41 protein-coding genes and 2 pseudogenes are annotated in these 46224 nt (G+C 30.9%); 3 read left to right on the top strand and 40 right to left on the bottom strand.

The genetic code is table 11. The annotated features are described in order from the left end of the window. Positions 1-102 precede the first annotated feature (102 nt). The 27 genes and pseudogenes from V6137_RS13270 to V6137_RS13140 all read right to left on the bottom strand — a co-directional run bounded on the left by V6137_RS13270 (position 103) and on the right by V6137_RS13140 (position 28829). Positions 103-1113: an RNA polymerase sigma factor gene (locus V6137_RS13270; protein ID WP_425448426.1), complete on the bottom strand. Its 1011-nt coding sequence runs from the start codon at positions 1111-1113 to the stop codon at positions 103-105. Positions 1114-1342: 229 nt separating this feature from the next. Next, positions 1343-4048: a cation-translocating P-type ATPase gene (locus V6137_RS13265; RefSeq protein ID WP_425448425.1), complete on the bottom strand. Its 2706-nt coding sequence runs from the start codon at positions 4046-4048 to the stop codon at positions 1343-1345. A gap of 392 nt (positions 4049-4440) precedes the next feature. Next, positions 4441-4869 (bottom strand): C-GCAxxG-C-C family (seleno)protein, encoded by a 429-nt coding sequence (locus V6137_RS13260; RefSeq protein ID WP_425448424.1) that lies wholly within the window; start codon positions 4867-4869, stop codon positions 4441-4443. A gap of 77 nt (positions 4870-4946) precedes the next feature. Then, on the bottom strand, positions 4947-5975 hold the full coding sequence (locus tag V6137_RS13255; protein ID WP_425448423.1) for a DUF362 domain-containing protein: 1029 nt from the start codon (positions 5973-5975) through the stop codon (positions 4947-4949). A gap of 298 nt (positions 5976-6273) precedes the next feature. Continuing rightward, the gene (locus tag V6137_RS13250) at positions 6274-6702 is read right to left on the bottom strand and encodes a ferritin-like domain-containing protein (RefSeq protein WP_425448428.1); all 429 of its coding nucleotides are present in this window, start codon (positions 6700-6702) and stop codon (positions 6274-6276) included. A gap of 30 nt (positions 6703-6732) precedes the next feature. Continuing rightward, positions 6733-6816, bottom strand: a pseudogene (locus V6137_RS13245) (rubredoxin-like domain-containing protein); the annotation flags it as partial. Positions 6817-6877: 61 nt separating this feature from the next. Beyond that, positions 6878-7300, bottom strand: a complete 423-nt coding sequence (locus tag V6137_RS13240; RefSeq protein ID WP_425448422.1) for a Fur family transcriptional regulator — start codon at positions 7298-7300, stop codon at positions 6878-6880. 272 nt (positions 7301-7572) lie between these two features. After that, positions 7573-8010: a MarR family winged helix-turn-helix transcriptional regulator gene (locus tag V6137_RS13235; protein ID WP_425448421.1), complete on the bottom strand. Its 438-nt coding sequence runs from the start codon at positions 8008-8010 to the stop codon at positions 7573-7575. A gap of 52 nt (positions 8011-8062) precedes the next feature. Further along, a complete protein-coding gene (locus V6137_RS13230) occupies positions 8063-8905 on the bottom strand; it encodes a nitroreductase family protein (protein WP_425448420.1) in 843 nt (280 codons plus the stop codon). Between the two features lie 490 nt (positions 8906-9395). After that, positions 9396-11051, bottom strand: a complete 1656-nt coding sequence (gene hcp, locus V6137_RS13225; RefSeq protein ID WP_425448419.1) for a hydroxylamine reductase — start codon at positions 11049-11051, stop codon at positions 9396-9398. Between the two features lie 24 nt (positions 11052-11075). Next, positions 11076-11288, bottom strand: a complete 213-nt coding sequence (locus V6137_RS13220) for a YuzB family protein (RefSeq protein WP_425448418.1) — start codon at positions 11286-11288, stop codon at positions 11076-11078. A 22-nt stretch (positions 11289-11310) separates the two neighbouring features. Further along, positions 11311-12528 (bottom strand): NAD(P)/FAD-dependent oxidoreductase, encoded by a 1218-nt coding sequence (locus tag V6137_RS13215; protein WP_425448417.1) that lies wholly within the window; start codon positions 12526-12528, stop codon positions 11311-11313. 363 nt (positions 12529-12891) lie between these two features. Continuing rightward, positions 12892-13761, bottom strand: coding sequence for a GyrI-like domain-containing protein (locus V6137_RS13210; protein WP_425448416.1), 870 nt, complete (start codon positions 13759-13761; stop codon positions 12892-12894). 280 nt (positions 13762-14041) lie between these two features. Beyond that, positions 14042-14779, bottom strand: a complete 738-nt coding sequence (truA, locus tag V6137_RS13205; protein WP_425448415.1) for a tRNA pseudouridine(38-40) synthase TruA — start codon at positions 14777-14779, stop codon at positions 14042-14044. 177 nt (positions 14780-14956) lie between these two features. Continuing rightward, positions 14957-15094, bottom strand: a complete 138-nt coding sequence (locus tag V6137_RS13200) for a hypothetical protein (RefSeq protein ID WP_425448414.1) — start codon at positions 15092-15094, stop codon at positions 14957-14959. 218 nt (positions 15095-15312) lie between these two features. Continuing rightward, positions 15313-16227 (bottom strand): hypothetical protein, encoded by a 915-nt coding sequence (locus V6137_RS13195; protein WP_425448413.1) that lies wholly within the window; start codon positions 16225-16227, stop codon positions 15313-15315. Next, positions 16224-17054, bottom strand: a complete 831-nt coding sequence (locus tag V6137_RS13190; protein ID WP_425448412.1) for a GNAT family N-acetyltransferase — start codon at positions 17052-17054, stop codon at positions 16224-16226. Before V6137_RS13190 ends, V6137_RS13195 begins: the two co-directional genes overlap by 4 nt. 373 nt (positions 17055-17427) lie before the next feature. Then, entirely contained in the window at positions 17428-19101 is a 1674-nt protein-coding gene (locus V6137_RS13185) for an S-layer homology domain-containing protein (RefSeq protein WP_425448411.1), read from the bottom strand. A gap of 141 nt (positions 19102-19242) precedes the next feature. After that, complete coding sequence (locus tag V6137_RS13180) at positions 19243-19719, bottom strand: pyridoxamine 5'-phosphate oxidase family protein (protein WP_425448410.1); 477 nt, start codon at positions 19717-19719, stop codon at positions 19243-19245. A 71-nt stretch (positions 19720-19790) separates the two neighbouring features. Further along, positions 19791-20933 (bottom strand): hypothetical protein, encoded by a 1143-nt coding sequence (locus V6137_RS13175; RefSeq protein ID WP_425448409.1) that lies wholly within the window; start codon positions 20931-20933, stop codon positions 19791-19793. 207 nt (positions 20934-21140) lie between these two features. Then, the gene (locus tag V6137_RS13170; protein WP_425448408.1) at positions 21141-21782 is read right to left on the bottom strand and encodes a DUF6273 domain-containing protein; all 642 of its coding nucleotides are present in this window, start codon (positions 21780-21782) and stop codon (positions 21141-21143) included. A 731-nt stretch (positions 21783-22513) separates the two neighbouring features. Next, entirely contained in the window at positions 22514-23176 is a 663-nt protein-coding gene (locus tag V6137_RS13165) for a hypothetical protein (RefSeq protein WP_425448407.1), read from the bottom strand. 959 nt (positions 23177-24135) lie between these two features. Continuing rightward, complete coding sequence (locus V6137_RS13160) at positions 24136-25380, bottom strand: hypothetical protein (protein ID WP_425448406.1); 1245 nt, start codon at positions 25378-25380, stop codon at positions 24136-24138. A gap of 5 nt (positions 25381-25385) precedes the next feature. Next, a complete protein-coding gene (locus tag V6137_RS13155; protein ID WP_425448405.1) occupies positions 25386-26156 on the bottom strand; it encodes a hypothetical protein in 771 nt (256 codons plus the stop codon). Between the two features lie 2 nt (positions 26157-26158). Beyond that, the gene (locus tag V6137_RS13150) at positions 26159-27103 is read right to left on the bottom strand and encodes an ATP-binding cassette domain-containing protein (protein ID WP_425448404.1); all 945 of its coding nucleotides are present in this window, start codon (positions 27101-27103) and stop codon (positions 26159-26161) included. An 887-nt stretch (positions 27104-27990) separates the two neighbouring features. Then, positions 27991-28335 carry a hypothetical protein gene (locus V6137_RS13145; protein WP_425448403.1) on the bottom strand — a complete coding sequence of 115 codons (345 nt, stop codon included), beginning with the start codon at positions 28333-28335 and terminating at the stop codon, positions 27991-27993. A gap of 128 nt (positions 28336-28463) precedes the next feature. Then, entirely contained in the window at positions 28464-28829 is a 366-nt protein-coding gene (locus V6137_RS13140; protein ID WP_425448402.1) for a hypothetical protein, read from the bottom strand. 34 nt (positions 28830-28863) lie between these two features. Between V6137_RS13140 and V6137_RS13135 the strand changes: the two genes are divergently transcribed. Both V6137_RS13135 and V6137_RS13130 read left to right on the top strand, forming a co-directional pair. Beyond that, complete coding sequence (locus tag V6137_RS13135) at positions 28864-29046, top strand: hypothetical protein (RefSeq protein ID WP_425448401.1); 183 nt, start codon at positions 28864-28866, stop codon at positions 29044-29046. Between the two features lie 73 nt (positions 29047-29119). After that, positions 29120-29536, top strand: a pseudogene (locus V6137_RS13130) (helix-turn-helix transcriptional regulator); the annotation flags it as partial. A gap of 130 nt (positions 29537-29666) precedes the next feature. Here V6137_RS13130 and V6137_RS13125 read toward each other — a convergent pair. The 5 genes from V6137_RS13125 to rlmD all read right to left on the bottom strand — a co-directional run bounded on the left by V6137_RS13125 (position 29667) and on the right by rlmD (position 34075). Beyond that, the gene (locus tag V6137_RS13125) at positions 29667-30884 is read right to left on the bottom strand and encodes an ankyrin repeat domain-containing protein (protein WP_425448400.1); all 1218 of its coding nucleotides are present in this window, start codon (positions 30882-30884) and stop codon (positions 29667-29669) included. A 326-nt stretch (positions 30885-31210) separates the two neighbouring features. Then, complete coding sequence (locus V6137_RS13120; protein ID WP_425448429.1) at positions 31211-31438, bottom strand: hypothetical protein; 228 nt, start codon at positions 31436-31438, stop codon at positions 31211-31213. A 308-nt stretch (positions 31439-31746) separates the two neighbouring features. After that, positions 31747-32367: an Rpn family recombination-promoting nuclease/putative transposase gene (locus tag V6137_RS13115; protein ID WP_425448399.1), complete on the bottom strand. Its 621-nt coding sequence runs from the start codon at positions 32365-32367 to the stop codon at positions 31747-31749. Beyond that, positions 32364-32615 carry an Rpn family recombination-promoting nuclease/putative transposase gene (locus V6137_RS13110; RefSeq protein WP_425448427.1) on the bottom strand — a complete coding sequence of 84 codons (252 nt, stop codon included), beginning with the start codon at positions 32613-32615 and terminating at the stop codon, positions 32364-32366. Before V6137_RS13110 ends, V6137_RS13115 begins: the two co-directional genes overlap by 4 nt. Before the next feature lie 95 nt (positions 32616-32710). Further along, positions 32711-34075, bottom strand: a complete 1365-nt coding sequence (gene rlmD, locus V6137_RS13105) for a 23S rRNA (uracil(1939)-C(5))-methyltransferase RlmD (protein ID WP_425448398.1) — start codon at positions 34073-34075, stop codon at positions 32711-32713. A 142-nt stretch (positions 34076-34217) separates the two neighbouring features. Between rlmD and V6137_RS13100 the strand changes: the two genes are divergently transcribed. Beyond that, on the top strand, positions 34218-35540 hold the full coding sequence (locus tag V6137_RS13100; RefSeq protein WP_425448397.1) for a GerMN domain-containing protein: 1323 nt from the start codon (positions 34218-34220) through the stop codon (positions 35538-35540). A 225-nt stretch (positions 35541-35765) separates the two neighbouring features. On the opposite strand, the gene V6137_RS13095 is transcribed toward V6137_RS13100, so the two are convergent. The 8 genes from V6137_RS13095 to V6137_RS13060 all read right to left on the bottom strand — a co-directional run bounded on the left by V6137_RS13095 (position 35766) and on the right by V6137_RS13060 (position 45991). Then, a complete protein-coding gene (locus tag V6137_RS13095; RefSeq protein WP_425448396.1) occupies positions 35766-36776 on the bottom strand; it encodes an aldo/keto reductase in 1011 nt (336 codons plus the stop codon). 13 nt (positions 36777-36789) lie between these two features. After that, positions 36790-37185: an FxsA family protein gene (locus V6137_RS13090; RefSeq protein WP_425448395.1), complete on the bottom strand. Its 396-nt coding sequence runs from the start codon at positions 37183-37185 to the stop codon at positions 36790-36792. Positions 37186-37197: 12 nt separating this feature from the next. After that, entirely contained in the window at positions 37198-37611 is a 414-nt protein-coding gene (locus V6137_RS13085) for an acyl-CoA thioesterase (protein WP_425448394.1), read from the bottom strand. A gap of 300 nt (positions 37612-37911) precedes the next feature. Further along, positions 37912-39669: a pyruvate kinase gene (gene pyk / locus V6137_RS13080; RefSeq protein WP_425448393.1), complete on the bottom strand. Its 1758-nt coding sequence runs from the start codon at positions 39667-39669 to the stop codon at positions 37912-37914. Between the two features lie 12 nt (positions 39670-39681). Continuing rightward, the gene (gene pfkA / locus V6137_RS13075; RefSeq protein WP_425448392.1) at positions 39682-40641 is read right to left on the bottom strand and encodes a 6-phosphofructokinase; all 960 of its coding nucleotides are present in this window, start codon (positions 40639-40641) and stop codon (positions 39682-39684) included. A gap of 96 nt (positions 40642-40737) precedes the next feature. Next, on the bottom strand, positions 40738-40935 hold the full coding sequence (locus tag V6137_RS13070) for a hypothetical protein (protein ID WP_425448391.1): 198 nt from the start codon (positions 40933-40935) through the stop codon (positions 40738-40740). A gap of 111 nt (positions 40936-41046) precedes the next feature. After that, positions 41047-44547 carry a DNA polymerase III subunit alpha gene (locus V6137_RS13065; RefSeq protein WP_425448390.1) on the bottom strand — a complete coding sequence of 1167 codons (3501 nt, stop codon included), beginning with the start codon at positions 44545-44547 and terminating at the stop codon, positions 41047-41049. A gap of 364 nt (positions 44548-44911) precedes the next feature. Next, positions 44912-45991 (bottom strand): HD-GYP domain-containing protein, encoded by a 1080-nt coding sequence (locus V6137_RS13060; RefSeq protein ID WP_425448389.1) that lies wholly within the window; start codon positions 45989-45991, stop codon positions 44912-44914. Positions 45992-46224: the final 233 nt, after the last annotated feature.

Genomic DNA, 46224 nt, shown 5'->3' with positions numbered 1-46224 from the left:
AAATTTCATGTCTGCTCTCCTCGTATTTTATTTGTATATTTTAAAGATTCGACATAAAATCTAAAATTCCTTTTTGAGATTTTTTCCATTTCATTTTAATAATTATTTTTCATGCGATAGCCCTGGTAAGATTTTCTTTTGGTCTCCTTTTAAAACCTGTATTACTCCTCTCTCTTCCCATTCTGTAAAAAATAAGTCTCCACTCACCCCTGATACATATTCTGTATCTAATGGTATTGTTTCCGAATTTACCTTCTTTATATCTGATAAAGTAATTCCTGTTACCACTTCATTAAACTCTTGAAAATGGCCCAAAAAAGATGAAACTGAAAGATATAATCTTTTACCATCCATTCTTTCTCCACCATTTACTTGTATTCGCAATGTAGCAGTTTTACTTGCTTTATCATAATCAATAACTTGAGCATTAAACATAGAGCCTTTTGATAGTGAATAATTATATAAATCAATAGATTCACCAATTCTATCTCCTATTAAATCTTGCATAGTTAGATAAAGTACTGCCATTTCATCATCATTATATGCTGCAACTACTTCTATCTTGATTCCATTGTCTTCACTGGACTTCCCAATTGGTTGAAGCATATATGCTATCTCAGGACTTACTATAGATATAACTTTGTTAAAACTTGGAATGGTAGCAGCAGAAACTTGATAGATTATTTCTAATTCTTTATAACTTTTTTCATCCATTATTCTGCTAAATATCAAAGCACGCTCTGCACCAGTTAGTTTTAAAAGAGCTTTTTTTAAACCCTCACTCATAAAATCTGTAGAACTATCTACTGTATTAATTCTCACTTCAGGTATAAAAAACAATATTTTCCTTCTTCGATTCTTTCTCAATACATCCATACATGTATTGTATGCAATGCTATATAGCCACGCTGATAAAGAATACCCTTTTTTAAAGCTTTTTCTTTTATTATATGCCTTTATAAATGTTACTTGTACCACATCTTGTGCTTTATGATAATCACAAAGAATATTATGGCAATACCGCAATAAAGAATGTCCATATAATTCAATAGTACACTCAAGCTCATATTCCCCACCATCAGAAAAAGACTCCTCTAAAATCTTTTCTTCCATATCTCTACTCCTCTCTTTTAAATTTAAAATTAGTCTTCACTTCTAATACGTCTAACAATCTATATTTGTGACATTAATTAAATTTGTCATAAAAAGAATGACCCTTTATGGGTCATTTTTTCAAATTATAAACTTCTGACTTTGTTATCAATATTTTTTATAACGACCTCCAGTATTAGCATAGATGACAAATGCCACAGTTATTATACTAAATAGTATCCAACTCTTTTTATCCTACTTTTCTTCTATTTTGTATGATTGCAATTACTTGTAATACTATGACCGGTATTACAGCTCCTATTAAAACATACAACCACATATCATAGGAAAGAGCTACTGTTTTAAGTATCTTCTGTATCACCGGGGTATATACAGCCATAATTTGGAGTACTAAAGTCAGTGCTAGGGCACCAATAAGATAAGGATTATGAAAAAAAGTTTTGTCAAAACCTAAACCATTTTTTCTTCTGACATTAAACACTTGTAGCAGATGAACCATAGCCAACGTCATAAATCCTATCGTCCTAGCCTCATTTATTTCAAATCCCTGGTGTAATGAAAGGAGATAAGAAATTAAAGGACCTGTGGCAATAATAAATCCTTGAAAACCAATAAAAAACTTATATCTATTTGTAATAATTGGAGCATCAGGATTCCGTGGAGATTTGGTCATAACTCCTTTTTCCGGTACTTCCCATGCCATAGCTAAAGCTGGAAACACACCAGTTACAACATTAAGCCATAATATTTGGAGTGCAATAAGTGGCACTGGCACACCAAATAGAATAGATAAAAAAATAAATAATATTTCACTGAGATTACAGGAAAGCAAATAATGGATAAACTTCTGAATATTATCAAAGATCACTCGCCCCTGCCTAACTGCCTCTACAATTGTACTGAATCGATCATTTAACAAAATCATATCCGATGCTTCTTTGGCCACAGTTGTACCTCGTATTCCCATGGCAACACCTATATCGGCCTTTTTTAATGCCGGTGCATCATTAACTCCATCACCGGTCATTGCAACAATTTCGTTGCTACTTTTTAAAGCTCTTATAATACTTAGTTTATCCTTTGGGGTTACCTTAGCATAAATAGAGTTTTGTTTTAGATTCTCTTTAAGAGATTCCGTAGACAAATCACTTATAGCTGTATCTTTTAACATCTTTTTTTCATTCACTTCAATACCAATATTTTCTGCTATTCCCATAGCAGTTTCTCTTTGATCTCCTGTTAGCATAATAGTTCGAATTCCTGCTTTAGAAGCTATATCAATAGACTCTTGAATATCATCTCTTGGAGGATCTATTATTCCAACAAAGCCAAGAAACATCATCCCATTTTCGATTTTATTTTCAAGATTTTCATCATTATTAAACTCTTCTTTCTTGTAAGCAAGACCTAAGATGCGAAAACTTTCTTTTGCAAGCCCTTCATTTTTATTTTTTAATTCTTTCTTTTTCTCATCTGATAGATTTATTATTTCATTGTCTTGATACACCTTATCACACATTTCAAGTACTACATCAGGAGAACCTTTTAAAAATACTTCATCACTATTTTCTGGAGTCTTATAATGGACAGCCATAAATTTACGTGCAGAGTCAAAGGGAATTTCCCCTTGGCGATTATATTCTTCTTCTAAGTCTTTCTTTTTAAATCCTGCTTTTCTAGCAGCAACTACTAATGCCCCTTCTGTAGGATCTCCTACAATTTCCCACTGGCCATTATCTTTCTCATTCAATACTGTATCGGAACAAAGAAGTCCTGTTTTTAAAAGCAATGATAGGGCTTCATCTTGACTAAGATTTATCTTTTCTCCTCCCTCACAGAATTCTCCTTCAGGCTTATAGCCAGTACCTGAAACATTAATTTCTCTACCATCTATAATTATTTTTTGTAAAGTCATTTTATTTTCTGTTAATGTACCGGTTTTATCCGTACAAAATACTGTAGCAGATCCTAGTGTCTCAACTGCAGGAAGATTTCTAACTAATGCTTTTTTCTTTACCATGCGATTCATTCCGATGGCTAGAGTAATAGTTGCCGCTGCAGGAAGTCCTTCTGGAACTGCAGCAATCGCCAAGGCAATAGAAGTCTTTAACATTTCTTCTAGGGGCTTACCTGTAAGATAGCCTATAATAGCAACTATACCTGTTATAACCAACGTTAAAGCGATTAAATATCGTCCAGTCTGTTCTAAATGTTTTTCCAAAGGGGTCTCTTCCTTCTCTGTTCCTTTCAGCATTTTTGATATTTTCCCGATTTCTGCATTATTTCCTGTAGCTGTAACAATAAACTTCCCATTACCTTTAAGAACTGCAGAACCCATAAAAACCATATTTTCGCGCTCTCCGATATCCACTTTTTCTTCACTATCAAGAACCTCTATATCCTTCTTTACAGGGTCCGATTCACCAGTAAGCATCGATTCATCAACAGCAAGTTCATCTGCTTCCACTAGACGACCATCTGCAGGAATTTTATCACCCTCTTCTAGTACTATAAGATCCCCATAAACCAGCTTTCTCGTAGAAATATTAAAAATCTCCCCATCTCTTATTACTTTAGCTTCTGAGTGAACTGTTTTTTGCAATGCTTCAATAGACTTTCCCGCTTTGTATTCCATAACTAATCCAAGAATTGCAGTAATCAATATCACAACCAATACTGCAATCCCTTCAACAAAGTCTCCGATAAAAAAGGATGCAATGGCTGCCACCGTGAGTAAAAGCATTACTATGCTTTTAAATTGCCTGAAAAATATTTTCCAAATAGAAATATCACTTTTTTCTTCTAACCGATTTTCACCACTGTTTTTCAATCGTTTTTTGCCACTCTCGGAAGAAAGTCCTCTATCTTTGTTAGTAGAAAAACTTGCTTCAACCTCTTCAATTGTTTTTGAATATGTTGGCTTTTCTGTTTCCATAAAACTCTCCTTTTTATCTTAGATTATATTTTCTTATTTTCTATTTAAAAGAATTTATTTTTGAATAATAAAAAATGACTAAAATTCCCAACTTTCTTCTACATTTAATCTTCTACCCTTATTAACTATAATAAAACAAATGTCTTCTCATAAAAGAAAGTTTATTGAAAGATACTTTTTTCTTCCCATGATTCCCTTGAGGACTTAAAAATTAAAACTAACAAAGCTAAATAAAAATAATAAATCCAGCAGAATTTAAATATGTATCAACTCTGCTGGATTTATTATTTTTATACTTTTATTTAATTTTTATATATAATTTTTTAATATTTACAAGTTTCAATTATTCCATTTTTTATTATGTATTTAACATGAAGATTTATTTGTAGGACTTAATTATATTCATCCAATACTTTTTCTAAAATTTCTGCTCCTTTTATTATTAGAGGCTTACATCCTTTAACTTCATCCCTTTTCGTTTCTTTTATAGCCTTACAATCAGCACTACCAAATTCTTCTTCAAAGGCTTGAACCCACATTTTTGTTATTTCTTTCATCTTAGTATTTAAACTGGGTTTATGCTCTGCAAACATAACACCTATCGCTGCAACTCCTCCTGTCAAAATGCCACAGTTTTTTCCTGAATTTAAACCTCCACCAAAGGGTATAATCATTTTTAAAGCCTTTGAGTCTAGCTCTAAATTATAATAATCATTACAAGCATTCAATATTATCTCTGCGCAATTATAGTGATATAGATCTTTTTTATCTCCATACTGTATTTCAGAATCAATATACTTTCTTGCTTCATCTTTTAACATATTATCTTATCCCCCTTTACACTTATATAAATTATCGAAGTTTTCTTTTTTAAAAATAAACTCATTTTAACTTCCTTTTATATTTTATTTATTTCAATGAGTTCATACTCCATTGTTCCTAATCCTATTTTTTCTCCATGACGAAGAGATCTCCTACCCTTTTCAAAAAGTTTTTCCCCACTATTTTTCTGAACTAAATCTAGACATGCTGTATCCAAAGCTACAGGATCTTTTCCAGCAACAATACCAATATTATCTGTAATCGGTTTCATAGGTATCCCAGCACAGTCACATTCTTTAGTTATATTATGAATAAAACTAATATATATGATATCCTTATCTTTAGATGCCCCGTAGGCATACTCTGAAATCTTCTCATAAAAATCAGATCCTACCCATGAATTACTAATTGCACCTTCAGGACAAACTGCAATACATCCAGCACAACCAGTACATTTACTATCATTGATTTCTGCTGTATCTACTATATCTATAGCATCAAAATCACATTTGCCCACACAAATACCACAAGAAATACATTTTTCAGCTTCTACAGTAGGGGATATATCGGTATGCTGTTCCATCTTTCCACTACGGGAGGCAAAACCCATGGCAAGCTGTTTTATAGACCCACCAAATCCCGCTGCAACATGTCCTTTGAAATGACTAGTAACAATAAATTGTTGGTATTTTCCATATCCCTTACCTATTTTACATTTATCGAAAAAATCTTTATTTATTTCTACTTCATCATATTCTAAGCCTATCTCTCCATCTGCTATTACAATTGGAATCTGGGTGAAACCATGGGATTTAGCTGTTTCAATATGATCCTTTGTAGTAGTTCTTGATCCCCTATACAATACATTAGTTTCAATATAAGAGGGAGATACATCCTCTTCTTTTAAATAATTTATAATCCCATCATAACATTTTGCGGGAATGAAGGTTTTATTTCCTCTTTCACCAAAATGGATCTTTATAGGCACCTCTTTTTCAAACTTATGCCCTGTTTCTGATACTACTCTTTTCAAAAGTTCTGAAGCATCTTTTCCAAGCTGATCATAATTAGCTTCTGAATTTTTAATAAAATATACTTTACTCAAGTTAAACACCCTCTTTTATAATTTTTTTCTACCTACACTATAACATTTACTAAATTATCGTCAATACTTTCAAAAACCCTCTTCAATATCTTGCTGATATGCTTTTCATAAAATGTTCATTCTATATTATTGTACCAGTTTACATAACCAAATACCAAATAAATCATTCTATATTACATATTCCACGTAAAAAAAAGGAAATCCTTTTTGCATTTTGGATTTCCTTTTTTTCATATATTTATTTTTAGACTTTGTCAACCCTCTGAAGTTAACTCTTATGTAAATATAAGTTCTTATTTTACTTGAAATAACGTCTTAATAGTCCTTCAAATGCCTTTCCGTGTCTAGCTTCATCTCTTGCCATCTCATGAACAGTATCATGTATTGCATCTAGATTGGCAGCTTTTGCTCTCTTTGCAAGATCAGTCTTGCCTGCTGTTGCGCCATTTTCTGCTTCTACACGCATCTCTAGGTTTTTCTTTGTTGAATTTGTAACGACTTCACCAAGTAATTCTGCAAACTTGGCAGCATGTTCTGCTTCTTCATAAGCTGCTTTTTCATAATACATACCAACCTCAGGATATCCTTCTCTATGGGCTACCCTTGCCATAGCAAGATACATTCCTACCTCAGTACATTCTCCTGAAAAGTTCGCTCTTAGATCTTCAATAATATCTTCACTGACACCTTCTGCTACTCCCACAACATGCTCCGCAGCCCAAGACATATCATCACCTTGTTCTGTGAATTTTGATGCTGGTGCATTACACTGAGGACATTTTTCCGGTGCATTTTCTCCTTCATGAACATAACCACATATTGAACAGACAAATTTTTTCATAATATTCTCCCCTTTGTATAGTAATTTTTATTATATATAATAGCTGCTTAAGAATTAAACTTTATATATCTTTTGTTAAGCAGTTTTTACAAACACCTTTAAAATAGATATTTTTATCATTAATTTTAAAACCCTTAAGTTCTTCAAACTGTAAAATATCAAAGTCAATTTTAAAATCATATACTAGACCACATTTTTCACATTTAAAATGTCCATGATCTATTAAATTATACTCATATCTTACTTCATTATTTTCAATTGTTATTTCCCTGAGCATTTGTGCCTCTACAAAAGCATTTAGGGTTTTATAAACTGTAGATTTAGATAGAGTTGGCAACTCTTTTTTCATCTCAGATAATATTTTCTCTGCAGTTGGATGACAGGGATTGTTAGTAAGATACTCAAGTATCTTGATCCTTTGATGAGAAGGTCTTAAGCCTCTTTTATTTAATTCTAAAGTAAACTTCTCCACTGCATTTCTCATATGTATCCTTCTTTCCAGAATATATACTTAGTATTATAAGCAACCAATTATTAAGTCGTACTAAGTACGACCTAAGAATATACTACCATAAAATTTTAATAAATGCAATAGAATTATTCAAAAAAATCATACAAGATATCTTACCCAAATAAATTAAGGGCCAAAAAGCTAATATCTATAGAAATTTAGCTTTCTAACCCTTACTTAATATAAAACAATCCCCTCAAATCTAAGGGGAAAAATCTATTATAGTAATCCAGTAGAATCCAACATTACTTACTATTTAATAAATCTAAAAATTTGTCTAAATATTTTTTTAGCATCATAACATCTTCTGCATCTCCATCAAAAGTACAAAATATCTGTTCTGGTACTTCAAGTATATCCTCTTTTAACAATTTCCCTTTTTCTGCTAATTCTATAGTAACCAGTCTATCATCTTTTTCATTTCTATATTTAATAACTAACCCCATAGACACTAGTTTGTTAATTACTGGTGTAAGGGTCCCTGAATCTAAATGTAACCTTTTTCCCAATTCTTTAAAGTCTATTTTCTCTACTTCCCAAATCACTAGCATAGTTACATATTGAGTATATGTTAGATTGTATTTTTTCAGTATAGGCTTATATAGCTTGATTATCTCCCTTGATAATGCATATAACGGAAAACATATTTGATTCTCTAATTTGATTTTATCGTATTTATCCATATTTATCCTCTCCGTAGTTTTCATTTAAATAAATTTAACTGATTATGTTATTTTATTCTCTAATCCAAGAGAAAACATATTCCATATGGTCTGGTAATTTCACTTCTGGTTCACATGTTGTAAGAAAATAGCCATTGATTCCCTTTTCTTTAACCGAAAAATCAAAGTGGGCTGCAGCAATTCCCATATCTACTCTCTGAATATCATATTGAAATCTATCGCTGTATCCTGGCTCTTTATACTCATAGAAATGGCAGGCATTGTTTTTTAGTAAGACTCTCCAGGGTTGTTTATTTGATGCTGATGGTCCTAACCTAATCATTTCTAATGGAAATTCTAGATCTCCCGCTTCTTCTTTTGTAAGAGATAACTGAAAATTATCTTTATAAAATAATTGATTCCATTCTTTACGATGATCTGCTTTAATCATTTTTCTCATTACAACCTCTTTCATATGTTTCTTATTAGCAGCATAGCCATATGGGGTAATAATTGGGAATATTTCATCTTCTCCTATATTCATTGCCTTAGCAAACCCCTTGCGGTTGAATGTTCCACCTAACCAACATGTTCCAAGCCCAAGATTAGCTAAATAAAGAATAACTGCTTCAAGTTCATATCCCAATGCTTCTAATGACCCTGGTTCTAACTTTATAGTTGTTCCAATGTATTGCGTTGCCCCTTTAATTACACCGTAAGTTCCAAGTTTTTTTTGATTTTTCATTTCTTCATTATCAAGATAGTGAAAGTTCACTTTTGGGCCAAAAGGATTATCCAAAGAGTTCACAAAGGATTCAATTGCCTCCCTTTTATCTAGTTCAACCTCTTGCTCTTTATAATTTCTTACACTATATCGTTTTTTTACTGCTTCTCTTATTGAAAAATTAATATCCACTGACATTTCTCCTTTCCATAATAAACAATTGTTAATTTTACTCGATTATAATATAAAAACTTCCTCTCTTATTCTTAATTGGAATAATTAATAAAAATTCATTAATCATCAATTAAATAATAAATCAATATATTAAACTACATTTAGTTTCAGTAAAATTACAAAAATTTATTTATATTCACCTTTTACAATCAATTTAAATAAATTTAATTTTGTTAAATCAATATATGTTTTCATTATATATTTTCCCATTATTGTTGTCAATTATTATATATTTTATTGACTCATAAAAAACTTGAAGCTTAAATAGTTACATAAATAATATAAAATCCTTATAAGTATATATTATATCTCTTATGCCTTCAATGTTCAGTACTTTCTCTCTATAGACTATACCCATATTAGAAACAAATAATAAAACCCCCTAAGATTAAAGGAGGTTAAAAAATTTTTACATTTATCCATAAACATTTTATCTAATAAATCTGTATTATTGATAATGTTGCTGAAGTGAATTTTTTAAATCAGTTTCTGGGTCACTTATTGGTGTCAAACTAAAAGTATCCACCAAGTATTGCAATACATTAGGAGATATAAAAGCAGGTAGACTTGGTCCTAAGTACATTCCATTTATACCAATAGATAATAATGCTAGTAAATCGGCTACTGCTTTTTGCTCATACCAAGACAGTACTATAGTAAGGGGGAGAGAATTTACATCTGTATCAAATGCATCTGCAAGGGTTGATGCAATTTTTACTGCTGAATATACATCGTTACACTGTCCTACATCTAATAATCTCGGTAGTCCTGCCACTGTTCCAAATTCTAACTTATTAAATCTGTACTTACCACAAGCCAACGTTAAAATGACACAATCTTGTGGAACTTTTTGAGCAAATTCAGTATAGTAATTTCTTCCTGGTTTTGCACCATCACACCCTCCAATTACAAAGAAGTGTTTAATGTCTCCATTTTTCACTGCATTTACTATGGTTTCAGCATGGGATAGGGTTTCATTGTGTCCAAATCCTACTAAAATTTCCTTTTCTTCTTCATCTTCTTTAAATCCACCTAATTGTAATGCCTTATCTATAACTGGACTGAAATCCTTAGTGCCATCTTCATTTAATTTGATATTCTCAACACCATCCCATCCCACAACGTTAGTGGTAAATATTCTATCTTTGTAAGATCCCCTTGGTCTCATCAAACAATTCGTTGTCATTACAATAGCTCCAGGTATATCATTAAACTCTTTCTGCTGATTTTGCCAAGCTGAACCAAAATTACCTACTAAATGTTTATATTTCTTAAGCTTAGGGTATCCATGACATGGTAACATTTCTCCATGTGTATAAACATTGATTCCTTTTCCTTCTGTTTGCTCCAAAATTTGCTCTAAATCCCTTAAATCATGTCCTGATACTACTATGAATGGTCCTTTTTTAATATTTACATTAACTTTATGGGCAGATGGATTTTCATAGACTTCAGTGTTTGCTTCATCTAAAATCCTCATTACCTCTATACTCATTTCTCCGGTTCTCATAGTCATTCGAATAAGATCTTCAATGGTTAATTTATCATTTGTAGTAGCCTCTAATGCTCTAAAGTAAAAGTGATCTACTTGGTCACTGTGATAATTTATATATCTTGCTTGATGTCCATAGGCACTTATACCTTTCAACCCATAAACTATCGTCCATCTTAAGGAACGAATATCTGGATCAAGATCTTGGTCATACATAATACCAGCTTTCACTGCATCCTTTAGCATCGTCTCCTTAGTATCACTAAGGTTGTATGTAGCCTCTTTAGGGTACTGTCCTGTAGGTGCTTTACTTCTTAAAGCCTGTTTTATCTTTTGTGATTCCTTCAATAATTCTACATGAACTTCTGCATCGAAATTTACGTTAGTTAATGTAGTAAATAAACCATTTTCTACAAACTTTACAATTTCCTTATCAATAGTTTCTCCCTTTTCTATTAGAGGTTTCGCATAACATGATATACCTTTTAATTGATATATCAGTAAGTCTTGTAAATTGGCTATTTCTGGTGTTTTTCCACACACTCCATGCTTAGTGCATCCTTTTCCTCCCATTGTTTGTTCACACTGATAACAAAACATTGCATTTTCCACTTATTATTCACCTCTTTAGTTTTTTTAAATAGAATTTTTAATTTTATCGTATAGTTCATCCGATGTATCTGCTTGCATAAGTTCATCATCGACTAAAGCAAATGGTCCCATTGCACAATCTCCACAATATCCTAAACAAGGTTCTACTTCAAAGTCTATGCCATCTTTCTCTAATTTTTTTGTAACTTCTTCTGCTCCTTGAGCATAATTATTTTCACAAAATTTAATTTCTACCATTATTGAACCACTCCTTATTTACTTATTTTCTCTCTTTTATTATTTCAAGGAGTTCATCAAATGATACATTTTCATAGTCTACACCACTCAAATTTATATCTTTTTCAATTGCTATCTTAAGGATAGGAGAATATCTTATATTACCAATTACTATTGCACCAATCACCCTGTTATCTTTTATAAATACTTTGTTGTACACATTTTCTTCTGCTCTATCTTCTAATACTATATTTGTTGCTTCCTTTTCATTAACAACACCCATGGAAAATAAAGATATATTAAAGGCATTTAAAGTTGTTACAGGAACGATGTGTTCATATATACTTTCTTCACCTACTATATTTAAACCCGCTACCTTCCCATGTCCAATTGATATGTTCCATAATCCATAAATCTGATTATTTAACTCTGCAACATCTCCAGCTGCATAAATATCTTTAATATTTGTTTCCATTCTTTTATTTACAATTATTCCTTTATCAGTATCTATCCCACTACCCTTCAACAATTCTATATTCGGTTTTATTCCTATGGAATAAGTAACCATATCACAACTAATAGAATCTCCATTTGCAGTTTTAAATCCTTCTACCTCACCGTCTCCATATATTTCAGTTATTCTTGTACCAATCATAACTTCAATACCTTTGTTTTCCACTGCTCTTTTTAATATTTTAGATGCTTTTTCATCAAGCTGCTTCGGCATAATTCTAGGTAACAGTTCAGCTAAAACTACTTTTTTGCCCATTTGAGAAAGAATCCATGCTGTTTCTAACCCTTGAATTCCACCTCCTATGTTTAGAACTTTTTTCTTTGACTTTAAACCGTCTATTATATTCCATGCATCTTCTAAAGTTCTAAGTGTTAATACTCCTAATTTATCTATACCGGAAATCGGTGGTTCTATATTACTAGCTCCATTTGCTAATAATAATTTTGTATAACTCATTTTAGAGTTATTAGATAGAGTTATTTCTTTTTTAGCTGTATCAATACATATTACCTTAGTGTCTTTATATAGCTTTATCTTATTAACCTGATACCAATCCTTTTTTTGAAGTAAGATCTTATCTTCTTCTAATTTGTTTAATAATCCCTTTGATAGCCTCACTCGATTGTATGGATTGAATTTTTCATCCCCAAACAAATGAATCTCACTTTCTGTATCTATTTTTCTTATAGATTTTATTGCTGTAATGCCAGCTATACCATTTCCTACTACAACGATTTTATTATTCAATACTTCTCACTCCTTAAAATTACTTATTTAGTAATTATTATTTTGAAATATAATTTTTTATATACTTATAGTTTTTGAGCTTGCATATTTAAAATTAAACGTGAGATTATTATTATTTTAGTCATATTAAATAAAAAATAAGCCTACTAAGTCGAATTAACGCATGAGTAGGCTTATCTTTTATTAAATTCAATTTTCTATTACCGATAGAAGCTTGTCATTTTATTTTCTAATAGGATTTTCAATGCTATATGGACTATTTTTGTTTATTCTTGTTAGTCCTTCTACTATCTTAAAGTTCACATCTAAATTTGTATCATTTATTGTAACCTCTACAGATATATTCCCTTTTTAATTTTTAATTTACTTTATTGGGATCCATACTTCCTGCCTTTCATCCTGAAAATAGCATTCTATTACTGGTAAATCATCTAGTTCATACCCCGAATTAGGTAACCATTCTGTATAAAACTTCTTATAGATGTCTTGAACAGATTCCGGTAATGGTCCATTTGCTTTAAAGATTGCCCATGTGGCCTTAGGTAATTTTAATTGATCCATTTGACTAGGAGCAGTAACTTCTTTACATTCAGTCACATCAACATGAGTAGTTACACCCAAGTAGTAGTCCATTTCTTCTGACTCTCCCCACTGTCCTCCAACACTAACGCCAAGTAGTCCTGCAGGACGCATATCTGCTTTCATAAGAAGTTCAAATAATTTTTTCATAGTACCGTCTCTACCAGCCGTATCCCAAATTTTCGGAATAACTTGAAAAGCTTCATCTGTTTTAACCTTTTTCTTTATTCCTGAAATTGTAAGAGCTGGCCATTTTTCAATTTGATAATTCATATAACATTCTCCTTTTATTGCTATTTGAAAGGAGGTTTTTGGACAAGATTTTAGCATGACTGTACCTGTTCGTACTTTTGATGGCAAGACTCCATGGAACTTTTTAAAAGCTCTCGTAAAAGAGTCATGGGAAGTATATCCATATTTCATTGCGATGTCTATAATATTATCTTTACTATTTAGAATATCAAATGCAGCTAAAGTAAGTCTTCTATTCCTTATATATTCACTTAATGGTCTATCTGCTATATAGGAAAACATTCGTTGAAAATTATATATGGAACATACTGAAATTTTTTCAATTTCATCATAAGAAATATCTTTATCTAAATTATTTTCTATATAGTTAATTGTATCATTAATCCGTTCGACCCATTTCAATGATTTCTCCCCCTTTCTATTTAATCATATAATACACTCTACAAAATTAACTCGACTTTCTCTGTCGCCATTTATCGAAAAAATATCATTAACCAATTTATAATAAAATTTCCATTTGTCTTTTATCTTAATTATTCTATTCAGACATTCAAAACTCCTCCTTGTTATGGTTATATATTTTGCATAAAAATAGCCCCCTCATAATTAAAGGGGGTAGTTCGATAAGATATGAAGGTTCATTGTTCGTTTTTCTAAAACCTGGTTCTTAAAGTTTTCTATTTTAAAATTTAATTTTTTCCAAATAAAGTCCACATGCCTCTGCCATTATTCCTACATGTTTTCGTTCTTTTGAATCTATGATTTTTAATATGTCTTCTGGACCCATCTCATATAGTCCAACTTTTATTAACGCACCTACAATTTTTCTAACCATATTGTAAAGGAAGCCATTACCTCGTACTCTGATTTCCACAAACCCTTGATTTTCTTCTATATTAATAGAATATATTTCACGAACCTTAGATTTTTTCTTAGACTTAGCATTTGAAAAAGCAGTGAAATCATGTTCACCAACGAAAAATCGAGATGCAGTTTCCATTCTTTTTATATCCAATTTTCTATCAATATGCATACTATATTTTCTCATGAAAGGATTTGTATACTCCTTATTCCAAATCTTATATAAGTAAGTTTTTTCTTTAGCATTATATCTTGGATGAAAACTTTCAGCAACCAATCTAACTTCAGTTATACTAATATCCTGAGGTAAATATTTATTTAAATATTTTTTCACTTCGACTTCAGTAAATTTTTTATTAGATTTAAAATTAGCTATTTGAGCCAGGGCATGAACCCCTGAATCTGTTCTACTACATCCATTAATTTTAATTTCTTCACCTACTAGCTTTGACAAAACCTCTTCGATTTTTCCTTGAATTGTATTTCCACCATTACCAAGCCTTTGCCAACCTCTGTAACGTCCGCCATCGTATTGGACCTTTAATTTATAATTATTCATATTATTCTCCTTTTCATAAAACAACTTTCTTAATCTATATTTTCCATATAAATATATGCTTATTATAATATATTATTTTAGATTTATCGAAAAAGTCTTTATTTATTTCTACTTCATCATATTCTAAGCCTAACTCTCCGTCTACTATTATAATTGGAATCTGGATAAAACCATGGGCTAATGAACTTTTATAGGTACTTCCTTTTCAAAACTATGTTCTGTTTCTGATACTATTCTTTTCAAAAGTTCTGAAGCATCTTTTCCAAGCTGATCATAATTAGCTTCTGGATTTTTAATAAAATATACTTTACTCAACTTATAACACACTCTTTTGTAGTTTTTTTCTATTAAATTGCAATTTTTAGCAACTCACTGTCCTTATCTTTAAAGATTCTTTTCACTACCCCTATGTGTTAGGACATTTGTCGTATAGAACATAAATAGGACAATACCCTAAAGAAGAAAACCATCCTAATCTATTCTCTTTACTCTTTTATATTTTCTCTAGTGAAGGTTCAGTCCATCTTTGTTCTTTAAGGAAAAGAAGGAGTCCCAGCCCCCTGGGTTATAAAAGGTTTAATCTTTTCACCCTTATGTTCTAAAAAGAAATTTATATCACGAATAGTTTCTCCTAAATAATTTTCTTGAGCTGTATTAGCTCTACTAACAAGTTCTGGATAAAATTCATATATTGGAGATTTTATAAGATTGTGAAAACCTGTTTCTTCTGAAGTATTAATTCTCCAAATTTTATTTTTACGTAAAGACCAAATATAATTTCTTTTTAAATATGAATTTGTTCCAGTTTGAAACGTTTCAATATTCGGATATTCTTTTAAGGCACTTTCATTTTTTCTCTTTTCTAAATCCAAAGGATATTCTTTACTGTGAAATACAATAAGTATATCATTAGGATTGCTTCTTTTATCAATAATCATGTGTCCGTGGAAAAGATCAAGGACATTTAATTTAGTATCTGGAAAATTATTATGTATAGATAAAAAAAGCTCTTGGAAATAATTTGTTATACTATCATTGAAGCGTCTCGGTTTTTGTCCATTACCAGAACTCCAATTTTTAATAAATATAGGAAGCTCTATATTATGTGTATTTTTAATAATAGAATCCCTATCTTTTAGAATATTAAAGAAATCCTCCGTACTAATTCCTGATGGTAAAGCAGGTCCTTTTAGCATTTGAACCTTTTGTGAGTATATTTTAGGACCACCCCTGCCGTCACAAAGTTTTAATAATTGAAGAACTTCTTGTGACTTCTCCTCATAACTTATATTTTGGTCTTCCATAGTTTTTAAATATTTACTCCAAATCTCTTTATCCCCTTCACTATAAACCTTTGATATACTTTCTCCATAACAAGTATTTTTTGTGATTAAAAAAGCAACCATAAAAAATAGAATAACACTTAAAATATTTCTATACTTTCTCACAACTCAACACCAACCGTAACTGAGTTACCATACTCCTTAAACCCAAGACTTTTATATAACTGATATGCTATTTCATTGTCCTCATTTACATTTAAAATTATTTTTCCCTCGTTCTCTATTGCTTGATTTATTCCCATTTGCATAAGAGCTCTTCCATACCCTTTTCCCCTTAATGACTCTTTTACAAATAAATCATATATGTCGTTCTTCTTTGATATATCCAAATATCCTACAACCTCATCATTGTCAACAGCTAAATAAATGTTAAATTTATCTAATGCTTTTACAATCTTCTCTGCTATCCAATAGCAGTTGGTGGTATGTATTTTATGATATTCCTCATAATACTTTTCATCATATTCAAAAATATTTAAATTACTTTTGATTTCCTGTACTTTTAGTTCACCCACTTCTAATTCCATGTCTAGCTGTACTGGATCAAAGTTTCCATTAATTTTTTTCAAATAATTTAACACCATAGTATTTTCCTTAGGAAAAACAAGGTCCATATGCCAACCTCTATAGTTATTCTTCATATAGTTTATTATATGATCTAATGTTTTTTCATCCTTAAAAAAGCCACTTATGCACTCCAAATATCTACTATCTTGGTCTACTAAATAAGAAAATACTCCCTTCAACTCATTATCTGTATATTCTGCGATGATTACTTCTTTAGGATGTTCTAATGTTTTGATAAAACGTTTTTCTATCGTTTTTCTATCCTTAAGAAATGGTGCTTTACAAGATGTCCTCTCATCACAATTCATTTGATAAGCTAAGTCAACAACCTCATTTAAATTATTTAAATCTACTTTCTTGAGCATACCTATCTCCCCCTCTTTCTAAAAATATATTTAGAACAACTTAAGCCTTCATAACATTTCACCGTCACTCAACTTATGTACTAAACTTACTTATTCCTGTGTAGTTTCCCTTTGTTGCAGTTTTTGGGATATTTATCCTCAATTTTTATTTTATCATATTTTCAAATACATGACGATTAAAATGTCTTTCATTTAACATTATATGATATATTTCTGTGCTACTTTTTTCTCTTGCTTATCTTGCCATATTATAACACAGGATCAATTGTATAAAAAAAGAAAAGTCATGGAAATCTAGCCCCCATAACTTTTATAAACTAAAGATAAAAAATTAATTAATATAACTTATTCTAATATTTTTATTCTATTATCCCTATTCTTCTATTAACGATTCCTGTGCAAAATATATTCTCCATTCTCCATGTTCTTTAGCCAAAGCATATTGGCCTTGTATCTCAATTGATTCAAAGCTTGAATCATCTGGGTCAGATAGAGTGTATTTTACATTGACCATTGCATAGTCTTCATCTTTTTCTTCCACTTCTATATCTGTTACTTTGTAGTTAAAATTGGAATTTGCAAATAGCTCATTATATGTGGCTGGTAATGATCTATATGAAGGATTAAAATGATGTACTGTTGACATAAAAGCATTAAGATTTTCATCTTCTAAAGCCTTGAAGGCTTTATTTATAATAAATTTAATGCTAGCATCTGACTTATCTAAATAACCATCAATCTCATCACTCATATCATATACCTTTATATTTTCAAATGGTGCAAATTTCAATTGATCGATTATTTCTTTAAAATTATCTATGGGTATAGCAAAATTCAATTCTCCATCTCCCATTACATCACTGGTAATACCAACTACGTATCCATGAATATTAAATAGTGCCCCTCCTGAACTTTCTTCACTAATAGGTGTTGTGATTTGAATTAAATTTAAATTACCATTATAGCCATATCTAAGATTTCTTCTTCCACTGACAGTTCCATCAGATACTGTATTTTGTAGTCCCTGTGGGTTCCCAATAGTAACTATTTGATCTCCCTTTGAAATCATATCACTTGAACCAATCTTAAGTGGTTCCATGTTAACCATTTCCTTTGTTTTAACAACTGCAAAGTCCATATCTTCATCGTATCTAGCAATGCCTTCAACTTCGTATCTATCTCCTTCATTATCAGTTATTACAAAGTTATTACTTCCAAGTAACACATTATAATTAGTTACAAACAATCCATTTCCAATATAAAAACCGCTACCTTGTGATATTGGTTGATTATCATAGTTAAAACTTTCTAACATAACCACACTATCTTTATATTTAGCTATCTCCTTAATAGTTTTTTTATCAGTGATAGATGATAAAATATCATCTTTGCTACGGAGAAATCTATAGGTAACCACTGCTGCTTGCTCCCTCGGTGCATTACCCTTAGGATGGAATGTTACATTGGTTGTCCCATGAATAATTCCCTTTGCCATCGCAAATTCAACATAGTCCTTTGCCCAATCAGAGATTTGATTTTTATCTTCTAGTTTATCTAAGTTTTCCCTACCTAATTGTACTCTAATATCATCTGGTGTAATCCCAAGGGCTCTCACGAATAAAGTTGTCATTTCCTCCCGGGTGCATATACCGTCAACATCAAAATAATCCTTAGAGATTCCATTTACAATCCCCTCTTGATGGGCAGCTTCAATATAGGGATTTGCCCAGTGACCTTTAGGAACATCAGTAAATGTTCCATTACTAGGAATATTGTCAATATCTAATCCTAATACCCTTACAATCAAAGTAACCATCTCTGCCCTAGTTAAAGTTTTATTGGGATTAAAGTATCCGTGCTCATCTCCTTGAATTATTTTTTGATTAGTAAGATTAACTATTGCTTCCTTGGCATAATCGGAACTCTTGTCCAAGTCCTTTATTGTAAAATCATCTGCAATAGCCATGTTGTTGCTTAGAACCATACCTGCTAGGATTCCTGTCAATACTGTTTTCTTGATATTTCTTATTTTAAATGAATTAAACATATACATCCTCTTTCTAAAATTATAGTCCTTAATATTTTAACACGATTATGTAAACTAATGTTAATCCATTTAATTGTATATGTGGTAATTATCGAACTTTCTTTTATTTTCCTAAAAATTATATTTCAGATACACATTGACTTACTTCGCCGTCTTATTCACAAAATCAACTTTATATTGCCATTCGCCGTATTTTTTTTCGTTGTCAGTAATCCTTCCTTCTGTGAGGGTGATACGCAGAACGATTGAATCTGGACTCTCCTCGCCACCGTGATCGTCAAACCATGGGAAGATTTTTTTCATCTTGGCTCTGATTTCTGCATTCTTCTCGTCCTTAACCCAGCCGAGATTCTCAGCTATACCATGAGCAGTGAACAAGTCTAATCCACAAATAGATACCTCATTGTTCTTCTCAATCTCCAGTGTTTTATTTTTCCACGAAGCTGAAGAAATATAAAATACCCCATCTTCATAATATGCATCAACCATGCGAACAGCAGGTCGGGGATTGCCAGCATCATTGGGCGACAATGATATTGTGGCAAGGGCAACAACATTGTCTTTACCATTTCCACAGAATTCCTCCATAAGTTTGATTGCATTTTCATATTTACTCATTTTTAATTTCCTCCATTCAAAATATAATTTTTTTAACTTAAACACTTTTCCGCTAATCACACAGCAAGCGCTCATTTTCTTAATTTAAACGACACCTCATTATCAAGCCATGTTTCAATACTCCTGCTGATATCTAATATTGAGTCATCCAAAGATATGCGAAACCCCTGACAACCCCGCTGACAGGGTTCATTATGCAGCTTCCTATCACAACCATACCCCTTTGCAATTTTTTCCTGTAAAGATAAAGGGAATTTTTCAATAACATCCCCATATTTATCCGTTTTTTTGGCTCTTATAACTAAACAATAACCATCTCTCGTAGATAAGGCAAACTCCCATACTCTTCGCTGATATACTTCCCGTGACGATAAGACCCTCCGGCTATTCTTCACATATGAATAAGCAAAATGAACTTCGAATGTTGATATGATCGTTACGCAAGTCATTCCCATATCTATATAGCGCCTATGTAATTCTAATGCCAGCTTTTGGACTTTTTCAGGTAAGGGATGTAAAAAATCTTTCAAAACATCGAGTTCATCCGTATCTTCTGCTTTTATTAACCTATAATCACACCGCAGAAGATTATCGTGATTATGGTCGTTCTTATACCTTTTCCTTCGCAGCTCTATATCTGCAATCGCCATAACTTTTAACCCTGTCAACAAAATGGGATCACTGGGATATGATACTTCTAATAATTGTACTTCCGAAATCTTAAGCCTCTTTGCTTTTAAATCAATACCAGTAAAAACAAAACCACATAAAGTTAAAAACCGCAAACATTTAAGTAGCTTAGAAGCAGAGTTTTTAGGCTTCTTTATATTTCCTTTCTCATCAATTGAGGCAGTAAATGATGGTATTTCAGTTATTAATAATGAATCACCCCTTTCAGACAGTTCACTATGATAACCTATGTCAGCTAAAAGGTCTGTAATATTATATAAAAAAGGATAATCTGTGGCACTCTTTGGATTTTTTTTCGCCTTGACATATAGATGTCCATCTGAGATTAAGCGGTCACAAAATAAATATAAAAAATTCCTAAAGGCAATAACCCCTTGTCGTATATTTTCTTCCCTTGCAACGTTTTCAAACCTGGGCTTCAGCCCATAAGTCTCAGGTATATTCGCCGGTATCAAGTTTTTTATATATTTAGCGATTTCACCTATGGGTTTTAGTGTTACAGGTCCGCCATGATGTGTGCTCATTTTTTTCCTCCTTTCGTTTTTATTATTATACCGTTTCTAATACGACAACAGTATGTCATATTTAAAAATATAAATACTGTTTTTCCTATTCCTTCAACCATTTCCTAGGTAAAGGTCTCATGGTTGCCAAAGCTATATATTTCTTCATCTTTTTTTATTAAAAATTTAAAGTGTATTCTCCACAAGACAAATTAATAGTCCCCTTGCTTACCCTCCCTTATTATTTACTTCCAACATCAGCCACAGAGCGGGACGAACTCCACCGCTATTATCCCCTGTTGAAGGATGAACCGTCTTGCTACTGTAGCGAAAGGTGCCGTTTCCCTGAATGCCTATATTACCGTCACCGTGGATATATACAGCTCTTCTATTGTCACGCCCGGACGACCGAAGCCACCACCACCATACATACCCATCAAAGGTTGATCTTCTCTTGTTGTTGTTTTTGTCTTTCCTTTGAAACCAGTATCGTTGTTTGGGGCTGGGGTTTTCAAGGTTTTTACTGCTGTCACCGAAATATTTGCACACTACTTCTTCAATGCTCAGAAGAAATATGTAATCCTGAGTATCTTCTCCCCCTCTTGAACCATACCACTGATTATCAAGATTTTTATTTATTACTGGAATTATTCTTGATTTATCAGTTGTGTTGAATTTGTCATAAAATTTGCCATTAAGATATTTTCTTAATGCGCAGTCAGCCCATGTTACATCTTTATAAGTATCATGGTAAGGGTGTTGTTCTATAATTTCTTTAGTTAAAATCAAAGCCCTATTGTTTTGTATATCAAGCACACACCAATTATAACCACCGAATAATAATGTTGAGCCGATTTTAATATCTTCCATTTTAAGCACCTCTTTCTTTGAAATATGTATTCTCCTATTGTAAACATATAACCTTCTCCTAAAATAAAAACAGGTAAGTTTGTAAATCAATTGAAACTACATTTGTATTATACCATATTATTTCAAAATCTTCTGAAACTTTTGCGCATCATAATTACACTCTATATTCAGCTAGTCTATTATCTTCTCTTGTACTTATTTCTCTGATAAATCTTGATAGCAATACATATAATCACATACTTTTTTCTTCTGTTTAATTCTTTAGTTGATTGAATAATCTTTACACCCACTCTAATTTCTCTTTTCTACCAATTAGAGACAGTTCATTATAAAAGCTTGTACTTTTCTTATTTTCTCTCTATTACACACCCTTATTTTTTTATAGATGATGTTATGGCCGAAGTTTTAATTTATATACTTAGTATTTTTAAATGAACTGTCCCTGAGTTTTAGTACCTTCATCAATTAAGTTATATAATTCAAATTTGCCCACGAGCTTTTCATAGGTCTCAATACTCATAACAGATAAATCTCCTTGACCATTCTTACTAAGATATACTGGTTCATTAAATTTATAACAGAATTTCGATATTTCATTATATTTCTTCCTCTATTAATAGTTACTTATTTTAATATGTATTAAATTCTCTTAAAGTACATCCACTTGAATCATTCCATGGACCAGGTGTAGTTAAACTGCTTGACATTCTAGCTGGAATTAAAACATCCTCTTATACATCTAACAGTAGAGAAAATACACTTTCTTGTAAATCAATATTAATATCTACAGAACCTTCTCCTTCTTTATGTATATACCTAGAGCTAAAGCTTTTATAATCGGAAAACGGGATACTCACTACAGAAGCATCATTTGTTAAATTAAAAGAATAATTATTTGCCTCTTTTACAATCTTTAATGTCCCAACACCATTTTGACTTGTATAGTTAATATCATTGGTCAATCCTTGGAAAGCATAAAAACTTACTACTCCTTCATTATTTTGTATATTTAATTCAGTATTTATTTTAGCAAGACCAATTGCGGCATTAGAACTTATAACATCTAGTTTACTTATTTTATTAGTTGGTATATAAATATAAACTCTGTCATTAAACTGTGGTTCAGCATTTTCTTTTGTTTTAATGGTAATTTTTACATCATCTAAAGTTGATTTTGTAGTAGAAACTTGAAATATATTAGTATCATAATTATATTGAAAGTTATCATTATCAGACTCTTCCACTGTTATATTACAATCAATACCTTCAATAGTAACTGTACTAATACTGTTTTCTTCCTCCACAACTCTATCCCCTTCTGCTTTATATGTACCTAAAGACAACAATAGTAACATAACTATACTTAATGAAATACCTAAAATTTTTTTACTCATTAAACATTCTCCTTTTTTGTTATTTAATTAATATTTTACCAAAATATCTAATACTTACTACTATTTTTTCATAAAATTACCTTTGCACACTCCCTAAGATATTCATCTAAAATATATTTTTATTCTGAACAAACTTCCAAGCTAGATATACTTCTATTAGGGTATCCAACCATACATAAGGGTAAGTATTTATATTCTGTATATTTTTCATCAAGAATCGGATCATATGTCGTGTAATTCATGTATAGGCCTAAATTGGCCTTTGATTCATTGTTTTACTGATAAACCCTTGTTCTCAGCATAATTATCATTTGATGTTTCAACTAACCTTAAGTATACATGAAGTATTAAGTTTTCTGCTCTAAATAGAATATTTGAATTAACAAGATAGCTAATGGTATTTAAAAATTATATAAAGAATATCATTAGCTTTAAATAGAGTTACTTTTCTGTTTTTCTAAACAACCGAAAATAAATGTTCTAAATCAGTACATAATGCATAAAGTGGAACTAAGTTATCAATTTTCATATCCATTATTATCCACCCCTTTAAATTATTATATCTTTATCTTTTATATTTGTCTATATATTTAGGGTATTAATCCTAAACCAATGTACATAAAACTCCACTAAAAAAACCCTGAACTCATTGAAATTCAGGATTTTTCGCTACCTATTTTCAATTTTCAAAACTAAAAATCTACCCATTTCTAACGTGTTCCCACATACCATATCATATAGCAAGTCTTATTTTTATACACATTTTTAGACCTTTTTAATGTGATTTCCACTATTTGGATAGGTTATACTTAATTAGACAGTAAAAACTCGGACATAATATAATAAATAAAATTGAATTGGAGGATTATCATGTCTAATAAAGGTAAAATGTGTACTAAAGAAAGATTCTTTTATATTTAATTTGTAATATGATCTCTGGGACCTATTATTTGTAACTACTATTGATAACAAAACAAAATCTCTTTGTTATCAGCATCACCTTTAAAAACTTCAATAAAATCCAAAAGTTCTCCTTTAAGATGATGACCATCAAAAGATACATGGGATTCTGGTAAAATGATTGATTTATCCAAATCTTGATTACGGCGAAATCTTTGTAAAATACGAGCGGCCAACTCTATACATTTTTGTCTATCATCAAGATCTAAGACCTGTAATCGCTTTGTTATATCTCTAGATATTTTTTCTATAAAATCTTCATTTGTTTCCATTACTATTTGCAACAATAAATCGAACAAAATATCTGCTTTTATCCCATTCTTTCTTTTTTTAGTGTGAATTCCAAAGTAAAACATACCATAAGGAGTAGCATTTTCATATAAAAAATCCAATCCTCTTTTTACTTTATTGTTACTAGAAACAACATTAAATAGTAAGCTTTCTATATATTCAGTTCTAAAATTTTTTTTATTTACAATACCCATCCCATAAGAAAAACTACTGTCATGTTTAGTTTCATAACGGTTATAGCAAATAGGAGGAATGCTATTCTTAAAATTCAGCTTTGTTTTTTTCATTCCTATTTTTCGTGAATTATACAATTTTAACAATTTGACTTTTATTTTGTCCTCAAATTGTGGTGCAGACATAACTATTTCCACTTTTGAAAAGCAATGATCCTTCCAAAACTGAATTACTTCTTCGAATGATCTATTCTTTAGCTTTGTCGAATGTCCCCCTGAGTTATAGCGATATTCTGTATCAGCAAATATTTTTGTATAAAAATTTTGCCAAATAACGCTAATTCGTTCTTTCTCTCTACGCCTTAATTCTGAAATGATGGAATTAGGATCATTTGCATCATCTACTAGAGAAGTATATATTTTACCACATCCTGATAGACATGAATATACTTCAATGAATGCCTCGACAATAATGTTAAATTCCATAAAGGATTGCGCTCCAATATAAAAAACAACATGGTTTGGGTATGTCACACCTGTAATAAATGTATCACTTTTCAAAGGTATATTTTTTTCTACAAGTTCTTTTGTTTTAACAATTATCATATGTTCAAGAAGGTGCCCTATACCTGAATTATCCACAGCAGGTATATGAACCTGTAAAGCTAATAAAAAATTTCTATCAATGCCCGTTATAGTCGTAATTGATAAAAGATCATCTATTTTATCCAGAGACCAGTTTGGTAGTCCATTAGCTGTATGAATTTTTGCATTTAACATTTATTCTAATAACCTCCTAAACAACCTTTTATTTTTGCTTTTTTTAACATTGTATTGAACACTAAAACACCAAGTGTATAAAAAAACAGACTTGACACTAGAATTGCTAGCATACTCATTATTTGAGGACTATTTTTATCCACAGATATATCCTTAAACATAGTTACAAAAGCTTTCATGGGAATAATTTCAATAAAAAATGAATTAGTTTGTGGTGATGAAGCTAAAGCTAGAGATATTCCAATAGTAGTTAAACTTATAATATAGTCTACTTTTTTATATAACAGTTGCATACCGGCCAAAATCAACCCCAGTCCTATTCCACTTAAAAGAGATAAAAAATAGAAAGGTATAAGCACAAGCATATCTATGCTCATAAAATTGATGCCTAACAATAAGGAAGCAACAATCCCAACACCTATGAATATTCCAATATTTGCTAAAGTCTTGAAGAACGTTTGTAAGGATAAGTATGTATATAATGGAATAGAAAACATAGAAAGTGTCTCCATATTTCCTTCGTTAGTTGCTGTACTACACTCTCCCGATGGATTTCTTATACATAAATTTGTAAGAAAAAACAAAAGAAAACCACTAAGTAAACTTAACGCAGTTCCATCATTCTCTGCATTCCCTAAAAGCTGATTACCTCCCAGAACTAATCCTATTAAGGTCACTAATAAAAAAACAAAGCCTGAAACTAATTGAATTTTATAGCGTATAGTAACAGTAAATTCTTTATAAATAATTGCTTTTGAAATTTGAAATATTCTCATATTTACCCCCTCTGCAATTCAACAAATAAACTTTCCAAACTTCCATCGTGCTCCTGGATAGACTCGATATAAATGCCTTGATTCCTTAAATAGTCAATTATCTTATTTTTCAGAGATAGGTCGTCGTAAACTTCAAGAAATAATTTCCCGTTCTCTTTGTTTATTTTTTTTATATCAAACTCAGACCGTAAAAAACGAGCTTGCTCGTCATTAAGTTCATCCATGATAGAAAAACGTGTATACTTTCTTTGCAGTAAATCTTGTAGTTCTGCTATTGTCCCATTAGCTATAAGCTTACCTTCTTTAAGGATACTAATACGATCTGCTACCTTAGCAACAAAGTCCATATCATGAGATGATATAATAAATGTTTTAGTTTTAGACTTATGTTTAGCAGCAAGTATCATTTCAGCTATTTCCTGTCGAGACGAAACATCTAACCCCAATGTGGGCTCATCCATAATCACCAGAGGAGAATCAGATACAACAGCTAACAATATACATACTTTTTGTTGTTGCCCTCTTGATAATTTTCCAACTAAGACATCTTTTTTATCTGTTAAACCAAAAACTTCAAGATACGAATCTAAGCTACTTTTCACAGAATCCCAGTTCCCCCACATCATTTGACACATAAACCTAATATTTTCAATAACGGTTAAACGCCACCATAAACTTCTTGTTCCTTCAGCAACAAAAAAAACTAATTTAGCCTTCTCTTTGCTTCTCATCGTCTGTAGATTTTTAGAATTAAAATAAATTGTTCCTTTTGTTGGATAAACAATATTAATAATACTTTTTAGTAAAGTTGTTTTTCCTGCACCATTATCACCTAGCAAGCCAATAATTTGATTTTCATGATAACACACCGATGTTTCTTTCAATGCAATATTATCAACTTTTCCTTTATATGTTTTTGATAGTTCTTTTAAACATAAACCCTTCAACATATCACCTCCTTTACCTTATCCTAGCTTTAGAGATTTTTAAAGTATATGCTTTCATATATATTTCATCGATACTCAAGCTTAGGTTTTATCAAAAGTTTTATCGCAAAAACTTGACAAAACCTTTATTTTTACAAATTTATATATGAAGAACCACCCATTAATAAGCCTTATAAAAACCTGAAAGTTAATGAGAAACAACCTATTAATAGAAAAATTCCAAACTTTAAATTATAAACTTCTTCTTATAAGAAGCTGAGTCAGCTGGTAAACTAATTAAGCCAATTAAACATTGTAAAAATAAACCTTCTGTTAAAGACTCTATTTACTGCCCAAAGTGTAATGCACCACACATCCATCTTTACAACAATAATGTAAGTCGTGGTCAGTACAAATGTAAAGTATGTTCTACTTCATTTAGCAAAAAAACCGTTTTAAAAAGACACCGGACTAAGATGCCCTAAATTTACTATTAACTTTAAACCTTTGAGTGATAAATCACCTGTGCGTCCTAAAGTGGACTTATCAAAAATTTATTCTTATTCTCATACTTTAGGTTTAATACTGACTTATCATGTCAACTACGGCATTTTGCAAGGAAAACTGCCTCTTTAATGAAAGATGTTCATGGAGTCGGCAGCTCACATGAAGATTCATCAAATTGATCACTTGAAATTTCATCAAGCAAATCTTTATTTGTCATCTTTATTTCCATAAATTTTATCTTCCTTTGCTTTTAGTTTAAATTTAACACCAACAGCAATAGTATGTAGATTTTACACTATATACCATTGAGTTATGCATAAATTGTATCTTAAATGAATGTGCTTGTCAATACTCGCGCGTTTTAGAGTTTGGATAGGTTATAAATACTCCAAGGGAAAGGACTAAAATGAATTAGGTCTTTGTTTCATATAAGAAAGATTTTCATCCCAAAGGGAGCAAATCTTTTCATATAGCTCATTACTTATTATATTATTATTAAACAAATACTTATTACTACCATTATAAATCTCAGCATTTCTATAAAACTCAGATGGATGAATTGGATATTTCTTTTTAGTAAGATCTCCATCCCAAATACCAGCCCAATCACTCTGTTTACTATGAATAAGTCTATATACTTCTCCTAATGCAATATATATTCTTAGATGCTCAGAGCTAGAAGCTTCCATGTATCCATTATAGAGTCGATTTCCATTCTTTTGGCTCAGAGGTAATAACACTATCATCTATTACAACATGTGTTATTTCACCTGCAAACAAATACCAATTACTCTTATTATAAAGTGGTCTTTTCCATTTGAATTTGCATTCTAAATTTATTAGACTTTCCTTTATTCATGGTGTTTTTATCGTCCTAGATTCCTCTATCCCAAATTATCTCATCTACACTTGTACCATTACTATAAATTATTTCAAAGCATTTAGGATAATCTTTATAAGATGGATAGTCAATACACCACCCCCTCTCACTCAGTATATTTTCATATGTATGTTGCCCTTTTTTAATGGCCATTAATGACCAATATTCACCTTCTTCACCTAATAATAATCCCCAAGATTGTAGATTAGCATTAGCCTTACCGCTTGTTTTTAAAGTAGTTACCAAGAATATTGGATTAGTTACACTTACTACATACTCTAACCAAGAAAACCATTTATATTTATTTGGCCAATCTCCAATTAGATAATCCGGCTTTGTCATCTCTAATTCATGTTTCATATCCTTAATTCCTCCATCCATATTTATTAAAACAATGAATATTGATGAATTATTAACATTATATCTAAGTGGAATGGGCTTACATCCTACCAAATATACAAATTCAAACACTAATCTTAAGAATGCAATTTTAAAATTAGAAAATACAGTTCCACAAAAATATATTGATGATATTGAAAAAGCAAAGGAACATTTTCACTTCGACTCAGATTCTTGATGGGAGGATAAGATTGACCTACCATACCTTGATATACTTAGAAAGGCATTAATGCAATCTAAAAAAATCAGAGTGGTACCTTGTTGCTTTCTGTGAGAATAAAAATGCATTGAGGGTTTTTAAGTGCAATAGAATAACAGAAGCATTTAAACTTGAGGATACATTTTCAATTCCTAGTGATTTTAATCTAGAATCTCTTTGGAAAAAATTGATAGTAAGTTTTAAGGATCTATTATCTAATGTTCCTTTTTATCCTGTAACTTTAAGATTATTATCTATTACCAAAGAAGAATTAAGTAAGATGGATATTATTGAACAGTTACAACCTAATAAAAAAGACATAATCCTAGTAAATTTATATACATATGATAATGTATGCAAAAGAATTATTGAGTACGTAAATACTGTTGAAGTTTTGTCACCAGAGCTACTTAGAAATTTCGTTATAAATAATGCTAGAGATATAGTAAATATATATTTAGGAAACTAATACATCATTATACTGTAACTTTAATTGTAAATATGCCAGCTTCAATATGAATAGAAGAAACATGATCTTGCGGCGATACAGAAGGACAAGTGGACAGCCCTCTTGTCCTTGCTTATATTTAAATGCTACACTATATATTATGGTGAAATCCAATTTTACGTTTAGGTTTTGCCCCCTTAGATATTAAAAAGTTTATTAAAGAAGAATTATTCAGTCTTTCAGCTATATCCATCGCAGTCAATCCGTCTGTGTTTTTATAATTAATATCGGCTCCCTTTTCTATTAGCATCATTATAATTTCTTTTTGGATATTAAAATTAAAATCTTCAGCATTATCTACATAAAAACCACAAGCAATCAACAATGGTGTAGCTCCTTTTAAATCCTCACAGTTTATATCATTATTAATTTCTAAGATTTTCTTTGTAAAATGGCGCTTACCTTCTACTGCATAAAATAATGGATATTCATTGAAATTATTTTTGGTATAAGGTACTTTAAAATTAGTAACAAACTTTAAAAATTTAGCAACATTTTCAGTAGTATCATCTTCTCTTACTAAGTAAAATAAAATATTTTGCCCATTTTCATCTTCCAAAGTTAAATCTATATTGCTTTGAGATAATAGAGTTCGCTTTGCATTCCTATTGTTATATGCCAATGCTCTCATAAGTGGTGTAAGCCCAAAAGAATCTTTCAAGTTTATATTCGCACCTAATTCTATTAGCCTTTCAAATATTTGATTGTACTTGAAACAGATAGAATATCCTAAAGGTGTTAATCCATCTAAAGATATACAATCTATATTTCCACCATATTCACAAAGCAGATTGATAACCCTTACTTTATTCTGTTCATTCATTTCTGATGTTCTAGTAAACTGGTAATCATAATTTCCCTTTACAGCAAAGCAAATAGCATTTTCTCCTTCATTGGTTAAAGCATTCACATCTGCCCCTTTTTTGAGTAAGAATTCAACAACATCAAAAGCGCCTACTTCAGCTGCTGCAATTAATGGTGTTTGACTTTGTGGATTCGTAATTTCAATATCAAGTCCAGCTTCTAATAAAACTTTTACATTCTCTACTCTTGCTTGTGGATCTTTATCAGGCCATACAGTAATCGCTCTATCAATTGCATTTGAATTATCATGTCCTCCAATCATAAAAGGATCTGCACCATTATCTATTAACCATTTAATTAATTTAGCTCTACAATGCTGGGCTGCTGATAAAACAGTATTGGCACCTGTATTTGTCTTTACATTTAAATTCAAATCCTCATTTCTATATTTTTGTAGTAACTCAAAATATAAAATACATCTATCATCATCAAAATAATCCCACATTGTTAAGAAGTGTTCAATTCTAGTTTTAAATGCCCCTGTTGTAACGTTAATGTCTACTCCTCTTTCTAAAAGAAACTTCGTAAGTTTACTACCGTCATAAAATTGATCTATTATGAAAGCCGGTGTTTGTCAAGTAAGTTGTCGCATTTAATTTGAAAAAGGTATAATTTCTTCGTTCCCGATTCGCCATTGACATGGAGCCTCTACATATATGGATTTTGTACCTGTAGGCAGATGTGAATAGAGGTACAGCCTTCTTAATAGGCTACCATGTATGCCTCTCCATATCAATGGTTCGCTTCGCCAAATCTTTATCTAGATGGGTTCTAAGCTTTTTGATAATTAATAGCATCTTTAATTTCTTTTTCCTTTATAGGATTAAGTGCTACATATTCTGGTAACGTCCAATTTCTAGTATTTTTAGACCATCTTTCAGGGTGCTTTTCTTTTGCTTTTTCATATGTTTCTACACTGTGTTTGTCAACAAAGTTGTCGCATATTTTGATATTTGCATTACTTACTAACTTGTTGTTAACCGTTTTATGCCCATACACCTTTTTCCCAAATTTATTACATCGTTATTGAGGAAAGATACCAACCTAATGTCATTGTATGTTCTCCTCAAAAAAAGTAACCCTATCAACCCCTAATAAAATGTATCTAGGTTCACCCCCTGCCATATTGAATTTGCGCTGTCAAAACATACCAAGTAAGACTATGGAAATAGTTGAAATATATGAGCCTAGAAGCTTTAAATAAGATTTAAAAAGACCTTATCTCTACTATGAAATAAGGTCTTTTCTCTAGCCCTTGTTTTATTAATATTTTTATTAATTTTAATCTTTTTACTATCTCTTTAACTTTAATTTTTTGTTATTTTATTTCTTAATTTTTCAATTTGTATATCATCTAATTTTGTATATTTTTTTATTTTCTCATTACTTTCTCCATCTAGTATCATTTCTACTGCGACTTTTTCTATTCCCTTTTCCATTCCTTTTTCTATTCCATCTTGTCTTTCTTCTTTTAATGCTCGTTCTATATTTCTGCCTAAATTACTTACCATATCATCATCCTCCTCTCCTGATGTTTCAATAAGTACTTTAAACACATTTTCACTTACTTCCTTGGTAAATCTATTTTTTAATACATTTTTAAGCCAACTGTTAAATGTCTTTCTTTGTTCCTTTGTTGGACCCTTTCTTACTAATCTTCCTATTAATTTTAATCTTTTTACTATCTCTTTAACTTCTATATCTTGGTCTAGTAAAAATACTGAACTTACTATGTTTGCTATTTCTAATAATTCTTCTTTTTCCATTCTATTTACATCTAATAATAAATATCTAAAGTCTATTATATTTTCATCAAATAATTCATATCCCTTTAATATTTCTTTAAAGTTTCTTGCAGCTGTCCAGTTACTTCTGCCGTTATATAGTACTATCGGTACTATTGCTGGTAACCTATAGGTCTTTCTCATTTTTTCTTTATCTTCTGTATTATTAAGTTCATCTTTCTATCTATGTTTACTCTATATACTATATCTGCCTCTTCTTCTTTAAAATCTTCTAAAATAAACTCTTTATCTATTAGTATTAAATCCTTTTCTTCTATTAATTTTACCCAATCTTTTTTTATAAATCCCTTAAGGAAATCTATGAAATTTTTCTTGTTAGAAAGTATATGTTTATATCCTAAGTCATGTTCATTATTTACTTTATCTTTAATAGTATCACCGTCTTTCTAACTTAATTATATCATATTTTAAATTACCTTTGCTGTCTAATTAAGTATAACCTATCCAATCTACTTTTTCAGTCCTTTCACTTCTTCACAAGTAGTGTTACGGCTTCAACATGCATCGTATGAGGAAACATATCCACTGGCTGCACCTCTTTGACCCCATATCCATGTTCCCCTAAATACTTAAGATCCCTTGCTAAAGTAGATGGGTTGCAGGATACATATACTACTTTTTTAGGAGCCATCTTTACTATAGTATCTAACACTGTCTCATCACATCCCTTTCTAGGGGGATCTATTACTACTACATCAGCCTTTATTCCTTCGCTGTATAGTTTTGGGAATACTTCCTCTGCTGTGCCAGCGTAAAATTCTGCATTTTCTACATTATTTAGCTCTGCATTTTCCTTTGCATCCTGTATTGCCTTTTCCACAACTTCTATTCCATACACTTTTTTAGCTTCTTTAGCTAAAAATAATGATATACTTCCTATTCCACAGTATAGATCAAATACAGTTTCATATCCAGTTAAATCTGCATATTCAAGGGCTTTATTATATAGTACTTCAGTTTGTATTGGATTTACTTGAAAAAATGATTCTGCCGATATGTTGAACTTTAAATCTTGTATATAATCCACAATCTTATCATCACCCCAAAGGGTTATCCACTTATTACCAAGTATTCTGTTGGTTTTTTTATTATTTATATTTTGTATTATGCTTTTTACATTAGGGATACTTTCTTTTATTAAGTCTATTAACTTTTCTTTGTGGGGTAGTTTATTTCCCTTTGTTATTATAACAATCATCATATCTTCTGTTTTAAAAGAAGTTTTAGTTAATACATGTCTTACTATACCTTTCCCTGATTTTTCATCATAGGAGGTTATATTATATTTGTTCATATACTCCTTTACTATTTCTAAAACTTTATCATTTAAACTATGTTGTATTATACATGATTTTGTGTCTACTATATCATGGCTTCCCCTTTCATAAAATCCTATGTTTACACCCTTTTTCCCCTTTCTTACAGGAAACTGGGCCTTATTTCTATAGTTAAAGGGTTCATCCATACCTATTGTGTCGTGTATTGTTACATCTTCAATATTACCAATTCTTTTTAAGTCATTTTTCACTTTATTGGTTTTAAGCTCTAGCTGGGCATCATAACTTAAACCTTGTAGTTGGCAACCTCCACACATACCAGATATGGGGCATTTAGGGACAGTTCTATCTTTTGATGGTTCAGTTATGGATATCATTTTTCCCTTGGCATAATTCTTTTTTACATCAATTATTTTAGCTTCCCCTTTATCCCCTGGTAAACCTCCATCTATAAATATTGTAAATCCTTCTATTTTAGCTACTCCCTGCCCCCTATGATTTAAGTCAATAATTTCAATTTTTTTTATTTCATTTTTCTTAACAGGAATCCTCATATCTATATCTCCTCTCTTCATGTATTTTATATCGAAATATGTAGTATAATGTATATTTGGAAATAGGTGTTTATTTTTCCCCTTTTTTAATATAAAATAGTAATAAGAGTATTTTTAGTACAAGCATATTGGGGGGATTGTATTGTTTAAAGGTTTAACTAATTTAATAATTGTTCTTATTATAGCTTTTATAGCAAGCGGTATTTCCGTAACATTATGTCCGACTGTTGATAGTGTTCCTTCTGAAACAGCTGAATCTTCTTTATCCCAAATTTCCATATTAACTGATCTAGATAGTAATTCATTATATAACCCTAAAAATATATCATTAAAATTTACTTCTAATAAAAATACTAAATTAAGTCTTACAAGTGATCATATTATAAAAGCCAATATATATAAAAATAATAATCTATTTAAAACTAAAAATTTTAATAGAGCTAATAATCAGTCTTCAATATCCATTACCAAAAATGTACCCTATATAATGAACTTAGATTTATCTCAAGAAAATCTTAACATTCCAAACGGTGAATATAAAATAATAATTGATGCCAATGTAAAGGAGAAACATCTAGCTCCTCTAACTTTAACCTTAAAATATATGGGAAATCAAAAATATATACCTGCATCAAATAAAATTCCCGATGGAAAAATGCCTTTAACCCTTTATTTCCCAGACAAAGATAATAAAATCGATGAACTTATTGGAGTAACTAGGTTTGTAAAGTATAGTAATAAACCATTAAATACTACAATAAAGGAATTACAAAAAGGGCCTGACAATAGTACCGGTTTAAATTCATCATCACCTATTGGAAATGTGAATTATATTACAATCAAAAAAGGTATCACATATGTAAACTTACCCTCTGATGAAAAGATATATACAGAATCCAGTACTAGGAGTAATATAGCCATGGAATCTTTTTTAAAATCTTTATCAAGTATTTCTGGAATAGATCATATTAAATTTTTAGTGGATAACCAAAGAAAAAAATTATTTTTTAATGGCAACGATATCAGTAGTAATATAAAACTAAATAAAAACAATAAAGTCTACCTCTCTTTCAATAACTACAAAAGATACTTTCTTGTAGGTTACAACGTATATGAAATAAATAATAATTTTAGTATAACAGAAAAAGTAGATAAAATGATAGATAAGTTAAAAAAATCTACAGACAATCTCTCTAATACAATTCCTAATAATGTGGAAATTAAGAATTTTTCTGTTAGTGATGGAATATTAAAGCTTAATTTTAATAAAAATTTGGTAAATAGTTATGATGGTAATAAAAATTTACAACGAATGATGGTAGATTCAATATTATTCTCATTTACCAGTATAGAAGGAGTAAATAGGGTTCATATATTGGTGGATAATGATATTGTGAGTGAGTTTGCTGGATTGGATATTTCTAAGCCTTTAGAGAGACCTAAGTTTATAAATCCGGAGGTTTAACTAGGTTGGGGGATTACGAATTCCCCAACAACCAGTGACAAAGGAATCCTCTAACAACGAATGAGAAATGAATTCCCTAACAATGAATGGGAAATGAAATCCTCCAATAACGGGTAAAAAAATGGCGCACATAAAATGTGCGCAAGTTAGATTAGAATCAGAAAACCCAATGGTATTCAAATATATATTATATATTATACACAAAAATTACTTCATTTATGCATATTATCCTAAATTTTCAGATACTCTTTTTAACATATCCCTAATGGGAAGGTCATATGGACACTTAGGTTCACACTTACCACACTCTATACAGTCACTTGCTTTTTTATCAATGCCTAAATATCTTTCCTTTGCCCAATCCTCTAGATCATACCTTAAATAGTATCCTTCTAATATAAATTGAGTGGGAATATCTATTCCCTGGGGACATGGTCCGCAGTATCCGCACCTTCTACAAAACTCCGAACCCAATTCCTTGGCCTCTTTATCTATTATTCTCTTTTCTTCTTCAGTCAACTGAGTGAATTCTTTAGCTACTTTGCTATTTTCTATTACCTGATCCACCTTATCCATTCCCGGAATTATTACCGATACATTTTCATTTTCAGATATAAATTTTAAAGAGAGATTTACATTCTTAATTGCTCCACCGGCAACAGGCTTCATTACTATTACTCCTATATCTAAGTCCTTCGCCTTTTTAAATAAGTCCTCTCCTCGTCTCTCAACGGGATTATATGGGAACTGAATAGTGGAAAATTCTTCTGTATCAACTGTCTTCTCTAATATATGTAGGTCATGACTGGTGATACCTATTTCTTTTATCTTGCCTTCTTCTTTAGCCTCTTTAAGGGCTTTTAAGGCTCCATCCTTTCCCATAACTTTATTATATTGCTCCTCAGTCCTAACATTATGCAGTTGATATAAGTCTATAACATCAGTTTTTAACCTTTTTAAACTTTTATTTATTTCTTTTTTCATGCCATCATAATCTCTTACTGGAGATTTAGTGGCTATATAAAATTTATCTCTTCCATACTTTTCTATACCATATCCTATTAATTCTTCGCTTCTACCATAACCTGTGGCAGTATCTATAAAATTAATACCTTGATTAACAGCTTCACCTATTATTCTTAAAGCTTCATCATCTTTGAGCCTTTGTATTGGAATACCCCCAAATCCTATTAATGTCACTTCAAATCCTGTTTTTCCAAGTTTTCTTTTCTCCATTATATTTCCCCCCTTATCTAAAAAAGCGAATATCAAAGTCACCTCTATCTATTACCTTTTTAAACTTTCTTTTGATAATACTTTTGTAAAATTCCCTAACCCCTGGGATTACTAAAGTGAATCCTAAAATATCTGTTATTATTCCCGGTGTTAATAATAAAGCTCCTCCTATTAAGACACAAAGGCCATTTAGTAATTGATTACCTGGAAGTCTCCCTTGATTTAGTTCTTCCTTTATTCTTGTTATGATTATCTTTCCTTCACTTTTAGCTAAATATGCCCCTGCTATTCCTGTGAAAATAACTATGGCTATAGTTTGCCAAAAGCTTGTTATTTTAGCAAGTTGAAATAAGATAAATAGTTCCACTATAGGTGTTACAGTAAAAAGTAAACCTAGTTTAAATAGCATACCCATCCCCCATTATTCTAAATTTTTACTTAATAAATCCCAAACATCTTTATATTTTTTTCTAAAGTTTACAGGTTTTAAATCTTTATCAACAAATGCATGTAATGTATATCCCTCTGCCAACAATTTATTGTCTTCTTTCCTGATTATTTCATATTCGTATTTTAACTTTACCCCCTTTAGTTTTGAAAGCTTAGTCCTAATAATTATCTCATCGTCATATTTAGCTGAGGTTATATATTTACATCCCACATCTATTACTGGTAACAATACATTTCTATATTCTAAGTCTTTATAATCCATTCCTAAATTTCTAAAAAATTCTGTTCTTCCTATTTCAAACCAAGTAAAATAGTTTGCATGATATATTATCCCCATCTGATCAGTTTCAGCATATCTCGCCCTTATTATTGTATCATGAACCATGTTTCTCATCTCCTTTGTTCGTTATAATCTAGTATAATTATATCAGTTTGTTTTGGGAAAATAAAGACAGTAGATAGTTAATAGTTAATAGTTAATAAAATCAGCAAGCTGATTTTTCCGCCGCCCTGTATAAATTAAAGAATAGAGAATAAATAATAAAGAATAAATAGAGTAACCTCCGAATGAATTCGGAGCTACAATATTTTTAATTACTCTGCCAAAGGCAAAGTAAAAGGGATTGGATATATCCAATCCCTACAATATCTATTCTTTATTCTCTATTCTTTATTCTCTGCACTTCTAAAGTACCCTTGCTTCACCTTTATAAACAAGTCCCCTAATACTATCTACGGTTATAGTTTCTCCATCCTTTAATTCATCCATGGCATCTTTTGCTCCTACTATAACGGGTTTTCCTAAACTAAGTCCCACTATAGCTGCATGGGATGTAAGTCCACCTTGCTCAGTTATTATTGCTGATGCTTTTTCCATATATGGCACCATATCCCTATCTGTGGCTATAGTTACTAATATATCACCTTTTTTGAACTTAATCTCTAGTTCTTCAGCATCTGAAGCTTTGCAGGTTCTTCCTGTTGCTGATTTTTCTCCTATTCCAGTTCCCTTTATTAGTACTTCTCCTACTATATGCACCTTTATTAAGTTGGTACTTCCTGAAACTCCTACAGGTACTCCTGCCGTTATAACAACTAGGTCCCCTTGATTAATAAGCCCTTTCTTTAAAGCATCTTCAACCGATGTATCGATCACTTCATCTGTAGAATTAGTTTCTGATGATAATACAGGGTAAACTCCCCAAACAAGTGATAACTTTCTCATTACTTTTTTATCTGGTGTTGTTGCTATAATAGGACTTTCCGGTCTAAACTTAGATACAGCCTTTGCTGTGTATCCCGATGATGTAGCTGTTATAATAGCTGCTGCTTCTAAGCTTTCTGCTGTGTTACATGTAGAATGGCTTATGGCATTTGTAACAGTTATATCTTTACCTAGGATCTTAGTATTTTGAGCTTTTTTATAATCGGTAGATGTTTCTATTCTCAAGGCTATATTTGCCATGGTTTCCACTGCTTCTTCTGGATAATTTCCCGCTGCAGTTTCCCCTGATAGCATTATAGCATCTGTTCCGTCTAATATTGCATTGGCAACATCGGTTACCTCTGCTCTAGTTGGTCTTGGATTTCTTATCATTGAATCCAACATCTGGGTTGCTGTTATTACGGGTTTTCCTAGTAGATTACATCTTCTTATGATGTTTTTTTGTACAAGAGGTACTTCTTCAGGCTTTATTTCAACTCCTAGATCTCCCCTTGCTACCATTATTCCATCGGAAACATCAATAATATCGGTTATATTGTCAACACCCTCTTGATTTTCAATTTTAGATATTATTTGAACATGATCTGCATTATTTTCTTCTAGTATCCTTCTTATTTCAATAACATCCTCTGGCTTTCTTATAAAAGATGCCGCTATAAAGTCTATACCATTTTCTATACCAAACTTAATATCATTACTATCCTTTTCTGTTATAGCTGGAAGATTTATTTTAACGCCCGGTACATTAACTCCTTTATGATTTTTAACAGGACCTGGATTTTTTACTATACATTTTATATCAGTATCATCTAAAACTTCCAATACTTCTAGTTCTATTAATCCATCATCTATAAGTATTATATCCCCCTTGACAACATCATTAGGTAAATCCTTATATGTTATATTACATATTTTATCATTTCCCAGGACATCCCTACTTGTTAAAGTAAATTCTTGATTTTCCTTTAAATTGACCTCTCCACTTTCAAAATCTCCAGTTCTAATTTCTGGTCCCTTTGTATCAAGCATTATGGCTATAGGTTTATCCAATTCTTCCCTTAGTTTTTTGACTAAATCAATCCTTTTTTTATGCTCTTCATGGTTTCCATGGGAAAAGTTCATTCTAGCAACGTCTAATCCTTTTATCATAAGTTCCCTTAAAGTCTCTTCACTTTCCGATGCCGGTCCTAATGTACAAACTATCTTAGTTTTTTTCATACTAATTCACTCCTATATTGAAAGAATTTTCGTAAGTTCAAACATCTTATTATCAAAATCACTTTCTTCAGCAATAGCTTCTTCTATACCCTTATCTATCAATCCATTGCCCTTTATTCCTATTGCTCTGGAAGTTTTACCTTCAAGTAATAACTGAACAGCTCTTGCACCCATATTACTGGCTATTATTCTATCAAATGCAACAGGACTACCACCTCTTTGGATGTGTCCAGGAATTGTTACCCTTGTTGTAATACCAGTTTTTTCTTGAATTTCTTCTCCCAGTTCATATGCATTTACTATATTTTCTGAAAGAATTATTATACTATGTAGTTTTCCCCTATTTCTACCTTGTATTAACTTTTTACATATATCATCAACATTAAGTTCTTCTTCTGGTACTATGATACTTTCTGCGCCCCCTGCAAGACCAGCATATAGTGCTATATCTCCACAATGACGTCCCATCACTTCTATAATATTTGCTCTGCCATGGGATGTGGATGTATCCCTTATCTTACTTATGGCATCTAATACCGTATTAACTGCAGTATAAAATCCTATTGTATAGTCAGTATAACCTAAATCATTATCTATAGTTCCTGGAATCCCAATGGTTGATATACCATGTTCACTTAACTTATGGGCTCCTTTAAACGACCCATCTCCTCCTATTACAATAATACCATCTATACCAAAGACCTTTATAACATTTAATGCCTTTTTCATACCTTCTTCTGTTTTAAACTCTTCACTTCTAGCTGTCCTTAATATTGTTCCACCTCTATGTATTATATCTGCTACAGATGAAAGTTGCATTTCTTCTATATTTCCATTTACAAGTCCATTATACCCTTTTTTAATACCCATTACTCTTAAATTATTAAATATACCATATCTTACAACAGCTCTAATAGCTGCATTCATCCCTGGAGCATCTCCTCCACTTGTTAAAACACCTATTGTTTTCAAAACAAATACCTCCTCTATTGATATTTAATACGTCCCCCTTGGTCATAACTTGTCCCGATTAAATAAAAAAATAGTATAAAAACTCAACTATTTCTTTTAATAATTTAAGCCTAGTTCTATTAATACTTCCTGTACTTCATCTGCCTCAAACTCTGGAACATTTATAGCATAAGTTGTTTTTTCTCCTTCTTTTGAAAATTTCTCGATCTTAACTAAAAAACTTTCAGCTTCTAACTTACGCTTTATTCTTTCTGCTTCATCAATTCCATCTGCCATGCATATAACTGTCCACATTATTACCACCTACAAAAAAGTATTTTGTGACATATATTGCTATTATAACATATATGATTATTATGTTATATAATTTTGTATAAATATTAGTTACCTTAAGGTAACTAATATTTATACACCTTTTAATTTTACACAGCCCTTACCAAGTTCGTACTCTAGTTCATTTATTACCTTATTATCATTAATATTTACCCAAAAATCCCTTTCAGCCATTATTGTTTTCTTATTTTTTTCTATATATACATATACGGGAACATTTCCCTTATGTTTAATAAAAATCTTTTTAAGATCCTCTAATTTGTCCAAGGGTTTATCCTTTGGTATCTTTAAATACAACTTTTCCTTTTTTATTGATGTTAATGGCTTTATTTTTTCGCATATTATTTTTATATCATCTTTATCACTTATACTTAACCTACCTTTTACCACAACAATACTATCTTCATGGATAAACTTTGAATGTTTATCATATGTTTTAGGAAATATTATTAGCTCTACCATACCATACAAATCTTCCAGTGTAGCAAATGCCATCATATTATTATTTTTAGTAATCTTATTTTTTACACTATTAAGTATTCCACCAATATAAACTGTACTTCCATCTTTAAAGTTAGTAGGTGTAGCAGTCTCATTTTCATCATTAGTAAGTTCTATAATTTCACTACTATTGATAGTTGAAATCTCTTTTAATTGTTCTTCGTGCTCTGATAGGGGATGTCCTGTTATATATACCCCTAACATCTCTTTCTCCATAGTTAGTAAAGTCTTTTCTGGAAATTCTTTTACATCTGGTAAATCATCTTCCCTTAAAGACTTGTCTTCTCCACCGGATAAACTGTCAAATAGGGAAAATTGGCCCTGTATATTTCTTTTTTTGTCTCTACTGACCCCATCTAATATTCTTTCATATACTGAGATTAACTGGGACCTATATACTCCTAATGAATCAAATGCTCCACTTTTAATTAAACTCTCTACAGTTCGTTTATTTAATGCAGTTGAATCCACCTTTTCACAGAAATCCATAAAGCTTTTGAATTTTCCTTTTTCTTCCCTTGCCTTTACTATAGACTCTATGGCAGATGTTCCCACATTTTTTACAGCAGCTAATCCATATCGTATCTTTCCATCTGATACAGTAAATTTAGAGTATCCTTCATTTACATCAGGTGGCAATATGTCAATACCAAGCCTTTTACATTCTTGTATATATAAAGATACTGAATTAGTATTTCCCATTACACTGGTTATTAATGCAGCCATAAACTCCACTGGATAGTAATATTTTAAATAAGCCGTTTGATATGCCACTAAAGCATATGCTGCTGAGTGGGATTTGTTAAATGCGTATTTACCAAAACTAATCATTTGATCATATATTTGGTTTGCTATATCTTCACTTACTCCATTATCCATAGCTCCCACTATCTCCACATTACCATCATCATCTTTTTTACCATATATAAAATGTTGTCTTTCTTTCTCCATAACATCCATTTTCTTTTTACTCATGGCCCTTCTAACCAAGTCAGAACGTCCCATGGAAAAACCACCTATATCCCTAAATATCTTCATAACTTGCTCTTGGTAGACAATACATCCATAGGTTACATCCAATATAGGCTCTAGTTTAGGATGTAAGTATTCTACATTATCGGGATTGTTTTTATTTTTTATATATGTTGGTATCTGGTCCATAGGCCCAGGCCTAAAAAGGGAGTTAGCAGCAACTATATTCTCAAAACAGTTTGGCTTTAGCTCCTTTAAGAAATGTCTCATACCGGTACTTTCAAACTGAAATATCCCTAAGGTTTCACCTTTAGCAAACATTTTATATACATTTTCATCATCATAACTTAGATTAGAAAAATCTATTTTTTTATTATAATTATGCTCAATAAGGTTAATTGCATCCCTTATAACAGTCAATGTTCTAAGACCAAGAAAGTCCATTTTTAGTAAACCTAGTTCTTCAAGTTGTGTCATTGTAAATTGAGTAGTTATAGCATCCTTATTCCTTGATAACGGAACATATTCAGTTATAGGTGCCTTAGATATAACCACACCAGCGGCATGGGTAGATGTATGTCTTGGAAGCCCCTCTACGGCTCTAGATAGGTCTATAAGCTCTTCTATTCTCTCGTCATCATCATACATACCCCTTAGTTTTCTATTTACATCTAAGGCCTTGTCAATGGTCATTCCAATCTCCATGGGTATCTGTTTACATATAGTATCAACTTCGCTATAGGAAATATTTAATACTCTACCTACATCTCTTATAGAGCCCCTTGCTGCCATGGTTCCAAATGTGGCTATCTGAGCAACCTTATCTTCTCCATATTTTTCAACCACATAGTCTATTACTTCTTCTCTTCTTTCATAGCAAAAGTCAATATCTATATCGGGCATTGTTACCCTTTCAGGATTAAGGAATCTTTCAAATATAAGCCCATGTTTAATAGGGTCTATATCTATAATGCCTAATGTATATGAAACTATACTCCCTGCAGCAGAGCCTCTCCCAGGGCCTACCATAATTTCATTGTCCTTTGCATATTTTATAAAATCCCAAACTATAAGGAAATAATCTACATAACCCATACTTTCTATTACATTTAATTCGTATTCAAGTCTATCTTTTATTTCATCGGTTATATTATCATATCTTTCTTTAAGCCCATCATAGCATAACTTTCTTAAATATTCAGAATGGGTATATCCTTCGGGCACATCATAGTTAGGTAAATGTAATGTATCAAAGTCTAGATTAACATTACACCTTTCCGCTATTTTTACTGTATTATCCATAACTTCTTTCATATTTGGAAAAAGTTCTCTAATTTCCTCTGGAGATTTTAAATAAAATTCCGATGTGGGAAATTTCATACGTCCTTCTTCGTCTATTGTTTTTCCTGTTTGGATACACAATAATATATCATGAAATTTAGCATCTTCCCTATTTGTATAGTGGACATCATTAGAAATTATCAATGGTATATTAGTTTCTTTGCTTAAATTAATTAACTGTTGATTAACCATCTTTTGCTCTTTTATTCCATGATCCTGTAATTCAAGATAAAAATTGTCTTGTCCAAAAATATCTCTATATTCTAAAGCTGTTTCTTTAGCCCTATTATAGTCGTTATTTAATAGATATTGTTGTACTTCTCCCCCTAGACATGCACTAAGACAAATAATGCCTTTACTATATTTTCTAAGGACAGAGTAATCAACCCTAGGTTTATAATAAAATCCGTTAACATAGCCTTCAGATACTATTTTTATAAGATTTGAATAACCTTCGTTATTTTCTGCTAATAAAACTAAGTGATTTTGTTTTTTATCCCTTTTTGAATTCTTTTCAGTATATTTACCTTTAGATATATATACTTCACATCCTAAGATAGGTTTTACCCCTTTTTTTGTTGCGGTTTTATAAAAATCAACTATGCCAAACATAGAACCATGGTCGGTTATAGCCACACTATCCATTCCCAGTTCTTTAACTCTATCTATAAGTTTATCCACCCTAGATGCACCATCTAGTAAACTATACTCTGTATGGACATGTAGATGGACAAATTCGTTTTTTAATTTTTTTTCCAATTCATTCACCTCTTTGACAAGTTGGGGGATTACGAATCCCCCAACAACTAAACTTATAACGAATCCGTCGATAACTTAACTTATTTTAAATCTATCAATAACTTAACTTATTTTAAATCTATTAATAACTTAATTTATCTTAAATCTATTAATAACTTAATTTATCTTAAATTTATCAATAACTTAATTTATCTTAAATTTATCAATAACTTAACTTATTTTAAATACTTAAAAAGTTAAAATCATTGTGAATATCTCAAAAACTAAACTTATTTAAAATCTTTAATTATAAATTCTTTTTAACAAAAAAAGACAGTGACTTATCACTATCTTTATTATATCAAAATATCTATATATAGAGAAATTATATAACGTTTTTTTCATTATCAAAGGTATCAACTATAGTAATTCTATTATTATTAATTAGATCTATGCTATAGGGTTTTATTAATTTTTTATTATTGCTGTTGTATACCACTTTTATAGTTGGTCTTGTTGGTAAACTTTTATTTACTTTAACTACAAATCCTTTTTCACCGTTGCTTAATTCTACTCCTTGACCTAAGGAATACACCACAATATGTTTTATAAACTCATTAGTCATATTATAATCGAAATGGGTTCCTGACATGGCTATTAAATATTCTATTGCCTGTTGTCCCTTTAACTTTTTTCTATATACTCTATCACTTGTTAATGCATCATATACATCAGCTATGGAAACTATTTTTACAAAGTCATTTATATCCTCTTTTTTAATACCCTCTGGATATCCTTTACCATCTACCCTTTCATGATGATATAAAACTATACTTGCAACATTATTACTTATATCCTTTCTATCTTTTAAAATATCATAACCATAAACTGTATGGTTTTTTATTTCTTCAAATTCTTCTTCAGTTAATCTATCGGGTTTATTTAATATATTCGATGGGACTCTCATCTTTCCAATGTCATGTAATATAGCACCTAACCCTAGGCTTAACAATTCTTCCCTATTATATCCTAAACAAAAGCCAGTTACCAAAGACAATATACATACATTAAAAGAGTGGGTAAATGTGTAATCATCGATATCTTTTATTTTTAAAAGACTTATTAATATATCACCTTCTGATAATAATTCGTCTATTATTTTATTTATAACTCTTTTTAGTTTATCTATATCTATATCATCAGAAAGCTTTAATTTAGACATTAATTTTTTAGTTAATATTACGGCTTCTTTCTTCGTATTTTCTTTTATAATACCATCTATTTCTTCATAATCAGATTCTTCGTTCTTAATATGTATATGGGTAATTCCATGTTTTTTTATATTATAAATATATCTATCTTTAAGCTTTGTACCACTGTTTATAAGTATAGTTCCATTATCTTTATAAATTGTCTTTCCCAATATCATAGTATCTTTAGCCTTTTCTATAGGTATACGTATCATGATAATCCCCTTTTATATTATTATGTTAATTTTTCCTTTAACTCCTTGTATTCTATGTTTTTCTTTAAATTCCTTTTATTTTTTATATATTTTTTTATCCTTTGTACAGGGCTATCGCATGAAAAATAATTATTAAAATGAAATGGAAAAAATCTCAAAAAGGAATTTTAGATTTTATGTCGAATCTTTAAAATATACAAATAAAATACGAGGAGAGCAGACATGAAATTTGA

The sequence above is a fragment of the Dethiothermospora halolimnae genome, assembly GCF_037577855.1.
In the GTDB taxonomy this organism is placed as follows: Bacteria; Bacillota; Clostridia; order Tissierellales; family VENL01; genus Dethiothermospora; species Dethiothermospora halolimnae.
This window is presented reverse-complemented; position numbering and strand designations above follow the sequence as displayed.

Coding starts and splice junctions, on each gene's coding strand:
- V6137_RS13250 (WP_425448428.1), bottom strand. CDS start 6,702: ATGTCTTGGGCTGCGGAGCATGTTGTGGGAGTAGCAGAAGGTGTCAGT.
- V6137_RS13260 (WP_425448424.1), bottom strand. CDS start 4,869: ATGTTAAAAGATGAAGCAAGAAAGTATATTGATTCTGAAATACAGTAT.
- V6137_RS13270 (WP_425448426.1), bottom strand. CDS start 1,113: ATGGAAGAAAAGATTTTAGAGGAGTCTTTTTCTGATGGTGGGGAATAT.
- V6137_RS13135 (WP_425448401.1), top strand. CDS start 28,864: ATGAATATTGATGAATTATTAACATTATATCTAAGTGGAATGGGCTTA.
- V6137_RS13220 (WP_425448418.1), bottom strand. CDS start 11,288: ATGGTAGAAATTAAATTTTGTGAAAATAATTATGCTCAAGGAGCAGAA.
- truA (WP_425448415.1), bottom strand. CDS start 14,779: ATGAATAATTATAAATTAAAGGTCCAATACGATGGCGGACGTTACAGA.
- V6137_RS13090 (WP_425448395.1), bottom strand. CDS start 37,185: ATGCTATTTAAACTAGGTTTACTTTTTACTGTAACACCTATAGTGGAA.
- V6137_RS13165 (WP_425448407.1), bottom strand. CDS start 23,176: ATGAGTAAAAAAATTTTAGGTATTTCATTAAGTATAGTTATGTTACTA.
- V6137_RS13155 (WP_425448405.1), bottom strand. CDS start 26,156: ATGAGAATATTTCAAATTTCAAAAGCAATTATTTATAAAGAATTTACT.
- V6137_RS13185 (WP_425448411.1), bottom strand. CDS start 19,101: ATGTTTAATTCATTTAAAATAAGAAATATCAAGAAAACAGTATTGACA.
- V6137_RS13170 (WP_425448408.1), bottom strand. CDS start 21,782: ATGGAAGATATTAAAATCGGCTCAACATTATTATTCGGTGGTTATAAT.
- V6137_RS13160 (WP_425448406.1), bottom strand. CDS start 25,380: ATGTTAAATGCAAAAATTCATACAGCTAATGGACTACCAAACTGGTCT.
- V6137_RS13175 (WP_425448409.1), bottom strand. CDS start 20,933: ATGAGCACACATCATGGCGGACCTGTAACACTAAAACCCATAGGTGAA.
- V6137_RS13070 (WP_425448391.1), bottom strand. CDS start 40,935: ATGTGGACAGTTATATGCATGGCAGATGGAATTGATGAAGCAGAAAGA.
- rlmD (WP_425448398.1), bottom strand. CDS start 34,075: ATGAGGATTCCTGTTAAGAAAAATGAAATAAAAAAAATTGAAATTATT.
- V6137_RS13125 (WP_425448400.1), bottom strand. CDS start 30,884: ATGTGGGATTATTTTGATGATGATAGATGTATTTTATATTTTGAGTTA.
- V6137_RS13240 (WP_425448422.1), bottom strand. CDS start 7,300: ATGAGAAATGCAGTGGAGAAGTTTACTTTAGAATTAAATAAAAGAGGC.
- V6137_RS13085 (WP_425448394.1), bottom strand. CDS start 37,611: ATGGTTCATGATACAATAATAAGGGCGAGATATGCTGAAACTGATCAG.
- pyk (WP_425448393.1), bottom strand. CDS start 39,669: ATGAAAAAAACTAAGATAGTTTGTACATTAGGACCGGCATCGGAAAGT.
- V6137_RS13145 (WP_425448403.1), bottom strand. CDS start 28,335: ATGATAGTGTTATTACCTCTGAGCCAAAAGAATGGAAATCGACTCTAT.
- V6137_RS13265 (WP_425448425.1), bottom strand. CDS start 4,048: ATGGAAACAGAAAAGCCAACATATTCAAAAACAATTGAAGAGGTTGAA.
- V6137_RS13095 (WP_425448396.1), bottom strand. CDS start 36,776: ATGGAGAAAAGAAAACTTGGAAAAACAGGATTTGAAGTGACATTAATA.
- V6137_RS13060 (WP_425448389.1), bottom strand. CDS start 45,991: ATGATACGTATACCTATAGAAAAGGCTAAAGATACTATGATATTGGGA.
- V6137_RS13115 (WP_425448399.1), bottom strand. CDS start 32,367: ATGAGAAAGACCTATAGGTTACCAGCAATAGTACCGATAGTACTATAT.
- V6137_RS13190 (WP_425448412.1), bottom strand. CDS start 17,054: ATGCTCAAGAAAGTAGATTTAAATAATTTAAATGAGGTTGTTGACTTA.
- V6137_RS13140 (WP_425448402.1), bottom strand. CDS start 28,829: ATGAAACATGAATTAGAGATGACAAAGCCGGATTATCTAATTGGAGAT.
- V6137_RS13180 (WP_425448410.1), bottom strand. CDS start 19,719: ATGAGTAAATATGAAAATGCAATCAAACTTATGGAGGAATTCTGTGGA.
- V6137_RS13235 (WP_425448421.1), bottom strand. CDS start 8,010: ATGGATAAATACGATAAAATCAAATTAGAGAATCAAATATGTTTTCCG.